Genomic DNA, 56,171 nt, shown 5'->3' with positions numbered 1-56,171 from the left:
GCCACGTGACCTGGTGCGCCGACTCGGGCGACAGGGTCCAGAAGTCCCACTGCATGTCGTGGTCGCGCAGGTGCGAACCGGGCAGGCGCTTCTGCGAGCGGATGAAGTCGGGGAACTTGATGCCGTCGCGGATGAAGAACACCGGGGTGTTGTTGCCGACGAGGTCGTAGTTGCCCTCGGTCGTGTAGAACTTCAGCGCGAAGCCGCGGGGGTCGCGCCACGTGTCGGGGGAACCCTGCTCACCGGCGACGCTCGAGAACCGGGCGAGCATCTCGGTGGTCTGACCGGGCTGCAGGAACGCGGCGCGGGTGAAGCGCGAGACGTCCTGCGTGACGGTGAAGGTACCGAAGGCGCCGCCACCCTTGGCGTGCACGACCCGCTCCGGGACACGCTCGCGGTTGAACTGGGCGAGCTTCTCGACCAGGTAGTGGTCGTGCAGCGCGAGGGGGCCGTCGGCCCCCACACCCATCGAGTGCTCGTCGCTCGAGACGGGTGCGCCGCTGTTGGTCGTGGTGGTCGGGGTGCCGGTCGGCGTGTTCTGGTCGGACACGGTTCCTCCTGGGGTGGGACGTTGGTTCGGTCAGGGGTGCTCGGGTGGTCAGGGTCCGGCGCGTCGTGGCGCCGGTGCGGAGGGCGATCGCCGTCAGGCGGGCGTGGGGGCGTCGGGCGCCTGCGCGCTCGCGTCGGGCGCGTCTGGGTCGTCGCGCACCGCGTCGTCGCGCACCGCGTCGTCGCGCGCCGCGTCGGGCGCGTCTGGGTCGTCGCGCTCTGCCGCCGCACAGCGTTCGCAGATGCCCCAGTAGGTGACCTCGGCGGTGGTGACCGCGAAGCCGTGGGTCTCGGACGGCGTCAGGCAGGGCGAGTGGCCGACCGCGCAGTCGACGTCCTCGATCGCGCCGCACAGGGTGCAGACGATGTGGTGGTGGTTGTCACCGGTGCGGCGCTCGTAGCGCGCAGGGCTGCCGGCCGGTTCGATGCGGCGGACGAGCCCGACGCCGGTCAGGGCGTTCAGCACGCCGTAGACGGCCTGGTGACTGGTGGTCGGCAGCTCCACGGCGAGCGCGGTGACGATGTCGTCCGCGGTGGCGTGCGGCATCGAGTCCGTCGCGCGGAGTACCGCGAGTCGTGGGGTCGTGACCCGGAGCCCCGAAGAACGGAGCAGATCGGCGTCGGCGTCCATGCTGAGCCTTTCTTTTGCAGGAATCAAGACAACGCGTTCACTGTACACGAGCTTCTGCTGCCGACCAGCGAGGAGACGCATGCCGCCACCGGAATACGAAGTGTCACGATCGGGTCGCGATCAGCTGGGACGACACTGGACCGACCGTTCCGCACGCTAACGTCCGGACATGTCCACGAGCCAGGGTCTGCCTGAACAGGCGAACAGCACCGCGGACGTCCGGGGGATCATCGCGAAGCGGGACCTGGTCGTCGACCTCATCCGGACGGCCTGCGTCGTCCTCGTCGTCATCGTGCACGTCACGATGGTCGGCGTCGCGGCCGATGACCAGGGGGTGCGGGTCACGAGCCCGCTGCAGGAACTCCCCTGGTACGTCGCCGCCACCTGGGTCGGGCAGGTGATGCCGCTGTTCTTCGTGGTCGGCGGGTTCGCGAGCGCCGTCGGCTGGCGCAGCACCGTCGCCCGTGGCGCGCCGAGCCCCGCCCGCGACTACCTGGCCACCCGCCTGGTGCGGCTGTTCCGGCCCGCGGTGCCGCTGTTCGTGTTCCTCGCGCTCGGACTCGGGGTCGCCACGGCCGCTGGCACGCCGCCGGAGCTCCTGGCCGAGGTCGCGTTCGGCATCGGTTCGCCGCTCTGGTTCCTGGCCGCCTACGGCATCACCCAGTGCTGCGTCCCCGTGATGATGCGCCTGCACGAGCGAGCACCCTGGGCCACCCTCGCCGTGCTGCTCGTGCTCGCCGGGGCGGTCGACGCCGTCCGCCTGGCCACCGGTGTCGCCGAGGTCGGGCTGCTCAACCTCGGGCCGGTGTGGCTCTTCGCGCAGCAGCTCGGCTTCCTCTGGGCCGACGGCTGGTTCGCGCTCCGGTCGAAGGTGCTCCTGCTCGGCATCGCCGTCGCCGCGTACGCCGTGCTCGTGCCGATGACCTCGGTCGGGCTCTGGGCACCGGACATGCTGCAGGACCTCAACCCGCCGATGCTCCCGCTGGCGTTCCTGGCGATCGCGCAGGCCTGCCTGGTCCAGCTCGTGCACGCTCCGCTCACCAGGCTGATGCGCACGCGGGCCGCACTCGGGGCCGTGTTCGTCCTCGGCCGCGACGGCATGACCATCTACCTGTGGCACCTGCCGCTGTTCATCGCGCTGAACGGCATCGCCCTGCTCGTCGGGGTGCCGTTCCCGGCGCCGGGCTCCAGCCCGTGGTGGGCGTCGCGCATCGTCGCACTCGTGGTGGTGCTCGCCGTCGCGATCGGGGTGGCCAGGGCGCTGCGCTGGTTCGACCGGCCGCTCCCCCGGCTGCTGCCGTCGGCCGACCGTCCGTCGTGGCCGGTCGTCGCGTTCGCCGCGCTCTGCACGATCGGCCCGGCGTTCCTCGTGATGCAGCTGCACCTGTCGTTCGGCGTCGCGCTCGTCGGTGCCGTGGCCGTGCCGGCGGGCGTCTGGCTGCTCTCGCGGACCGTCCCGGCACGCGGCGTCGCCCGGATCTGAACCGGTTCTCACCGTCGCGGGCCCACGACGGACCCCCGGCGGACGTCGGGCGGACGGAGGATGGTTCCGGCGGCGCGAAGGACGAGTCCGCCTGATCCCCAGGAGGCTCCCCACGCCGTCGACACCCGAGTTCTGGAGCACCTGGCGGTTCGATCCCCTGGCGGCGGTGCTCCTCGTCGTCGCCGCGGTCGCCTACGGCCGGTGGGTCGTCGGCGCGGCTCGACGGGGTGCCCGGTGGCCGTGGTGGCGCACGCTCGCCTTCGCCACGGCGCTCATGCTGTTCGGCGTCCTGCAGTTCGGCATCGTCGGCGTCGACGACGAGCGGTTGCGCTGGGCCTTCGTCCTGCGGGCCGCCCTGCTGTTCTTCGCGGTCCCCACCTTCGCCGCGCTCGGTGCGCCGGTCGCACTGCTCCGGATCGGAGGCCCGGCTCGCCTGGCGCAGGTCGCCGACGCGGTCATGCGGTCACGTCCGGTGCGCCTGCTCGGCAACGCGATCGTCGCCCCGCTGGTCGCGCTCGCGCTGTTCGCCGTCCTGCTCACCCCGTTCTCGGCGGTGATCCGGGAGTCCCCCGCATGGGCCGCCGTCATCACCGTGGCCGTGCCGGCGCTCGGGTTCGGGCTGCTCGCGCCGCTGTCCGAGGTCGGTGTGCTCGTCTCGTCGACGTTCGCCACGGCCGAGTTCCTGCTCGCGTTCGTCGAGCTCGTCGTCGACGCGGTTCCCGGCATCGTGCTGCGGATCACGAACCACGTGCTCGACGGGTCCCTCGTGCCGGTGGTGGGTCGGGCCTGGTACCCGTCGCCGCTGCAGGACCAGCACCTGGCGGGCGACCTGCTGTGGTTCATCGCCGAGGTGGCGGACATCCCCGTGCTCGTCGCCCTGTTCATCCGGTGGCAGCGGACCGACCGCCGCGAGGCCCGGGCCGTCGACGCCCTGACCGACGAGCAGGTGGACGAGCTCACCCGGGCGCACCTGCAGCGCCGCGGATGAGCGGTCGGCGCGACGCCACGCGACGCCACGCGACGCCCCGCTTCGCTTCGCTTCGCTTCGTGAGCAGCAATGGCCGGGTGCCCGAAGGCGACCCGACCATTCCTGCTCACGACGTGCGCTCGTGCCCTACTTCGACGGGGCCCCCGCGGGCTCGGCGTCGGGCTGCGTGGTCACCGAGCCGGTCTGCTGCCAGGCGACGGTCTGCTTCGGCTTCGCCAGGAACAGCGCCGCGACGATGGCCACGACGAGCACGATCGCCGGCAGGTAGAGCGACTCACCCATGGCCTTGGAGAACGGCTCGAGCAGGAAGCCCGGCAGTGCGCCGACCTGCTGCTCCGCGCCACCGGCCGTGGCCCCACCGGACGACGCCGGGAAGTTCGCGGTGATCCGGGCCTCCATCAGGGCGGCGATGCCGGCGGAACCGAGCACCGCACCGATCTGGCGCGTGGTGTTGTAGACGCCCGAGCCGGCGCCGGCCAGCTTCGGCGGCAGGTTGCGCGTCGCCGAGACGGACAGCGGTCCCCACATGCAGGCGTTGGCGAGGCCGAGGAGCGCGCTCGGCAGGAGCACCCAGCCCCACTCGGCACCGCTCGACAGCAGGGCGCCGAACCAGAACAGGCCGACCGAGAAGCAGGCGAGCCCGAACGAGGCGACCCAGCGCGGGTTCCAGCGGTTCAGGTTCTTGCCGACGATCGGCGCGAGTGCGGCGGACAGCACGGCCTGCGGCACGAGGAGCAGTGCGGCCTGGGTCGGCGAGAAGCGCAGGACGTCCTGGGCCCACAGCATGATCGGCAGCGCGAACGAGGCGATCGCGACACCGACGGCGGTGATGGCGACGTTGGCCAGCGTGAAGTTGCGGTCCTTGAACAGGCCGAGCGGCAGCAGCGGCTCACCCTTCTGCACGCCCTGCCAGACGACGAAGCCGGCGAGCACCACGAGGCCGACGATGATGAGCGACCACACCGAGATCGGACCGGCGATCACGCCCCAGTCGTAGGTCTCGCCTTCCTGGATACCGAAGACGAGCAGGAACAGGCCCGCTGCCGACAGGAAGATGCCGAGGTAGTCGAAGCGGTGTCCGTGACGCTCGAACGACGGCACGAAGCGCTGCGCGAGCACGAACGCCACGACACCGACGGGGACGTTCACGAAGAAGATCCACTCCCAGCCGAATCCGTCGACGAGCAGGCCGCCCACGATCGGGCCGACGAGCGACGCGACACCGGCGACGGCGCCCCAGAGGCCCATGGCCGCGCCGCGGTTCTGCGGCGGGAAGATGCGCGTGATGACCGACATGGTCTGCGGGCTCATCATCGCGGCGCCGAGGCCCTGCACGACGCGGGCGACGATCAGCACCTCGATCGAGCCGGCCAGGCCGCACCACAGGCTGGCGAGCGTGAAGACCACGAGGCCGATCTGGTACATGACCTTCGGGCCGAAGCGGTCGCCGAGCCGGCCGGTGATGAGCAGCGGCACGGCGTAGGCGAGCAGGTAGGCGCTCGTCACCCAGATCACGGAGTTGATGTCCGCGTCGAGCTTCTGGGCGATGGTGGGGGTGGCGACCGACACGATGGTCGAGTCGACGAGGATCATGAAGAACCCGACGACGAGTGCCCACAGGGCAGGCCACGGCTTCTTCTCGGTCGTCCGCGGAGGCGTGACGGTGGTCATCGAGTGGTTTCCTTGCTGTTCGTGGTGGTGTCTGCGGACGCGACGGAGGCGTCCCAGGAGATGTGGCCGGCGGCGATCCGGTCGGCCGTGGCGGCGAGCCACTCGATCTGCGTCGTGAGCATGGCACGCACGTACGACACGTCGAGCCAGTACCGCTCGGGCAGGTCCTTCGCACGGACGACCCCGAGGATCTCGTCCGCCTCGTCGCGCTGGGCCCGGAGTGCGACGGCCCGTGCCCGGAGGGCGGACTCGGCCTCGTCGACCGACAGGTTCTCGATCTCGGCGACGGCCAGGTGGAAGACGGGGTACTCCTCGGCCGGCTCGGCGATCAGCCGGACGAGCCCGTCGTGCAGGGCCGTCCACCCGTCGTCCGTGATGGCGTAGGTGGTGCGTTCCGGACGGTTGCCCGCCCGGTCGGTCCCGACGACCTCGGCGAGGCCGAGCTCCACCAGGCGGCCGACCTGGTGGTACAGGGTGCCGGGCCGGACCTTGACGTTCCGGCCGTCCCGGCGGTGCGTCATCGTCTGGAACATCTCGTAGGGATGCGTCGGCCCCTCGGCCAGGAGCCCGAGCGCGGCGAACGCGAGTGGCGTGAGCGACGGCACACGTGCCTCCAGTCCGCTTGTTCGTTGTTGACTATTCGGCTTGGAATATACGCGTTGGAACAGACGTGAGCAAACGCACAGCAAGGGCCCGCCTGGAGGCCCGGGGACGTCCCGGCGTGTCGCGCGCGCCCCGTAGACTGGTCGCGTCCCCCCACCCCTGAAGTGCTGGAGAGAACACGTGCCAACGATCGTCGTCGAGGTCATGCCCAAGGCCGAGATCCTCGACCCCCAGGGGAAGGCCGTGGGCAACGCCCTGGCCCGCCTCGGCAAGGCCGACCTGACCAACGTCCGCATCGGCAAGCGCTTCGAGGTGACCGTCGACGGCCCCGTCGACGACGCCAAGCTCGCCGAGGTCCGTGACATCGCGGCCGACGTCTTCTCGAACGCGGTCGTCGAGGACGTCGTGTCCGTGACCGTGGAAGGCCAGTGACCCGGATGCGCATCGGCGTCATCACGTTCCCGGGCTCGCTCGACGACCGCGACGCCCAGCGCGCCGTCCGTCTCGCCGGCGCCGACCCCGTCGCCCTGTGGCACGGCGACCACGACCTGCAGGGCGTCGACGCCATCGTGCTGCCCGGTGGGTTCTCGTACGGCGACTACCTGCGTGCCGGCGCGATCGCCGCGAAGGCGCCGATCATGGCCGAGGTCATCGACGCCGCCGGCAAGGGCATGCCCGTGCTCGGCATCTGCAACGGTTTCCAGATGCTGGCCGAGGCCCGTCTGGTCCCCGGCGCGCACACCCGCAACGCGCACCAGCAGTTCATCCGTCGCGACCAGAAGCTCCGCGTCGAGACCACCTCGACCGCCTGGACCTCCGGGTTCAGCGCCCAGCAGGAGATCACCATCCCGCTGAAGAACGCCGACGGCCGCTTCGTCGCGGACGCCGACACCATCAAGCGCATCGAGGACAACGGCCAGGTCGTGTTCCGCTACGTCGGCGTGAACCCGAACGGCTCCATCGACGACATCGCCGGCGTCTCGAACGAGCGCGGCAACGTCGTCGGCCTGATGCCGCACCCGGAGCACGCGACCGAGGCCGGCTTCGGCCCGGACACCCCCGCTGCGATGGCCTCGGGCACCGACGGCCTGACCTTCTTCACCTCCGTGATCGAGCACGCGCTCGTCAAGTGACAGGGAACAACGACACCGTGACGACACCCGTTCGCCCGAAGCCCGACACCGTGCAGGACGCGGCAGCCACCCCCGACAAGGAGCAGCCGTACGACGCGCTGGGCCTGAAGCCGGACGAGTACGCCCGCATCAAGGAGATCCTCGGCCGCCGCCCCACCTCGGGCGAGCTGGCGATGTACTCGGTGATGTGGAGCGAGCACTGCTCCTACAAGTCCTCGAAGAACTACCTCCGTCAGTTCGGCAAGAAGGTCACGCCGGAGATGACGAAGAACCTGATGGTCGGCATGGGCGAGAACGCCGGTGTCGTCGACGTCGGCAACGGCTGGGCGGTGACCTTCAAGGTCGAGTCGCACAACCACCCGTCCTACGTCGAGCCGTACCAGGGCGCGGCCACCGGTGTCGGCGGCATCGTCCGCGACATCATCTCGATGGGCGCCCGGCCCGTCGCCGTGATGGACCAGCTCCGCTTCGGCGCGATCGACCACGAGGACACCGCACGCGTCGTGCACGGCGTCGTCGGGGGCATCTCGTTCTACGGCAACTGCCTCGGCCTGCCGAACATCGGCGGCGAGACCTACTTCGATCCGGTGTACCAGGGCAACCCGCTGGTCAACGCCCTCGCGGTCGGCGTGCTCCGCCACGAGGACCTGCACCTGGCGAACGCGTCCGGCGCCGGCAACAAGGTCGTCCTGTTCGGTGCCCGCACCGGTGGCGACGGCATCGGCGGCGCGTCGATCCTGGCGTCCGACACCTTCACCGAGGGCGGCCCGACCAAGCGTCCCGCCGTGCAGGTCGGCGACCCCTTCGCCGAGAAGGTCCTGATCGAGTGCTGCCTCGAGCTGTTCCAGAAGGACCTGGTCGAGGGCATCCAGGACCTCGGCGCCGCGGGCATCTCCTGCGCCACCTCGGAGCTCGCGAGCAACGGTGACGGCGGCATGCACATCTCGCTCGACGACGTCCTGCTCCGCGACCCCACGCTCACCGCCGAAGAGATCCTGATGTCGGAGAGCCAGGAGCGCATGATGGCGGTCGTCCGCCCCGACAAGCTCGACGAGTTCCTGAGCGTCGTCGGCAAGTGGGAGGTCGAGACCAGCGTGCTGGGCGAGGTCACCGGCACGGGCCGACTCGTCATCGACTGGCAGGGCCAGGAGATCGTGAACGTCGACCCGCGCACCGTCGCCGTCGACGGCCCGGTCTACGACCGCCCGGTCGCCTACCCGACCTGGATCGACGCGCTGCAGGCCGACACCGCCGCCTCGCTCGACCGACCGGCCGACGGCCCCGCGCTGAAGGCACAGTTCCTCAGCCTGCTCGGTTCGCCGAACCTGGCGTCGAAGAACTGGGTCACGAACCAGTACGACACCTACGTGCTCGGCAACACCGCGCTGTCCTTCCCCGACGACGGCGGCATGATCCGTGTCGACGAGGAAACGGGGCTCGGTGTCGCCATCGCCACCGACGCGAACGGCCGCTACTGCCAGCTCGACCCGAAGCAGGGTGCACGCCTGGCCCTGGCCGAGGCGTACCGCAACGTCGCCGTCACCGGTGCCGTCCCCGCCGCCGTCACCGACTGCCTGAACTTCGGCTCCCCCGAGAACCCCGAGGTCATGTGGCAGTTCTCCGAGGCGGTCGAGGGCCTGGCCGACGGCTGCATGGAGCTCGGCATCCCGGTCACCGGCGGCAACGTGTCGTTCTACAACCAGACCGGCTCGACCCCCATCCACCCGACGCCCGTCGTCGGTGTGCTCGGGATCATCGACGACGTCGCCAAGCGCGTGCCGTCGGGGTGGCAGGACGACGGCCACAACATCTACCTGCTCGGCACCACGAGCCTGGAGCTCGACGGCTCCGCGTGGGCCGGCACCGTGCACGGGCACCTGGGCGGGCGTCCGCCGGCGGTCGACCTCGAGCGCGAGAAGGCCCTCGCGGAGCTGCTGTACGCGGCGTCCGGCGAGCAGCTGCTCACCAGCGCGCACGACCTGGCGGACGGCGGCCTCGGCCAGTCGCTCGCCGAGTCCGTGCTCCGCTTCGGCATCGGCGCCCGCGTGGTCCTCGACGAGCTCGAGACCCGCGACGGCATCGACACCGCGACGGCGCTGTTCTCCGAGTCGACCGGTCGCGTCATCGTGACCGTCCGCCGCGAGGACGACGTGCGGTTCCAGGGCATGTGCGACGGCCGGGGCTTCCCGGTGCTGCGCATCGGCGTGACCGACGCGACGTCGAGCACGCTCGAGGTCCAGGGCGCGTTCGAGGCCACGGTCGACGAGCTGCGCGGCACCCACGCCGCGACGCTGCCGGCCCGTTTCGGCGACGTGATCGTCGAGGACGTCACCGAGGGGTACGTCGGCCGCGGGCCGCTCGACTCCGACGGTGCCTTCTCGCCGCGCACCGACGCCTAGGCCCGGGTCGCGGATGCCGATCGTCACCCTGCCCTTCGCCGAGCTCGTCGACCGGTTCGGCCCCGTGCCGGACGGCATCGAGCTGGACGTCTGGGACGTCGAGTCGCCGTACGGTCGCCCGGACGACGTCGCGATCACGCTCCTGCCGTTCTACTTCGAGGGGCGGCACCGCTGGCAGTTCGTGCACGACCTGCCCGAGCTCCAGCTGCTGCAGCTGCCGAGCGCCGGGTACGAGCACGCCATCCCGCACGTGCCCGGGCACGCGCAGCTGGCGAACGGTCGCGGCATCCACGACGACGAGACCGCCGAGCTCGCGGTCGGCCTCGCGCTGACGTCGCTCCGTGAGATCTCGGCGTTCCAGGTCGACCGTGCCAACGGCGTCTGGGACTCCCGCGAGACCCGATCGCTCGCCGACCGGCGGGTGACCGTCGTCGGCTACGGGGCGATCGGGTCCGCGATCGCCACCCGGTTCGAGGCGTTCCGCACCGAGGTGACCGTGGTCGCCCGGACCGCTCGCGAGCAGGACGGCCGGCACGTGCACGCGTTCGGTGAGCTGCCCGAGCTCGCCCCGACGACCGACGTGCTCGTGCTCATCGCGCCGCTCACCGCCGAGACCGCACGCCTGGTCGACGCGGAGCTGCTCGCGGCGCTGCCGGACGGCGCCCTGGTGGTGAACGTGGCGCGCGGCAAGGTCGTCGACACCGACGCCCTGGTCGCCGAGCTGCGGTCGGAGCGGCTGTTCGCGGCCCTCGACGTCACCGACCCGGAGCCCCTGCCCGCCGGGCACCCGCTCTGGACGACGCCGAACACCGTGCTGACCCCGCACGTCGGCGGCAACACCGACCTGAGCGTGCCGCGGTCGATCGAGCTGATGCGCAAGCAGGTCGCCGCGCTGGCCGAGGGCCGCCTGTTCGAGAACCTGATCGAGTTCTAGCGCGCGAGCGGAACCGCGGCGTCACTCGAGTCGCAGCGCCATCCCCAGGCTCGGCGCGACGTCGTCGAACCCGAGGGACCGGTAGAGCCGCTGCCCCGGCGGGTCTCCGACGAGCGTGACGTACGCGCCCGCAGGTGCACGGTCGCGGACGTCCGCCAGCAGCCACTCGACGACCCGACGGCCGAGGCCCCGCCGCTGGTGCGCGGGATCGGTGGCGATGTCGGCGATGTGGAAGTACCACCCGCCGTCGCCGATCGTGCGCCCCATCGCGACGGGCGTGCCGTGCTCGTCGACCACGTGGCACGCCGACCAGCTGCCGGCGATCGCTCCGGCACCCTGGGCGGGGTCCTTCGGGGACAGACCGGAGTCCCGACGCAGCCGCAGGTAGTCCTCGAGCGGCGGCGGACCGACGACGATGCGGTACTCGGGCTGTGCCTTCGCGGAGGTCACGGTCAGAGCGGGACGACGCAGGTCGGGGTGCCGACCGGGATCTGCGCGACGGCTTCGCCGGGCATGCCCTCGGCGTCGAGCGGCAGCACGGCGACGGCATCGGACATCTGGTTCGCCACCAGGACGAACCCGGGCACCCGCGCGAAGTGCCGCGGCCAGACACCGCCGCAGGGCACCGACCCGACGACGGCGAGCCCGCCGTCACGCGCGTCGAGCACCACGAGCAGGTCACGCCCGCGCACCGCCACGTACGCGCGGCCGGCGTCGTCGACCTCGATGTGGCTGAGCAGCGACTCCCCCACGGCACCGTCGAACGTCGGCACGGCGGCGATCGTCACGAACGACCCGGAGTCGTCGCGGCGCAGGCGGTGCACGTGCCCGTCGAGTTCACCGGCGACGAGCAGGTCGCCGTCGATCCAGGCCATGTGCCGGGGGCCGGCGCCGGGTGTCACGTGGTGCACGCGGAGCGCCTCGATGTCGGGGACCCCGTGGGCCGACACCGTGACGCGGAACTCGTGCAGGGCATCGCCGCCGAGGTCGGCGACGAGCACCGTGCCGTCCGGGGTGGCGATCGACTGGTGGGCGTGCGGGCCGTCCTGGCGGTCGTCGTCAGGACCCGTGGCGTCGGGCAGCACGGCGACCGCGACGGCCTCGGCCGGCACGGAGCGCTGGGCGGCGTCCCCGTGCAGCACCACGCCGTCACTGGCGGTCACCGAGGCGGCGTGCGACTCGGCCGGGGCGAGGGAGATCGCCGCGACCGTGCCGGAGACGTAGTTCGTGACCACGAGCGCGCCCGAGGGGTCGACCCGCACGTGGCACGGGGCGTCTCCGCCGGCGGGGGCATCCCACAGGTGCTCGAGCGCGCCGCCCTGCAGCCGGAAGGCCGACACGGCGCCGTCGTTCGTCTCGGAGACCGCGTAGACCCGGTCAGCCGAGACCGCCAGGAACGAGGGGTCGTCGAGCACTGCGACGGTCCGGGGTGCCGGAACGGCTCCGACCGGCCCGGCGTCGACCAGGGAGATGCCCGTGGCGTTCCCCCCGCCGGTCGCCGTGTACGACCCGATGAGCAGCGACGGCAGCTCGCCGCTCATTCGTCGCGGCCCGCGATGCGCTCGTGGTGGTGGATGACCTCGGCGACGATGAAGTTGAGGAACTTCTCGGCGAAGGCGGGGTCGAGGTGGGAGTCGGCGGCGAGCGACCGGAGCCGTGCGACCTGGACCCGTTCGCGGTCCGGATCGGCGGCCGGCATGCCCGACTCGGCCTTCAGGTGCCCCACGCGCTGCGTGTACTTGAAGCGCTCCGCGAGCATGTGGATCACGGCGGCGTCGATGTTGTCGATGCTCTGCCGGATGCTCCGCAGTTCGGCGACGGCGCTCGCGTCGGCCTCGGGCGGGGTGACGTCGTCGTTCATGGTCCGAGCCTACTGGCGGACGTGCAGCGGAACCCGGCCCGCTGCTGCGAGAATGTGCACATGTCGGTCCTGCTGGTGATCTCGGGTGTCTGTGCGGTCCTCGCCGGCCTCGTCCACGTGTACATCTTCTTCCTCGAATCGATCATCTGGACCAGTCCGCAGGCACGCCGGATCTTCGGCATCGCTTCCGAGACCGAAGCCGTGGCGACCCGTTCGCTCGCCTTCAACCAGGGCTTCTACAACCTGTTCCTGGCGATCGGGGCGATCCTCGGCGTCGTGCTCGTGCTGGCCGGCAACACGGTGAGCGGCTGGACCCTCGTGGTGTTCTCGACCGCGAGCATGCTCGGTGCCGCGGTGATCCTGCTCGGCACGGGTCGCAAGTACGTCAACTCCGCCTTCAAGCAGGGCACGCTCCCCCTGATCGCGCTGCTCTTCGCGCTGCTCGGCTCCACCGTCGGCGTTTAGTCGGACGCCCCCGAACTGCGAAAGCGACGGGGTGCCACCGAACATCGGCGGCACCCTGTCGCTTTCGTGGTACTGACCAGCGGAACCGGCAGCAGCGACGACCAGCCCTAGCCGAGCTTCTCCTCGAACTGCGCCGGCAGCTTGTCGAGCGCCCACTCGATCGCGGCCGTGGTGCCCATCGAGAACGCCGACGAGACGTCCTTGTCGTCGAAGACGATCGCGTGCCCGGCCTCGACCGACGGCACCTTCTGGAACAGCTTGTTCGACGAGGCCTCTGACGCGTCGACGTAGATCGGCAGGATCAGCGTCAGGTCGGCGTCGAGCAGGTCGAGGTTCTCGTCGGACAGGTGCACGGAGAACTCCTTGCCGGCCTGCTCGTCGATGGCCTTCGGGATCTCGAAGCCCAGGTTCCGCATGAAGGTCGAACGGCTGTCGGTGGAGGCGTACGCCCCGAAGCCCTCGGAGCTGTAGGCACCGACGACAGCCGTCTTGCCTTCGAAGTCCGGGTGCGCCTTGCGTGCTGCGGCGTAGGCGTCGTCGAGGCCGGAGAGCAGCTTCTTGCCCTCGGACTCCTTGCCGAGCGCCTTCGCGATCATGGTCGTCTGCTGCTCGGTCGAGGCGAGGTAGTTCTCGCCGCCCTTCGGGATCGCGACGGTCGGCGCGATCGCGGACAGCTTGTCGTACCGCTCCTTGTCACCCGAGGACTTCACGTCGAGGATGACGTCGGGGTTGAGCTTGAGGATGTCCTCGTAGCTCGGCTCGAGCGTCTGGATGATCTTCGGCGACTCGTCGTACGCACCCTTGAGCCACGGACCGACACCGTCGCCGCCGAAGGCGAGCCAGTCGCTCGCCCCAACCGGCTGGACACCGAGCTCGAGAGCGGTCTCGGCGTCGCCCCACCCGAGCGCGACGACGCGCTTCGGTGCCGACTCGATGGTGGTGGTGCCGAGGCCGGTCGTGATCGAGACCGGGAACGCGGCGTCGGACGACCCCGACGACGCCGAGTCGGTCGAGGAGCCGGAGCCGGACGCGCAGCCGGCGAGGACGAGGGACGCTGCGACGACGGCGCCGGCTGCGGCGAGCACGCGTCGGAGACGCAAGGGAGAACGGTTCACGAAGGGTAGCCTAACCTAACGGGGCGCTCAGGAACACGGCTGGCTAGGCTGGGTGACCGTGGCGTTCACCGATCCAGGCCGCACGCACCTCGCGGTGCTCGGCTCCCCCATCGCGCACTCGCTCTCGCCCACGCTCCACGCAGCGGCCTACGATGCGCTCGACCTGCCCTTCACCTACGGGAGGCACGAGGTCGCGTCCGGCGGCCTCGCCGCGTTCGTCGCGGGGCTGGGCCCGGAATGGCGTGGGCTGAGTCTCACGATGCCACTCAAGCGCGAGGTCCTGCCGCTGCTCGACCGCACCACCCCGCTCGTCGACGAGCTCGGGGTCGCCAACACGGTTTCGTTCCGCCTCGAGGGCTCCACGCTCGTCCGAGCCGGCGCGAACACCGACGTGCAGGGGCTTGTCCGCCCGGTCGAGGCGCTCGGACACCTGCCCGGCGAGGCCACCATCCTGGGCGGCGGAGCCACTGCGGCGAGCGCCCTGACCGCTGCCGTGCGGCTCGGGGCGTCGCTCGTCCGGGTGTTCGTCCGTGACACCGCGAAGACGCGCGCGCTGGTCGACCTGGCCGTCCGACTCGGGGTGACGCTCGAGGTGCACCCCCTGACCGAACTCGCTGGCACGCACCACGGGTTCGTCCTCTCGACACTGCCGGGCGGCGCCGCCGACCCGCTCGAGTTCCGTCCGTCGGGGCCGGACGCCGTGCTGTTCGACGTCGCCTACGAACCGTGGCCCACCGTGGTCGGCAGCCGCTGGACCGATGCCGGGGGCCGCGTGCTGAACGGCCTCGACATGCTCACCGAGCAGGCGATCGGGCAGATCCGGTTCTTCCTGACCGGTGACGAGGACGAACTGCTCCCCGACGAGGCCGGCGTCCGCCGGGCCATGCGCACCGCGGTCGACCTACCCGCCGTCATCGGTTAGGCGACCCCTCGCGGACCGCGAGTCGTCAAAGACCGATAGTCGCGTCACACCGTTCGATCAGGTCGCGATCGTGCGTAGCGGTCAGGACGGTGGAGCCCGCATCGGCGAGGGAGCGCAAGAGAACGTGAATTTCGTTGGCGTTCTCGGCATCCAAGGCAGCCGTTGGCTCATCCGCGAGCACGAGTGCAGGCTTACGCACGAGCAGACGAGCGAACGCCACACGAATCCTCTCCCCGCCGCTCAGAGAATATGCGGGCGCATCGAGGACTCCGTCGATGCCAACGGCGTCGGCCGCATCCTCGATTCCGAGCTGGTCACTCGCCGGAGAGGAGGGGAGAGCCTTCAACGCGATCGAGATGTTCTTGCGCGCACTCCAATGCTCGACGGGTCCTGCATCTTGAAACACGAATCCCACCTGCTCCCGTAGGTACTTTCGCTGGGCCCCGGCTCCAAGAGCGTTGACGGTCAAGTCCCCCACCTGCACAAGCCCCCGAGTTGGGCGCTCGAGTCCACCGACGACACGGAGGAGAGTCGACTTGCCCGATCCCGACGGACCGACGACGGCGGTGAGAGCTCTGGCATCGGCGTTCGCGTGCAGGTCCCGGATCAGCGACCGCCCCGCCACAAGGTGGGTGAGGTCGCGGAGCATTACGCCCAGACCTTCTTGCGTCTCAGTAGGCATATGCCCTCACTTGCTTCCTCGAGAAACGCCTCGTGAAACCGACCAACGCGACCCCGGCGGTGACAGCAGTCACGAAGATCGGGCCACCGATGAAAGTAGCGTTGGTGACGTCCGTTGCCTGCAGCCCCGCTTGTGCCGTGATCCAGAGCAGGACGCCAGCACTGAACCTGATGGCAATGCTCGGCAGAATATTAGCTTTTACATTGAAATGGAAGTCCTCTAGCCTCCGGGTAAGCGCACCCCCAAGAGAAGCTGCATCGGGCACCCTGCCGAGTGGACGGCCATCGCGCTCCGGCCCCGTGTCGGGCGGCGTCAGGCCCGGGTCTGCGGGTGGTGCTTGGCGAGCAGGAACACCCCGGTGATGGCGATGCCCGCGGCGACCACGAACCCCGCCACCGCGAACCACGGCGCCCCCGAGGCCTCGCCGAGCACGATGACGCCGATGCCGACCGCGACGATCGGGTCGATCACCGTCAGCCCCGCGATCACGAGGTCGGCCGATCCGCTCGAGTACGCGTTCTGCACGAAGTACCCGCCGAGCGACGCCGCCACGACCACGCCGGCGATCGCGAGCACGGTCAGCCAGTCGAAGGTGCCGTTCACGAACCGGTTGAGCACGACCTTGGCCAGCGTCGCCACGAACCCGTAGAGCGCCCCCGCCCCGACGATGTAGTACAGCGCACTGCGGTGCTTGGCCACCAGGCGGAACGACACCAGCACGAGCACCAGCACGACGGCCAGGATCACCAGCACGGTGACGAGCTGCTGGCGCGTGATCGCGCTCTCGTGCCCGACGAACGCCGCGATCCCGACGAAGATGCCGACACCGATGATGCACGTCCACACGGCCCGCCGCGCACGACGACCGAGCGGCACACCCGACGACCGCGACGAGAACCACGTCGTGATGACCAACGCCACGGCACCCAGCGGCTGCACGACGATCAGGGGCGCGAACGTGATGCTGACCAGCTGCAGGACCACCGCGATGCCGAGCATGAGCGTGCCGAGCACCCAGTAACCGCTCGAGACGAGCCCGACGACGTGCCGGACGCTCAGCCCCTTCGACTGCCGACCGAGACGCGCCTCGACCCGCTGCACCCCGCGGCTCTGGAACTGCGCCCCGAGCGACAGGAACACCGCACTGATTAGGGCCACCGGGATCATCAGCCCAGCGAGCGCGCTCGCGCCCATCAGAGGCCAGACTCGATCGGCGGATCCGGGAGCGGTCGGTGAAGCACCAAGTCAGCCGCCCCTTCACCAACGCGTTACTTGTGGGCGCTAGCGCTGAAACTCTACCGGTCGTATGCGATACAGAAAGTCAGCTGCCGATGAGTCTGAGGGGCCTGGCGTTGACGGTCAGGCGACCACGCCGTCCACGTAGAACCATCGTCCCTGCTCGCGGACGAAGTCGCTCGTCTCCTCGAGCGTGCCGCGCTCGTCGTCGGAACGCCACCACGCGCGGAACGTGACGGTGCCGTGGGAGTCGAACGGGCCTCCCGAGGTGGTCGCCAGCACGTCCAACCGGGTCCAGCGCTGGGTCGGGTCCAACTCGAGACCCGCCGGGCGGGTGCGCGGGTGCCAGGTGAGCAGCAGGTACTCCGGCAGGCCCAGCGCGAAGGCGCTGAAGCGGGAGCGCATGAGCCGTTCCGCGGTCGGCGCCACGGCCCCGGCGTGCAGGGGGCCGCAGCACTCCCCGTAGGGGTTGCCGCTCAGGCAGGGGCAGCGCGTCGTGTCGGTGACCACCGGCCGAACGCTAGTCGACGATGGACAGCGTGACGGTGATGTTGCCGCGGGTGGCGTTCGAGTACGGGCAGATCTCGTGTGCACGCTCGGCCAGGCGCTGGCGCTGCTCCTGCGGGGCGTTCGGGGCGTAGACGTCGAGCTCGACCGCGAGACCGAAGGCGCCGTTGCCGGTGCCGCCGATGCCGACCTCGGCGGAGACCTCGGCGCCGGTGGTGTCGACCTCGAGCTCCTTGCCGGCGGCGTGCAGGGCACCGAGGAAGCACGCGGCGTACCCGGCGGCGAAGAGCTGCTCGGGGTTCGTGCCCTCGCCGCTGCCGCCCATCTCCTTGGGCGGGCGGGTGTCGAGGTCGAGCCGGTCGTCCTCGCTGCGGACGTGTCCGTCGCGGCCGCCTCCGGTGGCGTGGGCGGCCGCGGTGTAAACGATGTCGAGACTCATGCTCCGAGGTCACCGTGCCCACCTGGACGAACCCTGAGCGGCAGCACCACGTCGCGGGTGCGGTGGCGCCGAGCGGAAGTGTTCGGGCGTGTCCGGGCACCCCGCACCCCCACCGGGTAGACATGACGCGTGTTCAAGACCGGGTGGCAGGTGTTCCGGGAGCGGGCTCCCGCACTCATCGGGCCGCAGTACCGCCGTCGCGTCGTGATCGTCGCCGCCGTCGTCGCGCTGGTCGCGTTCATCGGGTTGCAGTGCCTCGCGCTGCTCGTGGACGACGGTTCGGTCCCCCTCGCGGTGTGGCTGGTCGCATCGGCACTGTTCGCGGCCGGCGTCGGCGGGGTCGGTTCGTGCTTCGTCCCCATCGGCCCGAAGGGGTGGGCGGTCGCACCGATCCCCGGCATCGGATGGCGCACGCAGGAGGCCGTCGCCCGGTACTACCGCCGCAACGCACCTCCGGTCGACCCGAAGCACCGTGACGCTGTCCTCGACCGCATGCCCGAGACCCGCGACCTGATCGTCCGTGGAGCGTTCCGTGGCTTCCTGCTGCTCGGCGGCTGGGCCCTGGCACTCGTCGCCACCGTGGTGGTCAACGTCGCCACCGTGCCGGCCGGCGACGGACTCGTCGGGCTGTCCGCCTTCTGGTTCGTCGTGCCCCTGAGCGGCGCCGTCACCGCGATCGGAGGACTGCGCACCCTCGGCCGTCAGGAGCAGCTCCGCGTCGAGGCCGAAGCGCTCCCACCGGTCCCCCCGCCCGTACCACCTCGCGGCCGTCCCGGCGCGCGGAGCGGTAGCAAGCTCGCCCTGCCGGAGGAATGACCCGTGTTCACGCTCGGGTGGCAGGTCTTCCGTCGGCGCGTCACGGACGTGCTGGATCCGGCACGCGTCCGTCGCGCGGCCCTGTGGTCCGGGCTCGCGGCGGTCGTCGCGCTGGTCGGCATGGCCGTCCTGGAGGCCCGGGTCGACTGGACGGGGATCACCCCGGTCCGCAGCGTGGCCGCGATGGTGCTGCTGGCGCTCGGGCTGTCGGAGTACGTCGTCAAACTCGGCCGCTCCGAACGAGCCCGCCTGGCCGCCGAGTCCCTCGACCCCGCACCGGAGACGCCCGCACGCCCCACTTCCTGACACCGTGACGCGCACCACTGTCGGCGGCGACGGGCACACTGGGCGCATGTGTGGAAGGTTCGTCGTCTCCGACACCACGGCCGATTTGTTGCCCGAGCTCATGGGCGAGCTCGCCGCCCGGACCGAGCACGTCGACGAGGACACCGGCGAGGTGCACCCCGGCCTCGCCCCGAGCTGGAACGTCGCACCGACCGACCCCGTGTACGCCGTCCGCCAGCGGCACGGCGAACGCGAGCTGCCGCAGATCAGCTGGGGCTTCGTGCCGAGCTGGGCGAAGGACTTCCAGAAGCAGCGCCCGAAGCCGATCAACGCCCGCATCGAGACGGTCGCGACGAGCGGCATGTTCAAGCGGGCCTTCGCCACGAACCGCTGCATCGTGCCGGCGCAGGGGTACTACGAGTGGGTGGTGCGCGAAGACGGCAAGGAGCCCCACTTCGTGCACGAACCCGGCGGCGCCCTGGCGATGGCCGGCGTCGTCAGTGCCTGGCCCGACCCCACGAAGCCCGAGGGCGACCCGGACAAGTGGCGGCTGTCGCTCGCGATCATCACCCGTGACGCCCACGTCGCCCCGGGCGAGGTCCACGACCGCATGCCGGCTTTCCTGACGCCCGACGGCTACGACGACTGGCTCGGCGGCGACCTGCACTCCGACGACCTGCTGGCCCTGCTCGACCACGAGTCGCTGACGGTGGCGGCGGGCTTGGAGCAGTACGAGGTCTCCCGCACGGTGAACAGCGTGCGGAACGACGGACCGCAGCTCATCGCGCCCGTCGCGTAGGCGGTCGCGCCCCGCGCGCGGACAGGAGGCCCGGATCACCGCAGCCGGTCTGCTGCGGTGATCCGGGCCTCCAGTCCGGTGCCGTGTTACGGACGTGCGCTGCGGCGGATGCCCGGCGCGACGCGGACCGCGATCCGTCGTCGGGTCACCAGGAGCACGCCCGCCAGCATGAGCGCGAGCGCCGCGAGCCCGAGACCGACCAGTCCGGTCACGCCCGTGAAGGCGAGCTGGGTGCCGTGGACGATCGCGGCGAGCCCGGTCGGGAACGTGACCGTGACGGTCGCGGTGACCGTCTGACCCGCGCTGTCGGTGACCGTGTAACCGACGAAGGTGGTTCCGGTGAAGCCGTCCTCCGGGGTGAAGACGACCCGGCCGTCGTGGATGGTCCACGTGCCCTGGTCGGCGACCACCACGCGGTCGGTCGGTGTGCCGGACTCGGGGTGGAGCAGGTGCAGCGTGCCCGGCTCGAACGCGGCCCCACCGGTGGCGGAGTCGTTGTCGAGCGGATCCACGACGACCCGGTGTCCGACGATCCCGGTGGCGGAGTCGTCGGTGGCGACCGCCGCGGCGACCACGGTCATGGTCGCGGTGGCGGTGGCCTTCTGCCCCGAGGCGTCCGTCACCGTGTACGTGAAGGTGTCCGTGCCGGTGAAGCCGGCGGCCGGGGTGTAGACGTACGCGCCGGTCCGCTGGATCGAGACGGTGCCGTGGGCGGGCTTCCGGGCCGGGGCGGCGGTGAGGCCGGTGCCCTGGTCGTCGGCGAGCAAGCCGTGGCGGGCGTCACGGGCTACGGGCGTCCCGGACACGGTGTGCCCGGTGTCGTCCGCTGCGGCGATGCCGACCGTGATCGTGACGGTGGCGTCGACCTGCTGCTCCGTCGAGTCCTGGGCACGGTACGTGACGGTGTCGGTGCCCGAGAAGCCCTTCGCCGGGGTGTAGACGAACGTGCCGTCGGCGGCGATGGTGGCCTTCCCGTGACGGGCCTTGCCCACCGCGACGACCGTCAGGGCGTCGCCGTGGTCGTTGCCGAGCACGCCGTGGCCGGCGACCCGGACCGTCTTGCCGGCCGTGGTCGTCGCCTTGTCGTCCTTCGCGACCGGGGCGACGTCGATGACGACGCGCGCGAACGCGGCGGTGCCGTCGGCGTCGTTGGCCGAGTAGGTGAACCAGTCACGTCCGGACCAGTTCGACGTGGGCGTGTAGACGTACGAGCCGTCCTTCTCGAGCGACAGCGTGCCGTTGAACGGCTTCGTCTCCATGGCGGCCCAGAGCCCACGACCGGAGTCACCGACCAGCACGCCCTCGTCGGCGGACATGCGCATGCTGCGGTTCGTCGACATGGTGTGCCAGTGGTCGACCGCGGCGACGCCGACGAGGACCGTGACCGTCGCGGTCGAGGTCCGTCCGGCGCCGTCGGTCACCGTGTACTCGAACGTGTCCGCGCCGGAGAAACCCTTGGCCGGGGTGTAGACGAGCGAGCCGGGCTCGGTGCCGTCGGTCACGGTGCCGTGCTCGGCGCGGCCGTGCGCGGTGACGGCGAGGCCGGTGCCGCGGTCGTTGCCGGTCAGGGTCGCGCCGCTGATCGGCAACGCGGTGTTCGCCGCGGTGCGCAGGGCGTCGGCGACCGCGGTCGGCGTGACGGTCACGGTGACCGTCGCCGTCGCGGTGCCGCCGGTCGGGTCGGTCACCGTGTAGGTGAACGTGTCCGTGCCGGAGAACCCGTCGGCGGGCGTGTACGTGACCGAGCTGCCACCGGCCGTCGTGCTGCCGGTGATCGTGGCGGTTCCGTGGCCGGGCTTCGACACCGCGGTGACGGCGAGCTCCGTGCCCGAGTCGTTGCCGGTGACGGCGACGTCGACCGGGGTCGCGGCGCTCGTCGTCGCGGTGTCCGCGGCGGCCTTCGGGGCGACGACGATCGTCACGGTGCCCGTGGTCGTCCCGCCGGAGCCGTCGGTGACCGTGTAGTCGAACCCGTCCGGGCCGGAGTAGCCCGGCTCGGGCTTGTACGTGTACGAACCGTCCTCGTCGACCGTCACGTCGCCGTGCTCGGGCTTCGTGTGGTCGGTGACCGCCAGGTCGGTGCCCTTCGCACCGTCGAGCAGGCCGGTGCCGGCCGGCACGGTGGTGGTGGCGTCGGCCTCGGCCGAGGTCGACCCGCCGCCGGCGACCGGGGTGACGATGACCGTCACGGTGCCGGTGTTCGTGGCGCCCGACGGGTCCGTCACCGTGTACGTGACGGTGTCCGTGCCGGAGAAGCCGTCCTTCGGCGTGTAGGTGATCGTGCCGTCGTCGTTGCGGGTCGCGGTGCCGTGATCGCCGCCGGAGACGGACACGACGGTCAGGCCGGTGCCGTGGTCGTTGCCCGTCAGGGCGCCGGAGATGACCGTGGTGCTGCCACCCGCCGCGACGGTGACGGTGTCGGGCTCCGTGCCGGGGCGGACCGTGACCGTCACGGTGCCGGTGGTGGTGCGGCCGGCGGGGTCCGTCGCCGTGTAGGTGAAGGTGTCCGTGCCCGAGAAGCCGTCCTTCGGCGTGTACGTGTACGAACCGTTCCCCGCGAGCTCGATCGAGCCGTGCGCCGGCTGCTGGTCGACGGCCGCGGTCAGGCCGGTGCCCCGGTCGTTCGCGAGCACGCCGTCGCCCTTCGCGACGGTCAGGGTCGAGCCGGCGGTGGCGGTGGCGGTGTCGGCCGTGGCGCGGGGGCCGACGACGACCGTGACCGTGCCGGTGGTGGAGCGGCCGGCGGTGTCGGTCACCGTGTAGGTGAAGGTGTCCGTGCCCGAGAAGCCGTCGGCCGGGGTGTAGACGACGCGGCCGGTGGCACGGTCGAGGGCGACCGTGCCGCGGGCGGCGTCGCCGGTGCCGGCGGCCGCACCCGCGGTCACGTCGGTCACGGTCAGCCCCGTGCCCCGGTCGTTGCCGGTCAGGGCGGCGGCGTCGATCGTCAGCGCCTCGTCGGCCCGGGTCGACACCGTGTCGGCCGTCGCGACGGGTCGCACGGTGATCGTGACGGTCGCGGCACCGGTGGTGACACCGCTGCCGTCGGTCACCGTGTAGGTGAACGAGTCGGTGCCGGACGACCCGGCGGTCGGCGTGTACTCGATCGAGCCGTCCGCTGCGACGACGGCCGTGCCGTGGGACGGACCGGTGACGATCGTGGTCTCGAGGTCCGAACCGCGGTCGTTGGCCTGCACGTCGATCACCACCGGGGTGCCGGCGTCCGTCGACGCGGTGTCGGCGCCGATCGTCGGGTCGACGGTGATGGTGACGGTCGCGGTGCTCGGCGAGCCGGAGCCGTCGACGGCCGTGTACGTGAACGCATCGGGGCCGGAGTACCCGTCGGTCGGGGTGTACGTGAACGTGCCGGTGGCCTTGTCGAGCGTCAGCGCACCGTGCGAGGGGGACGTGTTCGACGCCACGGTGAGCCCGGTGCCGGAGTCGTTGCCGAGCACACCAGTCGCGCGGGTGCCGGCGGCGGCCGTGCCGCCCGCGGCGACCTTGACGGTGTCGTCCTGTGCGGCCGGGGCGACCTGCACGGTCACCGTGACGGTGTCGGTCCCGCCGCTGCCGTCGGTCACGGTGTACGTGAAGGAGTCGGTGCCCGAGAACCCGGCTGCCGGGGTGTACGAGTACGAGCCGTCCGGACGCACCGTCGCCGAGCCCTGCGCGGGGACGCTGCTGCCGGTGACCGTCAGGCCGGTGCCCAGGTCGTTCGCCAGCACGTTGCCGATCGTCGTCGACCCGGCCGTCGCGGTGACGGCATCGGCCGTCGCGGTGGGCAGCACGGTGAGGCGCACGGTCGCGGTGACGGTCGCGCCGGCGCCGTCCTTCGCGGTGTACGTGAAGGAGTCCGGCCCGGAGAAGCCCTTGTCGGCACCGTAGGAGAACGACCCGTCGGGCCCGATCTTCACGAGACCGTGTGACGGCTGGCCGTGGCCGGTGAGGGTCAGGTCCGACCCGCGGTCGTTCGTCAGGACGCCGTCCGCGGCGTTCACCTTGAGCACGGTGCCCGCGTGCACGCTGTACGCGTCGTCCGAGCCCTTCGGTGCGACCGTGACGGTCACGGTGCTGGTCGAGGTCTGCCCCGACGAGTCCTTCGCCGTGTACTGGAACGTGTCCGAGCCGGAGAACCCGCCGGCCGGGGTGTACGTGTACGAACCGTCGGCGGCGACCGTGGCGGTGCCGTGCGCCGGCGTGGTGTTCGAGACGACGGACAGGCCGGTGCCGCTGTCGTTCGCGAGCACGCCCGAGGCGGCCGGCACCTTCAGCGTCGTGCCGGTGGGAGTCGTGGCGGTGTCGCTGCTGGTGGTGACGTGCGTGGCCTTCAGCGTGTTCGTGAAGGTGACCAGGACGTCCGTGCCGTCCGCGGTGGTGGCTGCCGGGAACGTGAAGGTCCCCGTGGTGCCGGTGCCGCTGGCGACGAGGGCGCCGCTGTTGAGGTTCACGGCCTTCCACGAGGTCGTGTAGTTCGACAGGTCTGTGGTGCCGGCCGCGGTCTGCCGTGCGGTGTACGTCTTGTTCGGCGTCGACAGGACCGCGCCGGCCTTCTGCGGCTGGGTGCCGGCGGCCGTGCCGTCGGTGGTCGCCGTGTTGCCGGTCGAGACGCCGCCGCCGGTCACGGCGAGCCCGAACTGGTCGGACGAGCTCCACCGCTGGTCGACGCTCGACTGCGCGGCCACGGTGTTGGCGTAGTTGCAGGACGCGAGGTCGCTCGGCGAGTAGCCGTCCGCGATCGTGAACGTGCTGACCTGCGCGCCGGAGCCCGGGTCGATCTTGTACATGGTCGACCCGACCGAGGCGAACAGGTAGCCGTCGGACGAGAACGCGATGCCGGGGCTGCCGTTCGTGCTGGCGTCGATCGGAAGGGTCGCGACCTTCGACGTGGTCAACACCGCGGTGCCGGCGGTCGCGGGGACCGTCTCGGTGTCGACACGGCGGATCTCGTTGCCGGTGACGACGAAGAGCAACCCGCGGGTGCTGAACGCCATGTCGCCGTTCTTACCGGTGAGCAGGTTGCCGATGGTACCGACCTGCCCGATCTTCGCGCCGGTCTTCGTGTCGTACGCCCCGAGGTAGGCAGGGTTCGCACCGCTGGCGTAGTAGTAGACCCCCGTCGCCGGGTTGATCGCACCACGGAGCAGCTGGTGGTCACCGTTCGGGTCGGCAGCGGTCACGTCCGTGATCGGGGCACCGGCGACGGCGTCGTACCCGGTGATCGTGTTGCCGTTGTTGACCGAGGCGTAGGCGGCGACACCGTTGCGGGCGACCGCGAGGGCGTTGTTGCCCGGCGCCATGCTCGTCACGTTCGTGACGGCACCGGTGGTGGCGTCGATGGCGGCGAGCTGGTTGGCGGCGGTGTTGATGCCGTACAGCGTGTTTTGGTCGCACGACAGCGCGCCGGCTGCAGCGGCGGGGTCGGCCACGACGGCCTGGGTCAGACCGACGCCGGCGAGGAGCGCGGCGCCGAGCATGGCGACGGCGCGCAGGCCGGGACGGCGTCTGGGCACAGCGGTGCCCGGGTTCGTACGCTGCATGATCACTTTCGGGTCGAGACGATGCGGGCACCGAGACCGACCGGGGGATCAGGGAGAACGGTCGTTGGCGCCAGGTTGATCCTGGCAGTTCTTCGAGTTCGGATGGGGACAAACCGGGTCCCCAATAGGGGGGACCACTCGTTCAGGGGGTACGCCGCAGACGCGAAGAACCCCCGCCAGCAGCCGGCGGGGGTTCGAAGATCAGGGGGGGGGATCAGCAGTGGATCAGGCGGTCGGACGGATGACGTCCGGCAGCAGCACGTGCAGGCGCTCGGCCAGGCGCGCCTTCGCCTCGTCGAGGGAACGGAAGTCCCCGACGTACTCACCGAAGGTGTCGGCGACGAAGAAGTGGCTGCCCTGACGGTCGACGGTGCCGCCGTAGTAGCCGCCGTAGTTCGCGACCCACAGGCCCGTGTCGGCCTGGGCCCACGAGATGCGGACGGGGGATGCCTGCACGGGAGCCACGACCTGGGCCTCGATCTCGGCGATGACCTCGATCGTCTGGGTGTCCAGGGTCACCTCGGCCTGCTGGCGGTGGGCGACGGTCGTGCTCATGGTCCTGCTCCTTCGTGCTGTGCTGCGTTCTGGGTGGTGCCGGTGGTTCCGAGTGGTGCGGGCGTCGCGATCGACGCCGATGGTGCTGGTGTCCGCTGTCGTCACTCGACCGGCCGGATCACCGGCGGGAGCATGACGTGCAGCTGGTCCTCGAGCTTGGTCTGCGCCTCTTCGAGGGAGGAGAACTCGCCCACGACGAGCCCGAAGGTGTCGGAGGCCACGTAACGGTCGTCGCGCTTGTCGACGCTGCCGCCGAAGTACCCGCCGTAGCCGGCGATCCACTCGCCCTGGTCTTCCTGCACCCAGGTGACCTTGGCGCGCTTGGGACGCGTCGAGAGCGCTGCATCGGCTTCGAGGATCGCGATGGTGTCCACGGTGTCGGTGTCGAGGGTGACCTCGGCCTGCGTCGCGTTGTTCACGGTGATGCTCATGTCGCTCTCCTTCACGATCCGGGGTACATCTGCTGACACCAGAACGCTACGAGAAGTGCCGATGGGATCGCCAGCGAGGCCCATGAATTCACGGGTTCCGTCAATGCGGCCCATCGTCGAGCCCCGGATTTCCGGGCAGGTGCGTCACACTTCCGGGGTACAGCGCCAGGATCGGGGTACTCGTTTTCCGGATCGCCGCGAATCGGGGGACGAGACGGTGCGGCCACCGGCCTGGAGGCGCGACTCGCTAGCGTCGGCACGTGACCTCCGACAAGCCCCGCGTCGACGACCGCGCCCCGGCCACCTGGCGCAGCCGTCGGTTCGCGACGGGGCTGGCGATCGCCTACGGCGTCGCCCTGGCGCTCGTCGGGTTCTGGGGCTCCCCCGTCGACGCCGCAGGAGCTCCGTGGCTCACCCGCGTCCTCGCGGCCGCGCACCGGCACGGCCTGCCGGAGCGCATCGACTACGCCGCCGTCGAGTCCCTTGCGAACGTGGTCTACTTCGTGCCGCTCGGACTGCTCGTGGTGCTGCTCGCCGGTGCGCGGTGGTGGTGGGCCGCCATCGCCGCGGGGCTCGTCGTCAGCGCGTGCATCGAGACCGGTCAGGCACTGTTCCTGCCCGCCCGCACCGCGACCGTCGACGACGTCGTCGCGAACGGCGTGGGGGCGGTCCTGGGGGCCGTGGCAGGCGTGCTGCTGCTCAGCCGGGCGGCTCGGCGGCGAGCGTGACTACCGTTCACCGCATGAGCACACAGACGGACCCGTTGGAGCAACACGTCGCCGTGTTCGGAGGGAGCGGCAGCGGGAAGACCGTGCTGCTGTCGTCGTTCTACGGCGGCGCACAGGAACCGAGCTTCCGCCGAGCGAAGGGGTACGCCGTCCGGGCCGTGGACAAGGCGCAGGGCCGGAAGCTGCACCAGAACTACCTCGGCATGCGGGATTCAGCGTCAGCCCCGACGGCGAACCGCTTCGCGTCGACCGAGTACGCGTTCACGATCGAACCGACGGCCGAAGCCACGTCGAAGTCGAAGGTCCGGGGGAAACCGAAGGCCGCGAAGACACTCCGGGTCGTCTGGCACGACTACCCCGGCGAATGGTTCGAGCAGAACCCGAGTTCAGCCGAGGAGGCGGAGCGGCGAATCGAGACGTTCCGTTCGTTGCTCAGCGCCGACGTGGCCATCCTGATGGTGGACGGACAGCGTCTGGCGGAGCACTCGGGTGAAGAGGAACGGTACCTGAAGGCGTTGCTGACGGACTTCCACAGCGGGCTGTCCGAGCTCCGCGACGACGTGCTGAACGGCGGGCGACGGCTCGCTCGCTTCCCACGCATCTGGGCGCTCGGGCTGTCGAAGGCCGACCTGCTGCCGGACGTCGACGTCGAGCGGTTCCGGGAACTCGTGCTCGGCAAGGCCGGTGAGGAGCTCGGGGAGCTCGAGACCGTCCTGAAGAGCTACGTGCAGGACCCGGACGCGCTCGACGTCGGCGAGGACTTCCTCCTGCTGTCCTCGGCGCGCTTCGAGCCGGGCAAGATCGACGTCGGCACCCGCACCGGCATCGACCTGCTCATGCCGATCACGGCCATGTTGCCGTTCGAGCGCTTCGCCAAGTGGGCCACGAACAAACAGCGCGCAGCAGTGGTGGCCGAACAGCTCCTCAGGTTCGCGGGGCCGGCCCTGGGCTTCCTGGGGAGCAAGCGCCTGAAGCTGCCGACCCCGGTCGGTGCGCTCGTCGGCCTCATCGCCGGCGAGGCGGGCGTCCGCGGAGCGAACTACGCCGCCAAGCGCGTCGGCAAGCTGAAGAAGGCGGCGACCGCTGAGGCGGACTTCGTCACCACGGTGCTCGAGCGGTTCGCCGACGACCTCGACCGAGGTGTCGAGCAGCGGATCCTTCGCCGAGGCGACGCATGATCTGGGCCACGCGTGGCCGGACGTGGGGTTTCAGATTCCTGATGCACGACGGAAGCGGGGTTGATCCGCTCCGCACCTACGACGAGGCGTTCGACGGCGTCGGTGATGCGACCGCGGTCCTCCGACACAAGGACGGGTGCGCAGCCCTGCGGTTCAACGACCCCGAGGGTCGGCGTGACCGTGCAGGTCGGCCGATCCCCCACGAGTTCGTGCTCTTCCCACCCCTGAGCGAGCGCATCCGTTCGATGGACGCCGCCGTGGCAGAAGTCTGGCCGCTGGTGCGTGATCAGTACGCCGCAGTGTGGGACCAGCCGACCCCACCCGATTCCTGACGTCGGCCCTGGCGGACGGACCCCGAGCACGACGAAGCCCCCGGAGCAGTTGCTCCGGGGGCTTCCTTCAGTGTGTCGAGACTCAGACGGACTCGCGCTGGCGGCGGACCGAGCCGCGGACCAGCAGGAGGCCACCACCGAGGACGACTGCGCCGCCGGCGACCCAGAGGGCCAGGGCGGAGACGGTCGAACCCGTGAAGGCCAGCGTGCCGTCGGTGCCGGTGCCAGCGCCCGCGCCAGCGGCGGGGACAACAGCAGCGTCAGCCGGGGCGACGGTGAAGGCCGCGAAGCCGACGACGCCCGAGGTGGCGCCGGTGGCGGTCAGGTTGTAGGTGCCCGAGGCACCCTGGGGGAACGTGACGTTGACGTCGAGCGAACCGTCCGAAGCGGCCGTGTAGGTCTTCGAGACGGTCGTGGTCGGCAGCGCGCCGAGCGTGACCGCACCGGCACCGGTGACCTGGACGTTGACCGTCTCGTTGTCCTGGAACGCGCCCTCGGTGAAGTTCACCGAAGCGGTGCCACCGGCGACGGCGGTGCCGGAGACGGAGACGTCGGAGTCAGGCGTGTAGCCGGCGGCGTTGGCGACGGCCGGAGTGGCGAGCAGTGCGGCGCCAGCCAGCACCACCGCTGCGATGAGCTTCTTCATGAATGGTTCCCCTAAAGATCTGAAAATCCAGACCCTGACACCCAGAGCCCGCTGTTCGCCGATGGTTGACCCCAGCCACAGAGATGGCGGTTGTTATGGCGAAGTTGTCTCAATCTAGCGGAGTTTCACAGCTTGGTACCAGATCACGTCGATTTTGGTCATTGGTCGACGTGTGTTCAACCGCGTCAGCCCCGGCCCCCACGGCCTTACCGTCGGCCGATCGAGGCTCCAGACGCCAGAAACCCCAGGTGAGAGGCCCTCATGGTCGGAACTAGAACACGCTGTGCGTCAGATCAAGGCCCTTTGGACCCGGACAGGTTGGTCGCCTACCCCTCGGAGTGGGGGCACAGTTCCGGTTCGCTTTGCGGAGCTTTCGACGTCAGCCAGCGGCGAGAGGCTGCTCGCAATCGAACGTGAGCGGCTTCGTCTCGCTCTGGCGGACACCAGGGGTCGAGGTCGCCTGCACGGGGGACTTCGCGTACTTCGACTCCCCGAGGAACGCGACGCGGTACGTCAGGCTCTCTCCCGGTGCGAGCAGCGTCTGCAGCTGGGCCACCGGGTGCCCGCCGTCGGTCGCCGTCTGCACAGCCGTCGTCTTGCCGTCCTTCGTGGCGCCGAGGAAGATCGCGTCCTCGGGCGCGTACGCGGCGAGCAGGGTCTTGATCTTGCCGGGCTCCACACCGAAGATCCCACCGCCGGTGACGTACTCGGGCAGGCTGGTCGCGGCATCCGCTGGTGCCGTGTTCTTGATGGTGATCTGGACGACGGACGTCGGTCGTCCGTCCTTCCGGCACACCGAGCTGCCGACCGAGACGCTCTTGTCGAGGTAGTAGTCCATCTTCGCCCCGGTGCCGTCGTTCAGGTAGACGGCGAACCGGCTCGAGTCGGCGGTCGCCGTCGGCAGTCCGCCTGCGATCGGCGTCCCGCTGATGCGGCGCTGCTCGGCCTTCTCGGCGCTCCAGAGACGCAGCCGACCCTCGTCAGCGCTCTGGGTCAGGGCCGACACGAAGGCCTTCGTGTCGAACCCGCCCGACGCGACCTTGTCGAACACCGCGCTGGCGGCGGACGCGAAGAACGCGTCCTGCACGACCGGGTCGGGGTACTTGGCGTACACATCGCTCAGCAGCAACTGGACCGCGTTGTCTGCGGTCAGGGTGTCGCCGGTCGGCAGCTGCACCGGGCCGGTCGCCCTGAGCAGGTAGCTCAGCGTCACGGGGTCCATGGCGAGCACGCCGTCGACCTGCTGCGCGAACCGCTGCCTCCACATCTCCCGCGCCAGCTTCGCCGACACGTCGAACCGCGGCGTGAGCGTGACGTCTTGCATGTACTCGCCGGTGATGTCCCCGTAGAGCCCACGCGTGTCGTCGGTCAGCGGCAGCACCGGCTCGTCGTACGGTCCGAACGAGGACCCCGACGCTTGGCTCCCCAGGCTGATGGCGCCGTCCTTCACCTGTAGGAGCGCCACTGCGCCGGGGATGCCCCCGCCAGCACGCAACTCGGCGTTGTTCTGGAACAGCAGCAGGTAGTCCCGGTCCCCGTCGTGGCCGAGCATGGCCGGCGCGAGCTGCACGATGCGGTTCGCTGCGACCGCCTGCTCCGATGCTGACGACAGCGCGTTCCGAAGCTGCCCCACGGCGGTGGTGACCGGCGACAGCGTTCCACTGGTGTCGATCCGCGCCGCGTCGCTGCGTGCCTGCTGGAGCGTCTTCGTCGCCTCGGCGACCGCCGGCTGCGCGTCCTCGATCGGCTGGAGGTCGATCCTGCCGTTCTTCGGCGCGAACGAATCCGAGCCGAGCCCTCCGAGGGCGCCGGCGACCGGACTGACGGCGTCGCGGGCCACGTCGTCGACGATCACCGAGACGTCCCGCACGGCCCGCAGGTTGGTCCCGAAGAACGGTACGGACTGTGCCGCGCCCCAGACGGGGTCACCGGTCAGCGATCGCGCCGACGCTGCTTCATCCTCGAGGTGGCGCGCCGTCTTCTGGGCGGCAACGGTGTCACCGTCGGTCAGCTGGGACCGGAGCGTGTCGACATCCCCGACGGCCCGCTCCAGGTGCCCCTTAGCGAGCAGGCCGCGGACACCGACCCAGGCGACGGCGAGGATCAACAACAGGACAAGGGCGAGGACGACCCACAGGACTATCCGGGCCCTGGACCCCCGGCGTGCTGCAGTGCGTCGCGACTCGGGCGCGTCGGACATGAGGCGATCCTACGGTTTCGTGCGTCCGACACCCGTCACTGACGGACGGAATCCGCGTGTTCGCGGTACCAGTCGATGGTGCTGCGGAGCCCGTCTTCCAGGCCGATCTGCGCCGTCCATCCGGCATCCGCCAGCTTCGACACGTCCAGCAGCTTCTGCGGTGTGCCGTCCGGCTTGGTGGTGTCCCAGACCGTCTCACCCTCGAACCCGACGATCTTGCCGATCGTCTCGGCGATCTCTCTGATCGTGACATCCGATCCTGTACCGACGTTGACCTGGTCAGGACCGTCGTAGTGCTCCATCAGGTGGAACACCGCAGCAGCCATGTCGTCGACGTGCAGGAACTCCCGACGGGGTGACCCGGTCCCCCAGTTCTCCACCGTCGATGCACCGCTGCGAGCGGCTTCGTCGTACCGGCGGATGAGCGCCGGCAGGACGTGGGACCCGGTCGGCGAGAAGTTGTCACCCGGGCCGTAGAGGTTGGTCGGCATCGCCGAGATCCACGGACGGCCGAACTGCCGACGGACGGCCTGCACCTGCAGGATTCCGGCGATCTTGGCGATGGCGTACGCGTCGTTCGTCGGCTCGAGGTGGCCCGTGAGCAGTGCGTTCTCGTGGATCGGCTGCTCGGCCATCTTCGGGTAGATGCAGGACGAGCCGAGGAACACGAGCCGCTCGACACCGTGCTCGACCGCGGCGTCCATCACGTTGACCTGGATCTGCAGGTTCTCGCTCAGGAAGTCGTGCGGGTAGGTGTTGTTCGCCATGATCCCGCCGACCTTGGCAGCGGCGAGCACGACGTGCTTCGGCTGCTGGTCCGCGAAGAAGGAGAAGACCGCGCCACGGTCCTTCAGGTCGAGCTCGGACGAAGTCCGACCCACCAGGTCGGTGAAGCCCTCTGATTCGAGCTTGCGCAGGACGGCCGAGCCCACCAGGCCCCGGTGTCCGGCGACGTAGACACGGTCAGACCGGTCAATCGGACCGGGGTTGAAGTCGGTCGTGGCCATCAGGAACCCCAGCTCTCGAGTCGAACGGTGTCGATCCACGGACGGCCCTCGTGCTCGAGCGCCGAGATGTCCGCGTCGACCATGATCCGCGCCAGCTCGGCGGTGTCGACCGTCGCCTCCCAGCCGAGCTTCTCCTTGGCCTTCGAGGCGTCCCCGACAAGGGCGTCCACCTCGCTCGGTCGCAGGTAACGCTCGTCGAAGCGAACGTGGTCTTCCCAGTTGAGCCCAGCGTGCGAGAAGGCGGTGGCGAGGAAGTCCTTGACCGTGAAGTTGCCGCCGGTCGCCAGGACGAAGTCGTCCGGCTCGTCGACCTGCAGCATTCGCCACATGCCCTCGACGTACTCGGCGGCGTACCCCCAGTCGCGGACGGAGTCGAGGTTGCCGAGGTACACGTGGTCCTCGAGGCCAGCCTTGATCCGGGCCACCGCACGGGTGATCTTCCGCGTGACGAACGTCTCACCGCGACGCGGCGACTCGTGGTTGAACAGGATGCCGTTCACCGCGAACATGCCGTAGGCCTCGCGGTAGTTCCGGGTCACCCAGTAGCTGTAGACCTTCGCGGCGCCGTACGGAGAACGCGGCCAGAACGGCGTCTCCTCGTTCTGCGGCGGTGGGGTGGCCCCGAACATCTCGGAGGAGGACGCCTGGTAGAAGCGCGTGTGGATGCCAGACACCCGGACCGCCTCGAGCATGCGCATCGTGCCCACACCGGTCACGTCCCCGGTGTGCTCCGGCTCGTCGAACGACACACGGACGTGCGACTGCGCCGCGAGGTTGTAGACCTCGTCGGGCTTCAGCTCACTGAGGAGGCTGACCAGCCGCGCGCCGTCACCGAGGTCCCCGTAGTGCAGGAACAGCTTGGCGTCGGGGTTGTGCGGGTCCACGTACAGGTGGTCGATCCGCGAAGTGTTGAACGTGGAAGCACGGCGGATAAGTCCGTGCACCTCGTACCCTTTCCGGAGCAGCAGCTCGGCCAGGTACGAGCCGTCCTGTCCGGTGATCCCGGTGATCAAGGCCTTCTTGGGCAACTGGTTCCCGTCCTCACGTCGTTTTAGTTCGACCGGGCGGCTGTCAGCCGCTCGGTCTTGATCTTGCTGCGGAGACCGGTGCTCGGTCCGGTCACGATCTTGCGAATGAAGAACTTGTCCGAGGACGCGACTTCCAGCCAATCCTCCTCGGTGAACACCCGGATGAGAGTCGGATCGATCAGGTGGAGGTTGGCGTAGCGCCAGTTCCCCGGGCCCACGTAGTCCTCGAAGCCACTCGCCGGTGTCGCCGAAGCGAAGCGGGTGCGCATGATCAGGGACTGGTAGAACTTCTCCTCCGGGCAGAAGATCGCTGCGAAGTACCGCTCGACCTCCGGCGTCACCAGCGCTTCCATCTCGCGTAGACACGCCGCTGTCACCGCGAAGTGCGTCCCGCCGTGACCGATGCGAAGCCCGTTTGGAGGAACCGGGGAGCGTTTCGTGCTCATGGGGCCGTCGATGAGTCGGATGATGCCGTTGCGGGCCTTGCGGAGGACTCGGTTGCCGGTCCGGGTCGACAGGAAACGCATGTCGCGGTGATGCCGTCGGTCGACCTGTCTGCGGTACTTCTCTTCGCTCGTGGAGATCTCGAACGCGCGGATGAACTGCCGCCCCCGGTACTCCTCGAGGTGAGCGACCAATTCGTCGACTGCTCGGAGCGGGTAGTCCGAGCCGGAGAGCAGCACGAGGTAGTCGTCGTCGTTCGCGAACTCGAGTCCGTTCCGCACGAGGGCTCGGATCGCACGGACCTGCGAGTATCCGCCCCAGTTGACCTGCACTCGGTCCTGCAGCATCCGGACGTTCGTGCAGTGCTCGACCGCGGCTGCGAACGGGGACAGATCGACCTTCGCGTCGACGTGGACGATCACTTCGTACGGTGACAGCGCTTCGACGAGTTCCCGGAGGTGTTCCGCGTCCTGGAAAGTGTAGACAAGGAAGATCGGTTGCACGGCCGCCCCTTCGTTGTCCAGGGGTTCAGACCGGAACATCCGCCCTCCCGGCCCCTGATCGGCTGAATCTACCGTACGAGCGTCAGCGCCGTCAGCCGGACCGAGCTCGCTTGCGTCCTGCGGAGGTTCCGAGCCTCATGACAGCATCTCGCCGCGACGCCCGAGGATCCCCCGGCGACGGAGGATCTCCAGTGGCGGGAAGAATCGACGCGTCGCGCCCACCCACACGACGAGGACGGCGAGGCCGACGAGGCCTGCGGCCACCCGGACCGACCCGAAGCCGAAGTCGTGGAAGAGCACCACGAGTGAGCCGTAGAGCACAAGGGCGAATCCCGCTGGCTGTGCGTACCCGAGCACGAGTTGCCGGAGGTCGAGCGCTCGGACGCGGTGCGCCTGGATGATGTGGACCACGTGCCGACCGATCATCGCCGCGATGAGTGCGAGGAGGGCGAAGACGTACTGCTGGTGGACCACGACCATCGCGACGCCGACAGCACTGAGGACGAAGGCGACGGCTTCGGCCAGCCAGATCGCTTTAAACAGCGCTGCGGACTCGAGGGCACCGGCGAGGAGGATCATCAACGGTTGCACGCCTCCCAGTACTGCGAGCAGCGGCAGGATCTGGCCTGCGAGTTCCCACCCCGGTCCGAGCGCGAGGTAGACGACTTCCGGTCCTACTCCAGCGATGACGGCACCGAGTGGCAGGGTGAGCCATGCGACGAGGCTCAGCATGTCCAGCCACACTGCTCTCGCAGCCAACGTGCCGACCTCGTAGCGACGGAATTCCGGGTAGATCACCTGCATCAGCGCGTTCTGCAGCTGCGAAAAAGGGACTGTTGATAGGACGTCGGCCCGGTTCCACGCTCCGAGCACGCCAGCCCCGACGAACTGGCTGACGCTCCACCGCGGAGCATTGCCGGAAATGTACTGGAAGACAGATACCGCGACGAGCTTGGTGCTGAACCGAACGTTGTCCGATCGAAGGGCGAGCCGCCCTGGAACCAGAGCGCCGCGGAGCCGGGTGACCGCCCAGAGCAACGTGCCCCACTGCCCGACGATCGCCGAAACAGCGAGGGACTCGGGGGTCCGGAAGACGAGAACTGCGCCCGCGCCGACGATCATTCCCGCGACATTGGCGCCAAAGGTGGCTATCGCCATTTGACGGAAGGCCCCTTGACGGCGGAGGAGGCCGGTGCTCAGGCTGAGAAACGGCATTACCAATGCACTCGCGGCGAGGAGACGAACAGCACCGGCTGCCTGCGGAGCGCCCCAGAATGCGCTCCAGAGATCTGCCGTGACCAGGGTGAACAGCGCCGCTGCCATGCCGAGGAGCAACGCGTAGGTGGCGAGGGGCCGTGTCGATGACCGGTCCGCGTCCGGCGCTCGGGCAGCCGTCTGCGACAGTCCACCGGAACCCAGCAGGTTGACGAGCGCCGCGATCGACAGCGCAACGCTGTAGGCGCCAAATACTCCGGGGACGGCGAGCCTTGATGTCAGCGCTGCGTAGGCGAGTTGCACGACGACCGTCAGGAGCTGCATCCCGTACACCCATGACGCCCCGGCAACGAGGCGCCGTCCGTTTGACGTCACGAAGCGGCACCCGAGATCAAGTCGCCGAGTCGGGAGCCATCGAGGCCCCGACCCTCGTGGTACGCCAGCCACCGACAGGTATCCGGGATACGGTCCCACCAGGGGACGCGTGCGATCACGGGGCCCTCGAGACGAGCGCGGCGAGGAATCCGAAGGGACTCGGCGCCGCCACGATTACTCGTGCGGCTGCGATCTCGATGAAGTCCTGGTCGCGCTCGCCGGCATCGGAGATCGAGACTCCGATCGCTTTCAAGTGCCGCAGGTCTGCGGCATCGCCCGAGGTGAAGAGCCTGATCGGCATTTGCGCGAGCGCGGTAACGGTCCTGATCTCGGCGATCAGCCGTCGATAGTAGGCGAGACCGATCCAGCGGTCTGGATGCGATTGCGGCGAGATGTCCCCTCGTCGGGGTTGGATCGCGATGTGGTCCGCGTTCGCCTCGATCTGGCGAAACCGTTCTCCGAGGTATCCGCCGAGGAGCGCTCGGCGCAGCGGCTCGGCCGCAGGCGTCTGGTCCCAGCGACGCTGGTTCAATGCCAAGCGCCCGACCCATGGGCGAGCGGAGCGGGACGCGACTCGGTTTGTCGCGCGCTGGAGCGCAGGAAGCGCCCAGTCCTCGTTCTCGAACCCCGTCGCGGCGATGCGCCGCTCGGCCACACTTCCGGAGGGCGCATCAGCCGTCAACTGCGACAGGTCGAAGAGCCCCTTCGAGTCCTTCGTCACGTCCCCGCCGAGGTATGGCACTCCCAGGTCTGCGGACCAGAGGTAGCCGGCGATCCACGTCGACAGCTGATGCCCGAGATCCGGGTAGGGGTCCACACGGACGCGGAGTCCGAGCAGGTTCCGCGGCGGCACCCATCCGTCGAGTGGCGTCGAATCACCAATGACCCGCCGCAGGTCTCGGGCATTCATACCACGTTCGATCCGGAGGGAAGCGCGAAGTGGAAGCGTCCTGATCGGCCCGATCTTCACTCCCGACCTCCCCGTTCCCCGGCCCACACGGAGCGAGCATCAGCGGGATCGATCCACCGGGTGCGCCAATTCAACATCTGGACCATGAGGTCGTCCTGTCGGAAGTGCTTCGCTGCGAACTCACGCCCAGCTGTGATCGCCTCGAGCCGGTCATTTGTCGTCGTGTCGGCCAACACGCGCTCGATGGAACCGATGAGCGCTTCGGGGGTCCGACCGCGCACCAGGAATCGGCCGGTGTGCGCGGGAAAGAGCTGGTCGTAACCGGGGTGGTCGGTCGTCGCGTGGATGGATCCGGCGGCGAGCGATATCGGCAATCGGTTGGAGAAGTACGACGCTTCGGACGCGAAGTGATCCCAGTTCGCGCTGACCCAGCCCGAGGTGATCGCCTCGTCCTGTGCTTCGAACGGCACGGGCCCCTTGGCCGTCGGGCCGTCCCAGCCTCTTCCGTACACAGCCAGTCGTTCTCCGAAGTGCTGCTGCATCAGTTCTACGAACCGGATCCGCTCGCGCCAGTCCGGCAGTCCCCTGAACCGAGGTCGGTTCCGGTTGGCGACGATGACGACGTCGTAGGGACGGTCCTGGCGAACCGGACGGTCGAAGTTCGAGGTCCTGGTCGGTTCGTAGGCCGACGGGATCCAGCGGACGTTCGTGCTCCCCGCTCGCCGGAAGTTGTCGCTGAACACGCCGCTGCCGACCGTGAAGACGACGTCCGCAACCCGTGCTGCTGCCCGCGCCTCGGGAGGGATCGGATGGAGGTACCTCGAGTAGGGGTCCGCCTCGTGGTAGATGAAGTCCCGCGGGCAGGCCTGACGCAGCGATGCGAAGTGCTGTCGCCGTAGGCCGGTGTGGCCGAGGTGCTGCATGAGCAGGATGTCCGGCTGGAAGTCCGTCACCCGTCGGACGAGCTCCTTCCGATGGGCCTCGGCGGCGCCGCCGTTCCGGATCGCGTCGAGAACGCTGAAGGTCGCGAGCTCGGCGACCTGGCCGGCTCGTACCAGCGATTCCAACGGGTCACGGAAGCCGAGTTGGCGGAAGCCCCCGAACTCGTTCGGCACGTAGAAGATCCGTGGGGAGAGGTCAGCCATCGGCCCCACCCATCGCCGGGTCCTCGGCGAGCCGGACGCCCCGGCGGCGCAGCGCGTCCCAGTGCACGGTCAGTTCTCCTTCGCCGAACCGCGGTCCCAGCGCTCGCGCCGGGTTCCCCGCGACGACGGTGTTCGGCGGCACGTCCCGAGTCACGACCGAACCAGCCGCGATGATGGAGCTGTCGCCGATGGACACACCGGACAGCACGATTGCGCCGAATCCGATCCAGACGTCACTGCCGATCGTGGTGGCGGCGCTCAGGGCGGGGGTGTCTCCGACCCAGGGCGTCGCAGTGATCGGCACACCCACGACTGACATGTCGTGATCGCGTCGGCCGACGATCGCCGCTCGGTTTGCGATCAGGACACCGTCCCCGATGCTGCCGTCGACCTCGATGCGCACGTCTGAGCCGAGGTGGACGTCCGAGCCGATCGTCAGGGACCTCGGAGCCCAGAGTCGGACCCGTGCGCCGAAGCGCAGGTCCTCTCCACAGGACACGGTGGTTGGGAGGGAACTGAACCAACGTCGCCGTCTGATCGATGCAAGTGCCCGTCGGATCACTGCGCAGCCCTTCTTCGTCGAGTGGTGACGGCTCGGTAGACCTCGGCGTACTCGGATGTGCCCCTGGCTGCGCGGAAGTCGATCGTCGGAGCGCTTCCCGCTCCGACTGGCTCGCGGAGCCGTTCGGTCCACTCTGCCGGTTCCCGGCTCCCGAGCGCCACGACGCTTCCCTGCCCGGCAGCCCACCGGAGTCCTGGGACGTCGGACACGACGGCGGGGAGGCCGACGACCAACGCTTCGGCGAGCGCGACCGGCATGCCCTCGTGACGGCTCGGCATCGCGAAGACACGTCCGGCGAGGAGTGCCGCTGCCGGATCGCCGACCCCGCGACCGGCCAGGAGGCCCGCCTGGTCGAGTCGCTCGAGGAGTTCCCGTTCCGCCGGTGCCACGTCGTCCTCGGAACCCACGTGCACGACGCTGAGGTTGCCAAGGAGCGCGGCCTCGAGGACGACTTCGTGGCTCTTGATCTTCGAGCAGTTCCCGACGATCACGATCGGAGCCGTGGACGGCACCGTCGCCTGCGCACGCTGTGCGGCGAGCTCGAAGAAACGGTCTTCCACCCAGTTGTAGATCACTCGGACTCGTCGCCCGAAACGCGCTTCGTTCGCCGCCACGTCCGGGCTCGGCGCGATCAGCGCATCGACCAGACGATCGGCGATGAGCGCTTGCGCGGCGCGCCGGAGGAACCATCGGCCGCGCGCGTCGAACACGTTGTGGATGGTCCGCACGACGGGCAGGCGCCTGTTCGACCTGCGGACCGCGAGCACGGTCTGCAGGTAGCGGCCTTCGGTGTGGATGTGCACGACGTGGGGGTCGACCTCGGCAAGGAGACGGTGCAGGACCTGCCGCCCTTCCGGGGTGTGCAACGCGCTGTCGGTGGTGTGCACGGAGTAGCCGGCATCTCTGATCGCACGCTCGAAGGGATGGTTGCGGCCGACGCCGAAGACATGGCCCTCGACGCCTGCCGAGTCGAAGCCGCTGGCCCCGGAAACGAGCATCCGTTCCATGCCGCTCGGCCGGAGTTCACCGAGGACGTGCAGGACTCGCGTCCCGGGCGTCATCCGTGCACCGGGAGTCGACGGGAGCGGCCGACCACGGGTGTCTCCGTCGAGATCGCCTCTGGGAAGTCGCGGTCCAGGAACACCAGTGCCAGCGGCAGACACGTCCACCACTGCCACGAGTACGTCCACCCGTAGACCAGGAAGCACACGAGCACGGCGGTCAGGAAGACGTCTCGGTTGGCCCGCAACCCGGCGAAAAAGCGCGGCAGGAAGATGATCAGCATCGCGCCGAGACCGACGAGTCCTTCTCGCAGGTACACCGTGACGTACCAGTTGTGCGGAGCGAAGACCACCCAGCGGCCGACGCCCTCGAACCTGCCATACCCGTGGCCGAAGGGTGCTCCGAAGAGGACGGTCATCGCACCTTCACCCACCGATTGCACGATGAGGCCGATCCAGCTCGTGAGACGGGCCGAGTACGTCCCCGTGTTCGATGCCGATCCGGCGAACTCGGCGACGATGCCGCTCGACGACGATTGCACTGCCGACACCAGGATCCCCCCGATGAGCAGCGTTCCGAAGAGCAGCCCGAGCGTATGGCGAAGTGCACGCGGTCCACGCATGAGCAGCACGAGGGCGACCGCGAGGGCGGTGAGCCAGACCGTTCGTTGCTGGCTGACGATCACGAACACCATGAAGAGACCGAACAGCCAGACCCAGCGCGCGCGGGCGTCGCGCTGCCATAGCCGGAGAGCAAGGACCGCACAGATCGTGAGGAGCAGCGCCTGCCCCGACACCAACGGGCGTCCGGTTTGACTGAGCTCTCCGCTGACGAGCACGAAGTCCGCGGTCCCACCGAGCCCGTACCGCGCGACGTGGTAGACGCCGACGACGCACAAGCCGATGCCCTGCACGATGACGAAGAACTTTTCCGCGTAGACGATCTCGGTTTCTGGCCATGGACGGGTCACCGCCCAGAACAGGATACCGAGCACGTACAGGAACCCACGGGCTTCGTTGACGGCCACGCCGAGTCCGAAGGTCGCAATGCCCTGCACGAGCGAGAGCGCGAGCACCGCGACGAGCACTGCGCCCGCCACCACTGCGACGGGGCGGAAACGTCGGACCACAGCCCGAGCGTCGAGGAGCCCCGCGGCGATCAGGCTCACCGCGAGCCCGTCGCCGAGCGTGATGGTCGTGCCGCCGAAGGTGCCGATCGTCCCGAAGTTCGGGTACTCCCACGCCGTCACGGCATAGAGAGACACGATCCAGTACACAACGCGCGGCTGCATCCGCACGAGCCCGATCGCCAAGACCAGGAAAATGACCGCGACGACGAGGAACAGCAGAGTGGTCATCGGCGTACCCCTCCACGTCTCGCTGCCCGACGAAGGGTGCGACCCCACCAGAGCGCGTAGGACGCGGTGTAGAAGAACCACCAGGACCGCGCGTTGTGTCGACGAAGGTAACGCCGCAGCGAGCGAGGATTGCCCGCGCCCTTCTGTCCGGTGTACGAACGCCAGGCGGCCACGAGGGAGTGGTGCGACACGGCAGGGTTCCGGCTGCAGTAACCCGCTGTACCTCCGAGGACCCAGATGGGCACGCCCTTCGAGGTTGCCCGCATCCCGTAGTCGACATCCGCGTACGCGTGGCTGAAGCCTCCGTCGATCGGGCCAACCGCGCGGGCGATGTGGACGGGCATGAGCACGATGTTGCCGTTGAAGGCATCGGCCCGCTCGGCTTCAGTAGCACCGTTCGGGGGCTGGACGAGTGCGAACGCCAACGGGTGGGGCCCCTCGCGTCGAAGGCCGCCGTACGTCAGTGCTCCCGAGGCGGGGTCCACGGTGCTTCCGACGAGGATCCCCGCCTGCCGCTGCCGTGCCGCTTCGATCAGTGAGCGGAGCCCGGAGCGCTCGAGCAAGACGTCGTCGTTGAACCAGAGCAACCAGTCGTCATCCCGGACCTCGTCTCGGCCCAGCACGGCGGCTTCCGCCGTGGCCATCGACCGGGCCCAGAACGCCGAACCGTCCCCTCGCAAGACCGTCAACTCCTCCACGACGGCGGTGGCCCGCGCGATCGTGTCGTCCGACGAGCCGTCATCGAACAACGTCACGTCGTACTCGACGCCAGCCTCGGAGATTGCCTCGCGGAGCGATTGCAATGCGGACTCTGTGGTGCGGGCGCGGTTGTGGCTCGCCACGATCACGTGCAACTTAGTCATTGTCGTCCTTGATCGCTGCGTTCAGACCGTCCTGGAAATGATGTGCCATGTTCTCGACGGAATACTCCTCGGACGCTCGGCGACAGCGTTCCTGCATCGTCAGGAGCTCCTGCCGTTCGTGGAGGAGTCGCACGAGCGACCACGCAGCGTCCTCCACCCCATCGGCCACGACGCAGGTCCGGCCGGGCTCGAGGTACCCGAACTCCGGCCCGTGGAGCGACGAGGCGAGTGTGACGATGGGTCGACCTGCGACGAGGCTGTCGAGCGCGACCAGTCCCACGCGACCGGGGAGCAGGAGCAAGTCGCTATCGCGCAGCAGCGCCGCCTTCGCGGCTCCGGACACCGCGCCGCGGTAGTCGAGCCACGCGAATCGGGCTGCCGCGGACTCGACCGTCGGGCGAAGCTCTCCGTCCCCGCCGATCACCAGGCGGAAATCAGGATCCGCGCGGTGAGCGGCCTCTCCGATCGCGATCAGCTCGGCGATATTCTTGCTGCCGTCGAGGCCGCCGATGAAGGCCACCTGGCGCTCCGACTTCGTCGATTCGACGGCCGCGAGCTCCTCTCGGAGCAGCCGGACGTCGGTGCTGTTGTACAGGACGGTGGTGCGCTGCGGGTCCCGGCCAATGCCGGCTGCCCACTCGGCGCCTGCCGGCGTGTAGGCGAAGAACCACGTAGCCTTTCGCGTGATCAGGCGGCTGTACAACCGCTCGAAGCGGGACGGAACCTTCACGACGTCAGCTCCGTGACCCCATAACGCCGTCTTCCGCGCGGTCCGGTTCCAGAGCAACAGCAGCGGGAGGTCGAGGTTCCGCCGGGCTTGCTCCACAACGATCAGATCGGCTCGCCACACGTCAAGCGGCAGGACGCGGACGGTCAGTCGTTTCCCGAACAGCCGAAGCTCTCGCTGTCGGATCCTCCGCAGCCACGGCCGCTCCTGCACGCCGTCTCGACGCTGCGCGAGCGCGCCAGCTGGGTCCCCGGCGAAGACGATGAGTTCGTCGCCCGTGTGCGACAGCGCCTCGGCCAGCCGGTCGAAAAGTGGCGCTCGGTACGCGGGGACGTACTCCTGCACGATCGCGAACGTTCGTCCTGTCACGTCACGCACCTCGCTCGAGGAGTTCGGCCCACGCCGCGCTGTACTGGGCGAGTCCGAATCGATCGCGGGATGTTGCGAGGGCTCCTGCTGCGAGGCGGTCGCGGTCGTCTCGTGATGACACGATCGTCCGGCAACGCTCAGATGCCGTCTCCCAGTCACCGCTCCTAACAAGGAACCCGTTCACGCCGTCGTCGATCACGTCGCGGAGGCCCCCGACGTCGTAGGCGACGACCGGAACGCCCAACCGCATCGACTCCAGGACGGTCAACGGCTGTGCCTCGTAGCGGTAGGTGCTCGGGAACACGAGCACCTCCGCGGTCGCGAGCAGATCGTCACGAGCCTCGTCGAACAGCGCGCCGACGAAGTCCACCCGGCCTCGCACGTCCGGATCGAGGATCGATAGCAGACCCTCCGCGTACTCGCCGGAAGACGCTCGCCCGATGACGATCGCTCGCGCGTCCGGGGCGTCGCCGAGGCACCGGTTCACGATGAGCATGAAGTCCTCGGCGCCCTTGCCCGGGATCAGGTTCGACACGAAGGCGATCGTCGACGAGCCGCCGAGCCGTGTGGCGCGCCGCTCCGGTCCGCCGACCGCGTTCGGGATGATCCGGCGGGAGTCATTGAACTGCTGCACGTCGGCGAGCATCGACTCTCCGAGGACGACCAGGGAAGCAGCACCGCCGAGCAGGAGATTGACCCCGCAACGATGGATCGGCCCTCGGTCCGCTAGCTCTCGGTAGCCCGACGTGTGGACGTACGCTACGTAGGGACGACGCATCACACGCAATTCCACGCTCATCACCACATCGACCCAGAATGACGGCGGCCGGTTCGTGGTGAAAAAGACCACCGCCGCTTGCCTGTGGTTGCGGAGCGCCTTTCCGAGTCGGAACAAGAGCGAGATGCCGCTGAGTGCCTTCTTGAGGCTCCTAACGCCGATCTCGTCGACTGACCTGCTGAAGCGCCGGTCCACGAGGACAGGTCGCCGACCAGAACCGACGAGGACTTCCATGAAGGTCCTCGTCATGACCGTCGACCCGTGAACGGGTGGAGGCAGCTGACTGATCACGATGACGTCGCCGTTCAACTCAGCCACGTCGTCTCCTGACGGCAAGCACGAGGAACGTCAAGTTGCCCAGGAGGTAGCGGCGCCACAGGCGCCGCGGCTCGCGGAGGAGACGGTACATCCACTCGAGACCCGTTCGGCGCCACAATGAAGGTGCTTCGACGACGTCTCCGGACACGAAATTGAAGGCAGCACCGACAGCCAGCACGACCGCGGGGTGCAGCGCAGCGAGTCTGACTACTTCGTAGTCCTGCTTCGGGGTTCCGATGCCGACCCACACCACGTTCGCGGCGCACTCCCGGATCAATGAATCGATGTGGTTTCGATCGCTGTCTCCGAACTCGGTGAAGGGGGGACTGAATGCTCCCACCACGACCGCGTCGGGGTGGTTCCGAGCGATGGCCGCCTCGAGGCGTGCCAGTGACTCCTCGTTCCCGCCGAGCAGGAAGTGCCGGAGACGATACGCCGGCTTGGATGAGAGGATCTCGCGGAACGCGTCCGGACCCCTCAGATGTGCGACCTGGCCGCTCATCAGACGCGCGATCCACGCCAGGGGCGTCCCATCGGCGATATTCACCCCGCCTGACTGGAACAGGCGCAAGTAGCGGGGTTCGGTCGTCAGCGACACCGTGTACGCGTTGACGAAGTGGACGGGGATCCCCCCTCCATCGAGCCGCTCGGCGACGGACCGCAGCTGCTCAAGGACTTCCGAGCCCGGCACTGCGACCAGCGGCACGCCTGCCGCACGGACCGTTGGGAGGGTGATCACGGATTCGCGGATGCCCGGCTCCGCCCCATCGAGATTGTTGTTACCGGTCATCTAATACGCACCTTGGCTCGTTGCAATCGCCTTGAACGTCTTCCAGAGGATGAGGAGGTCTGCCACGATCGACCAGTTCTCCACGTAGTAGAGATCCAGCCGCACGGAATCCTCCCACGACAGGTCGGATCGACCGCTCACCTGCCAGAGCCCGGTCATGCCCGGCTTCACCAGGAACCGACGGTGGACGTGGGTGTCGTAGCGGGCGACCTCGCGCGAGAGCGGCGGCCGGGGTCCGACGAGCGACATGCTGCCGGCCAGGACGTTGAACAGCTGCGGCACTTCGTCGAGGCTGTAGCGGCGCATGAACCCGCCGACCCGGGTGACCCGGGGGTCGTTCCGCATCTTGAACAGGACGTCGTTGCCCTCGGCCCGGTCGAGTGCGCTGAGCTCCTGCAGGCGTTCCTCGGCGTCGACGACCATCGAGCGGAACTTGATCATCCGGAAGGTGCTGCCGTTCAGGCCGACGCGTTCCTGCCGGAAGAAGACCGGACCGGTCGAGGTGGTCTTCACCAGCACGGCCAGCACGAGGAGCAGCGGCGACAGGACGACGACGAGCAGCCCTGCACCGATCAGGTCGAAGGCGCGCTTCGTGTAGAGCTTGCGCCCCGAGTACGTCGGTGTCTCGACGTGGATGAGCGGCAGGCCCTGCACCGGCCGGGTGTGGATGCGGGGGCCACCGATGTCGGTCAGGCTCGGTGCGACCACCAGGTGCTGTCGGCCCGGCTCGAGCGACCAGCTGAGTTGCCGGACGCGCTCCGGCGGCAGGTCGTCGGAACTCGTGATCACGACGGTGTCGGCACCGGTCTCGCGCAGCGCGGACCCGACGTCGTCCAAGCCGCCGTGGCTCTGGATGGTCGACCCGGCCAGCAGACCGCGGTGGTTCGTCGACACCACGGCGCCGACCACGCGGTAGCCGGCTTCGGGGGAACGCGCGAGTTCGCGGCCGATGTGCAGCACGCTGGCCGGTGACCCGACCAGCAGCACCGTCGCGGAGTAGGCGCCCCGCTGACGCTGGGCCACGAGCCACTGGCGCCACATCCACCGGGACAGCAGGAGGACGAGGATCCCGATCGGGAACGCGATGAGCACGTAGCCGCGCGCAAGGTCGACGTGCAGCAGGAACGCTGCGATGGCGAGCAGGCCGAACACGCGGACGCTGGAGTCCGCGACCAGGCGGTACTCGGTGCTGCCGACGCCGATCACCCGGGCACCGCGGGTGTCGTACAGGGCGAGTGCGCTCATCCACACGACGATCACCACGATGGAGATCGCGGAGTAGCTCAGTCGCAGGTCGGCGGTGTTGGTCGCCAGGTTCGACTCGAGTCCGAGCCAGGCGATCTGCACGCCGAAGACGACCCAGATCAGGGCCAGCAGGTCGGTGAAGAGCACGCGGCGCGAGTACGTTCGGCTCCACTCGTCGGTGGCTCCGATGGCGCGCGGTGCGCGGAGCGCGTCCGCCGTCACGAGGACGACCCGGTCACCACGTCGCCCCACCGTCCGACGACACCCGGACGGTCGTGCCGTCCCACAGCCACACGTCCTGGCCAGCACGGTCGATGGTGACGGTGTCGTCGGTGTCCGCGCCGTCGGCGCAACCGACCGGCGTGACGGGGGTGCTCGGCGTCACCCCGGCGGCGGGCATCGTCACGAGCTGCACGCCGTCGCACGACGCGACCCCCACGCGGGCCAGTGTGTAGTCGCTGCCGTCGACGGCGATCGAGCGCACGCCGCCCATCGGCACGTCGACCCAGGCTTCCTCACCGGTGCGCCACTCGAGTTGGCCGTCGCAGATGACGACCGCGGTCTGCTGCCCCTGGAACGCCTCGATCGGGTCGGTGCACGGCGCCTGGACGGTCCCCTTCGAGAGCACCACGCCGTCGGCACTGATGCCGGCGCCGGCGGCGCCGGGCGCCCCGGCTTCCCACGTCACGCCGGCGTCGGTGCTGGTCCGCGCCGTCGTGGTGCAGTCGTCGCCGACGCCAGCCAGGATCGAGAGCTCCGTACTGGAGGCCCGGATCGCCATGAGCGATCGCACATCCGTCCCGAGTCCCACCGGAACCCACGTCGCCCCGCCGTCCACGGAGTGTTCCAGAACCGGCCGCGGGCCGCCGCACGACCCACCGGACGCACGCCACGCCTCCTGGCCGTCGACCGCTGCCAACAGACGGCGACCCTGCTGCTCGGTCGACGCGGCGTCCGCGTCGGCAGACGCACTCGGCCGCGGTGTCTCGCGCCGGTCGGGCGTCCCCGTGAAGGTGGGGATGGGACCCGCGGGTCCGTTCTCCTCGGGCGCCGTGCGACCGAGGGCGAGCGCGACGAGCACCACGTCGATGACGACCAGCGCCGCCACCACGACGGCCACCAGGATGAGCGTGGTCCGAGGCAGTGCCCGGCCGAGGCTTCGGGTCCCCCGGCGAGTCTTCATGTGAGTGTCCCCGTTCAGCGTCCGGCGCGGCGGAGCACGCTCAGCTTCTTGCCGACCCGCTTGGGCGGGTTGACCGTCGCGGCGGCGTCCTCGTCCTGGCCGTAGCCGTACCCGTAGCCGTACCGGCCGTAGCCGTAGGCGCCGGGGCCCTTGAGCGGCATCTTGGTGATGACGAAGCCGGAGACCGGAGCGCCGACGTTCTCGAGGGTCGCGACGGCAGCGGCGAGCTGGCCCTTCAGCGTCTGCCCCGAGGCGACCGCGACGATCGCGCCGGAGGCCTTCTTGGCCAGGATCGCCGCGTCGGTGACGGGCAGCAGCGGCGGGGCGTCGAAGAGGACGTAGTCGAACTGCTGCTCGAGCCGTTCGATCAGGTCCTGCATGGCGCGCGACCCGAGCAGCTCCGACGGGTTCGGCGGGATCGGGCCGGCGGGCAGGACGACGAGCTTGCCACGACCCCAGGGGTGAGCGACGTCCTCCAGGTCAGCGCGGCCGATGAGCACGTCCGTCAGGCCGGCGTTGCCCTCGACGTCCATGTACTCGGCGACGCGGGGGCGGCGCAGGTCGGCGTCGATCAGGATCACGCGGAACCCGGCACTGTCCAGGGCGATCGCCAGGTTCGCGACGGTGGTGCTCTTGCCCTCGGACTGCATCGACGACGTCATGACGAAGGTGCGAGCACCGCTGCCGATGTCGAGGAACTGCAGGTTGGTGCGGAGCGTGCGGAACGACTCGGCTCGGGGACTGCGCGGGTCGACCTGCACGATGAGCGGGCGCTCGGCGGCCTTGGCGTCGTAGGCGATCCCGCCGACGACGGGCTTGTCGCTGATCTTCTCGACGTCGAGTTCGGTACGGACCCGGTTGTCGAGGGTCTCGCGCAGCACGGCGATCCCGATGCCCAGAGCGAGCCCGACGAGCAGCCCGAGCGCGACGTTGACGGGCACGTTCGGGCTGACCGGGACGCTCGGCACGTCGGCCTGCTTCACGCGGGTGAGCTTGACCGTGCTCTTGCCACTCGCGTCGGTGGCCTCGATGTCCTGCACGACGTTGGTCAGGCTCTGCGAGGTCGCGTTCGCGATGTCGGCAGCCTGCACCGGGTCGGTGCCCTCCACCGAGATGGAGATGAGGGTGGTGCTCGTCGGCGCCGTCGCCGACACCATCGTCGCGAGCTGGTCCGCGTTCATGTCGAGCCCGAGCGACGAGATGACCGGCAGCAGCACGATCGGCGTCGACACCAGGTTCGAGTACGTCAGCACCCGCTGCTGGGTGAAGGTGTTGCCCTGGGCCAGGTCGCTCGCACTGCCGGACGTCTCCGTGGAGACGAAGACCTGCGCCGATGCCGAGTAGACCGGCTTCTTCAGCAGGGAGAACCCTGCGGCTGCGGCCACTCCCACCAGGGCGAGTACGACGATCAGCACCCATCCCTTGCGGAGCACCGTGATGTAGTCGCGGAGTTCCACGCCTTTGCCTTCCCCGATCCCAACCGTCCCCGTGGTCCCGACACAGGCACGCCGGGGTACTCCCAGCGCACGGCATACAAATAGTGCCACAGGAACGAGCACTGCTCGGGGGAAGTCGCCATCCGGCGCGCGGTGTCCTCTACGGTGGCCCCATGCGCTCCGAGTCGGCCAAGACCACCACCGAGCCCAGCGTGCGGCGACAGCGGGACCTCATCGTCATCCTCGTCGCACTCGGCGTCGCCGTGATCCTGACCCGGATCGTCGGACAGGTCACCCGGACTGGGGGCATCCCCTCGCCGGTCCTGCAGGTGCTCGCCGCGGACGCCGCCGTGTGGCTGCCGCTCGTCGTCTCGGCCGCCGTGGTGCTCCGTCGGACCCCGCGTTCGGCGATGGTGTCCCGCCTGCGGCTCGACCTCGGGATCGTGGTCTTCGCGATCGGCATCGTGATCGTGTGCCGCGCGGTGGATGTTTTCCTGTCGATCGCGTTCACGGGGTCGACCGGGCTGGTCCCGGCACCGACGCTCGGCACGCCCGACGTCGGGCTGCTGCTCGTGTCGGCGATCGGCATCGTCGTCGTCAGCCCCGTGCTCGAAGAAGTGGTGTTCCGCGGGCTGTTCCAGCGCCGGCTCGCCGCCGAGCTCACGCCACGCACCCGGTTCCTCGCGGTGCTGGTCACGGCGTTCCTGTTCGCGCTGCTCCACCTGCTGCTCGGTGCGGGTGGCACGTCGCTCGGCGGGTTCCAGGTGTTCGTGACGACGTTCCTGCTCGGCCTGCTCACCGGCACGCTCGTCGCGATGACCGACCGCATCGGCGGCGCGATCCTGGCGCACGTGCTGTTCAACGCGGTCGCGGTCGTCGCCACCTGGCCGCGCTGAGCGTCCGGGGCTGCTTTCCCAGACGAGGGCGGGACCGTCACCGGGCAGCGACGACCCCGTTCCACTAGCCTGCACTGAGCATGATTCGCCCAACCAGCATCGTCGACAACCCTCTCGTCCGTCAGGCTCCGATCAGCGGCCTGTTGGCGCTGTCGGCGTTCCTCAGCGTCGTGATGCCGTCGCTGGTGATCACCGAGCACGACCTGTTCGTCGCGAGCGTCGTCGGCATGGTCGTCGCGACCCTGCTGAGCGCGATCCCCACGCTCGTGCGCCGTGCGGCCTGGGTGGTGCCGATCCTGCTGACCGTCGACTTCCTGACGATCGCACTGCTGCGCACCGGGACGGGGGCGGGTGCCTCGGTGTTCACGGCGCTCGTGGTGCTGCCGGTGATCTGGTGGGCGTCGCTCGAGGGGCGTCGGACCGTGGTGTTCGCGGTCCTCGGTCTGCTGGTCGTGATGCTCGCCCCGTACGTGCTGACCCCGACCGACCCGCCCGGCCCGAGCGAACTCGTCCGCGTCGGTGCCGTCGTGATCGTGTTCGGCACGGTCGCCGTCGTCGTGCACGAACTCTCCCGTCGTTCGCGTTTGAACCTGCGGTCGGCCGAGGCCCGCGAGGGCAAGGTGCGCGCCGAGATCGACCGGGCAGCAGCGGTCCAGCGCTCACTGCTGCCGACGACGACCGGCCGCATCACCGACGACGTCGTCGTCGCCGGTGCCTGCCTGCCGGCCCGGAGCGTCGGCGGTGACTTCTTCGACTGGTACCCGACCAACAGCGGTGTGGCGGTGAGCCTCGGCGACGTGATGGGCAAGGGCGTCGGTGCCGGCCTGATCGCCGCGGCGGTCCGGTCGACACTCCGGAGCGCCCGGACGGTCGACGATCCGGCCGAGGCGCTGAAGCGGGCATCCGACGGCCTGACCGCCGAGGGCGTCGGACCGGACCTCGCCTTCACCACGTTGTTCCACGCCCGGATCTCCGACGACGGCACCCTCCGCTGGTCCGACGCCGGGCACGGGCTGAGCTTCGTGCTGCGCGCCGACGGGCACGTCGACCGGCTCCGGTCCGGGGACATGCCGCTGGGGCTCGGTATCCGCGAGGAGTGGGCGACGACCGAGGGCACCCTCGAACCCGGTGACCTGCTCGTCTCGTTCAGTGACGGCGTGCTCGACCTGTACGACGACCTGGACCAGACGATCGAGTCCGTCGCCGATATCGCCCGCGCCGGCCGCGACCCGCACGCGGTCGTGCTCGCGCTGTCGGCCCGCGCCGACGAGGTCCCGCACGACGACGACGTGACTGTGATCGCGATCCGCCGGCAGCCGGTCGAGGTCGACACGGAGCGACCGCTCGCGATGCGCGCCGACTGACGGCGCGGAACGAGCCACCGCCGACTGACTGCGCGGAACGAGCGCACGCCCACCGACGGCGCGGAACGAGCGCCGCCTGCCGAGATTGGTACGCGCCGCCGCTCGAACCCGAATCGTGCGGCGGCGCGTGCAGACGGTGAGCGTCTGCCCTCGGACGCCCTAGCGTCCTCGGTCTGTGGGGGCGGCCCGACGGGCCACCGGAGGGTCAACCGACCCGGTCGAGGTCCCAGAGGGGCGGCACGTACGCGCGGGACCAGCCCTCGCGCAGGCGCGTCACGGCGCGGTCGAAGGCCTCGAGCAGGTCCATCTCCGGCCGCACCATGGACTGCAGCTGCAGCCCCTCGTAGGTCGCGAGCAGCTGCTCCGATCCGCGGGCCGGCTCCATCGTGCCCGGCTCACGGCCGAGCAGGACGTCACGCTCCAGGGCGTGCTGCACGAAGGCGTGGAACCGTCGCCACCGGGCGTGCAGCATCGGCGCGAGCGGGTGCTCGGGCGACGCCGCGATGTTCAGCGTCGCCGTCAGGAACCGCATGAGCGACGGGTCGGCCACGTTCGCGGTGACGATCGCACGCAGGAACCGGATGGTGCCGTGCTGTTCGGCCAGGGGCATGAGCGGCACGGTGCGCTCCTCGTTCCACCGGTCGATGGTGGCGAGCAGCAGACCGTCCCAGCTCGGGAACGTGCGGGCGACGACGTCGGTGTCCACACCGGCCGCAGCCGCGACGACCTCGGGGGTCACCTCGTGCAGCGGACGGGAACGCAACGCCGTGATCATCCCGTGGATGACCTCGCCCCGCAGGGAGGGGTCGTCGGAGGTGGTCACCGGCGGCGCTTCGATGTGCATGCATACACTCCAGCAAAGTCCCGTGACCGTGCACAGCCCCCCGAACGGGAACGCGCGTTCCCCGGACAGGCCCTACGGCTGGTCCGGCACCGTCACGATCCGGTTCTGGTACGCCCACACCACGGCCTGCAGCCGCGACCGCACCCCGAGCTTCGGCAGCATCCGCGCCAGGTGCGACTTGACGGTCGACACCTCGAGCACGAGCGCAGCGGCGATCTCCTCGTTCGACATCCCCTGTGCCAGCAGCAGGAGCACCTCACGCTCGCGGGCTGTCAGCACGCCGTCGGCCCGGTCGCCGGAGACCGGTTGCAGGCTCCGCCTTGACACGAACTCCCGCAGTACCCGCCGGGTCAGTGCCTGGTCGAGCGTGCCGTTGCCGGCCGCGACCTGCCGTACGGCGTCGATGATCGTGTCCGGCTCGGCGTCCTTGAGCAGGAACCCGGATGCACCGGCCTCGAGCGCCCCGAACACGTAGTCGTCCAGGTCGAACGTCGTCAGCATGAGCGCGGGGATCGCCGGATCGGCGTCCGGTGCGCAGAAGATCCGGGCGAGTTCGATGCCGTTCATCACCGGCATCCGGATGTCCAGGCAGGCGACGTCGGGTCGCGTCTCGCGCGCCAGCGCGAGCGCCTCGCCGCCGTCGGCGGCCACGCCGACCACCTCGATGTCCGGCTCCGCGCCGAGGAGCGCGGACACCCCGGCGCGGACCAGGGGCTGGTCGTCCGCGACCAGCACGCGGATCACGCGACCACCCCGGTGCCGTCGGCGGCCTGCGCGGGTGCGGCAGGTGCCTCCCGGCCGAGCGCCAGCTCCACCAGCCATCCGCCGGTCGCGGTCGGGCCGGTCTGGAGGCGCGCCCCGACCAGGTCCGCCCGCTCGCGCATCCCCCGCAGACCGTTGCCGCCCGAGGGAGAGGTCCCCCCTGCCGGGACGGTGGCGGGTGCGTTCTCCACCCGGATCACCACCCGGGTCGCGTCGCGGTCGTCGATGGTGACGGTGCACGGTGCGGACGGGGCGTGCAGGGCGGCGTTCGCCAGCGCCTCCTGGACGGTGCGGTAGGCCGCGAGCTGCGCGAGCGGGCCGACGCCGTCGGCCAGCGGGCGGTCACCCGGCAGCACGTCGAGGCGGACGTCGCTGCGGAACCGGGCACGTTCGGCCAGGTCGACGATGCCGGCGACCGTCTCGACGGCGCGCTCCGCCGGGGTGTCGTCGCGGAGCAGGCCGACCAGGCGGCGGAGGTCCTCGAGCACGGCGGTGCTCTGCTCGCGGACCTGGCGGGCACCCTCGTGGGCACGCTCCGGGTCCGCGTCGATCTGCCGGTCGATGACGGCGGCCATCAGCGCGATGCCGGACAGGTGGTGCGCGGCGATGTCGTGGAGCTCACGGGCCATCGCGGCACGTTCGCGGGACACCGCGGCGTCGACCAGGGCGTCCTGCTCACGGTTCACGGCACTGGCCTCGGCGGTGCGGGCGACGCGGACCTCGCGGCGGGACTGCACGAGCAGGGTGACCAGCAGGGGCAGGCCGACCGCACCGATCGCCTGCAGCGCGCCCTGTCCCAGCGACCCCGCCAGGCCCGTCGAGAAATCACCGCGGAACGCACCACCGGCGATGGCGAACAGCACCGCGCTGCCGACGGCGACGAGCGCACCGGCGACCAGGAGCGTCGGCCACAGGCGGTCCAGCGGGACACGGAGCGCGGCGAGGACGACGGCGACGACCACGGGCAGCGCGGTGAGGCCGAACAGGTCGGACGACTGCGGAGCGAGCGCCGCGACCACCACCGGCAGGGCGGCGATCACGATCAGCACGGTGCGCGGTGCCCGACGGGCGGCGAGCAGGGCGGCCGACTGGACCAGCAGGCCGAGGGCCAGGACGCTCCACGCCAGGGTGAACGGTGCGGGCGCCCGCAGCGCCAGGGCGGCACCGTCGGGCTCGAGGGCGTCCAGGGGCGGCAGGCCGAGCAGCAGGCCGAGGGCGACGACGGCCGTGCCGAGGGCGACGAAGGCGTCGGCACGGCGGGCGCGCTGCGCGGGCTGGGCCGGTTGCGCGGGCTGGGCCGGTTGCGCGCGCTGCGCTGTCGGCTCGGGCTGCGCTGCCGGCTCGGCCGGTGCGCGCAGCGCGTCGTGCTCAGCGGGTGCCATCGTTGGATCCTACGAGGCGGGCGCGGGTGGGGACCGGTGCGTCGAGGGGCAGGGCGCGTCGGGCGGGGTCGTAGCCCAGGCGGCCACGGGTCGCGACGAGGAGCACCACGGCGGCGATCGTCGACATGATGGTCAGGCCGATCATCAGCGTGCCGGCGGTCATGCTCGGGTACATCTCGGGGAAGAGCGTCGAGATCGTGTTGTTCACGCCGACGTGCAGCAGCAGGGCCAGGGGCAGGCTCTCGCGGGTCTTGTTGAAGACCTGGATCATCACGACGTTGAAGGTGATGGTGAACAGGGCGAACACGACGGGCTCGCTCCAGTGCGCGTTCGGCCAGCCGCCCCAGTCGCTGAAGTACAGCGGCATGTGCCAGAGCGCCCAGATCGGGCCGAGGATCGCGGCCGCTCCGAGGCCCCCGAAGCGGTGCTGCAGGCGGGGCAGGGCGAAGTCGCGCCAGCCGGGCTCCTCGCTCAGGCCGGTCGAGAACAGCTGGATGACCAGGCCGGGGACGAGCATGGCGAAGGCGAGGGCCGAGGGTGCCCGCACGTCACCACCGGCGAACGGCAGCGCGGACACGACGATCAGGGCCGGCACGACGACGAGCGCCAGCGCGTACCAGTACCAGGCGACCCGCCAGCGGAACAGCCGTCCGACCCAGCGGCGGAGCCCCGCGCGACCGTCGGCGACCGCCGTGACGATGAACGCGCTGCCCAACGGGCCGAGGAGTGCCCCGGGCAGGACGCCCGTGAACTGCGCGCTGCCCAGGACCTCGGGGAAGTGGATGTCCCACACGCCCATGCCGTGCGGCGACAGGATGTACGGCACCCACGCGAGCCAGCTCAGGCCGAGTGCCATGGTGAAGAAGGACACGAGCGGGTGCCGGGCGATGAGGCCGCGGACACCCCCTCGGTCGCGGGCTGCGGTGCCGGCGGTGGGCCGGACTTCGGTGGTGTTCGTCATGCACACGACGCTAGGAACCTGCGCGCTCGGGGACGACCGGCTTCGGGATGCACCTGCGCGAGTTCCATCGAAGGATGCAAGCGCCGTTCGGGCCGTCCGTCCGTCGTTGCAGGGGTGGTGGTCGCCTGCCGCTCACGCTGTGGTCACACTCAGGAAACCACCGCGACAGACGTCGCCACCAGCATCGTCGCGTGACCGCACACCGCTCTCGCCATCGATCCCCCGCCCTGGCCGCCACCGCCCTCGCCCTCGCCGCCGCCGTCGGCGTCCCCGTCCTGACCGCCGCGCCGGCTCCGGCCGCGGCGGCTCCCGTCCCCGCCGAGGACCTCGCGTCCCGCTTCACCCTCGCGGTGCTGCCGGACACGCAGTTCTACTCGCGCTACTCGGCGTCGCAGTTCCTCCCCCGCTACGGCGACGACCCGTTCCACGTGCAGACGGAGTGGCTCGCCGAGCACGCCGACGAGCTGCGCATCCCGTTCACCACGCACGTCGGCGACGTCGTCGACCAGGTCGGCCAGGCCGGCGAGTGGCAGGCGGCCGACCGGGCGATGTCGGTGCTCGACGACGCCGGGCTGCCGTACAGCATCACGACGGGCAACCACGACGTCCGGAACTCCGCCGACACCGTGTTCGACACCTCGTACGACCTCGCCGCCGAGCCGTACCTGCAGACCTTCCCGGCGTCCCGAGCCACCGGTCAGCCGACCGTCGAGTCCGGCACCGACCACACCGGGCTGAGCCAGTTCCACGTGTTCGAGGCCGAGGGACAGCGGTTCCTCTCGCTCGCGTTGCCGTGGCGTGCCTCGGACGAGACCCTCGCGTGGGCGAACCAGGTGATCGCGGCCCACCCGACCCTGCCGACGATCCTGACCTCGCACGAGGTCATCAACATCGCCACCGACGGCCTCACCGCGGTCGACACGGCCTACGGCGAGCGTCTGTGGAAGAACGTCATCGCCCCGAACGACCAGGTCTTCCTGACCCTCAACGGGCACTTCCACGGCTCCACCTGGAAGAGCCGCACGAACACGGCGGGGCACGCGGTGACGCAGGTCCTGATCGATCACCAGATGGACTACGAGGGCGGCAACGGCTACCTCGGCCTGATGGAGTTCGACCTGACGAACGGCACCCTCGCGATGCAGACCGCGTCGCCGTGGGTGACCTGGAAGCCGTCCTCGACCCTGACGTCCTACGACCAGCCGCTGCTCGACGCCGCCAACCAGCGGTACACCGTGCCGGTGGACTTCCGTGCACGCTTCGCCGGGTTCGCACCGGACTTCCGCGCCGGATCCGCCGACGAGCCGCCGCTCATCGACCGGGCCCGCCAGATGCTGCTCGACGGGTTCGAGGGCGCTCCGCCGGTGACGACCGAGCTGCCCGGCGGCCGTGCCGACCACACCGAGGTCGACGGCACGCTGGCCTGGTGGCGTCCCGGTGCGCAGGAGCCCGGCACCCTCGCGCCCGGTGCGACCGTGGACGACGTCGTCGGTGACGCCGACCTCACCCGCATGACCCACGCCGAGTCCGGCTCCCCGACCGCGCAGGACACCGACGTCACGATCGTCGACGAAGCGCACCCG

The 56,171-nt window shown here is 69.9% G+C and carries 54 protein-coding genes and 1 pseudogene (2 of these 55 cut by a window edge); 17 read left to right on the top strand and 38 right to left on the bottom strand.

The genetic code is table 11. The features are described from left to right. Together DEJ27_RS02120 and DEJ27_RS02115 are read right to left on the bottom strand one after the other, a co-directional pair. Positions 1-550, bottom strand: partial view of a catalase gene (locus tag DEJ27_RS02120; protein WP_111090224.1) — the beginning only. 968 nt of this gene lie to the left of the window's left edge; 550 of the gene's 1,518 nt are visible here — the first part of the coding sequence; it begins with the start codon at positions 548-550; its stop codon lies off the left edge, out of view. A 210-nt stretch (positions 551-760) separates the two neighbouring features. Continuing rightward, a pseudogene (locus DEJ27_RS02115) lies at positions 761-1,180 on the bottom strand (Fur family transcriptional regulator); the annotation flags it as partial. Between the two features lie 169 nt (positions 1,181-1,349). Here DEJ27_RS02115 and DEJ27_RS02110 point away from each other — a divergent pair. Further along, positions 1,350-2,663 (top strand): acyltransferase, encoded by a 1,314-nt coding sequence (locus DEJ27_RS02110; RefSeq protein WP_111090223.1) that lies wholly within the window; start codon positions 1,350-1,352, stop codon positions 2,661-2,663. A gap of 166 nt (positions 2,664-2,829) precedes the next feature. Next, positions 2,830-3,651, top strand: a complete 822-nt coding sequence (locus DEJ27_RS02105; protein ID WP_111090222.1) for a cytochrome c oxidase assembly protein — start codon at positions 2,830-2,832, stop codon at positions 3,649-3,651. A 126-nt stretch (positions 3,652-3,777) separates the two neighbouring features. On the opposite strand, the gene DEJ27_RS02100 is transcribed toward DEJ27_RS02105, so the two are convergent. Together DEJ27_RS02100 and DEJ27_RS02095 are read right to left on the bottom strand one after the other, a co-directional pair. Further along, positions 3,778-5,322 carry a DHA2 family efflux MFS transporter permease subunit gene (locus DEJ27_RS02100; protein WP_111090221.1) on the bottom strand — a complete coding sequence of 515 codons (1,545 nt, stop codon included), beginning with the start codon at positions 5,320-5,322 and terminating at the stop codon, positions 3,778-3,780. Beyond that, entirely contained in the window at positions 5,319-5,927 is a 609-nt protein-coding gene (locus DEJ27_RS02095) for a PadR family transcriptional regulator (protein WP_051596619.1), read from the bottom strand. The genes DEJ27_RS02100 and DEJ27_RS02095 overlap by 4 nt, the downstream gene beginning before the upstream one ends. Before the next feature lie 178 nt (positions 5,928-6,105). On the opposite strand from DEJ27_RS02095, the gene purS reads away from it, so the two are divergent. The 4 genes from purS to DEJ27_RS02075 are packed head-to-tail and all read left to right on the top strand — an operon-like array spanning position 6,106 to position 10,391. Continuing rightward, positions 6,106-6,357: a phosphoribosylformylglycinamidine synthase subunit PurS gene (gene purS, locus DEJ27_RS02090; protein WP_111090220.1), complete on the top strand. Its 252-nt coding sequence runs from the start codon at positions 6,106-6,108 to the stop codon at positions 6,355-6,357. 5 nt (positions 6,358-6,362) lie between these two features. Continuing rightward, positions 6,363-7,058 carry a phosphoribosylformylglycinamidine synthase subunit PurQ gene (gene purQ / locus DEJ27_RS02085; RefSeq protein ID WP_110858942.1) on the top strand — a complete coding sequence of 232 codons (696 nt, stop codon included), beginning with the start codon at positions 6,363-6,365 and terminating at the stop codon, positions 7,056-7,058. Positions 7,059-7,075: 17 nt separating this feature from the next. Beyond that, on the top strand, positions 7,076-9,457 hold the full coding sequence (gene purL / locus DEJ27_RS02080) for a phosphoribosylformylglycinamidine synthase subunit PurL (RefSeq protein ID WP_231495638.1): 2,382 nt from the start codon (positions 7,076-7,078) through the stop codon (positions 9,455-9,457). Between the two features lie 13 nt (positions 9,458-9,470). After that, positions 9,471-10,391: a 2-hydroxyacid dehydrogenase gene (locus tag DEJ27_RS02075; RefSeq protein WP_111090219.1), complete on the top strand. Its 921-nt coding sequence runs from the start codon at positions 9,471-9,473 to the stop codon at positions 10,389-10,391. Positions 10,392-10,412: 21 nt separating this feature from the next. Here DEJ27_RS02075 and DEJ27_RS02070 read toward each other — a convergent pair whose 3' ends face one another. From DEJ27_RS02070 to DEJ27_RS02060, 3 genes are read right to left on the bottom strand one after another with little or no spacing between them, the layout of a single operon-like run. Further along, the gene (locus DEJ27_RS02070; protein ID WP_110858829.1) at positions 10,413-10,841 is read right to left on the bottom strand and encodes a GNAT family N-acetyltransferase; all 429 of its coding nucleotides are present in this window, start codon (positions 10,839-10,841) and stop codon (positions 10,413-10,415) included. 2 nt (positions 10,842-10,843) lie between these two features. Then, positions 10,844-11,932 (bottom strand): beta-propeller fold lactonase family protein, encoded by a 1,089-nt coding sequence (locus tag DEJ27_RS02065; protein ID WP_111090218.1) that lies wholly within the window; start codon positions 11,930-11,932, stop codon positions 10,844-10,846. Beyond that, complete coding sequence (locus tag DEJ27_RS02060) at positions 11,929-12,252, bottom strand: chorismate mutase (RefSeq protein ID WP_110858827.1); 324 nt, start codon at positions 12,250-12,252, stop codon at positions 11,929-11,931. Before DEJ27_RS02060 ends, DEJ27_RS02065 begins: the two co-directional genes overlap by 4 nt. A gap of 60 nt (positions 12,253-12,312) precedes the next feature. Between DEJ27_RS02060 and DEJ27_RS02055 the strand changes: the two genes are divergently transcribed. Beyond that, a complete protein-coding gene (locus tag DEJ27_RS02055) occupies positions 12,313-12,717 on the top strand; it encodes a DUF1304 domain-containing protein (protein WP_110858826.1) in 405 nt (134 codons plus the stop codon). 107 nt (positions 12,718-12,824) lie between these two features. On the opposite strand, the gene DEJ27_RS02050 is transcribed toward DEJ27_RS02055, so the two are convergent. Then, positions 12,825-13,832: an iron-siderophore ABC transporter substrate-binding protein gene (locus DEJ27_RS02050; protein ID WP_258370283.1), complete on the bottom strand. Its 1,008-nt coding sequence runs from the start codon at positions 13,830-13,832 to the stop codon at positions 12,825-12,827. A 58-nt stretch (positions 13,833-13,890) separates the two neighbouring features. On the opposite strand from DEJ27_RS02050, the gene DEJ27_RS02045 reads away from it, so the two are divergent. Next, positions 13,891-14,754, top strand: a complete 864-nt coding sequence (locus DEJ27_RS02045; protein ID WP_111090251.1) for a shikimate dehydrogenase — start codon at positions 13,891-13,893, stop codon at positions 14,752-14,754. A gap of 25 nt (positions 14,755-14,779) precedes the next feature. On the opposite strand, the gene DEJ27_RS02040 is transcribed toward DEJ27_RS02045, so the two are convergent. From DEJ27_RS02040 to DEJ27_RS02025, 5 genes are all read right to left on the bottom strand, one after another. Then, positions 14,780-15,403, bottom strand: coding sequence for an ABC transporter ATP-binding protein (locus DEJ27_RS02040; RefSeq protein ID WP_181419955.1), 624 nt, complete (start codon positions 15,401-15,403; stop codon positions 14,780-14,782). Positions 15,404-15,425: 22 nt separating this feature from the next. Next, positions 15,426-15,701, bottom strand: a complete 276-nt coding sequence (locus tag DEJ27_RS17410; protein WP_146244635.1) for a hypothetical protein — start codon at positions 15,699-15,701, stop codon at positions 15,426-15,428. A gap of 47 nt (positions 15,702-15,748) precedes the next feature. Continuing rightward, on the bottom strand, positions 15,749-16,630 hold the full coding sequence (locus DEJ27_RS02035) for a DMT family transporter (RefSeq protein ID WP_111090216.1): 882 nt from the start codon (positions 16,628-16,630) through the stop codon (positions 15,749-15,751). 165 nt (positions 16,631-16,795) lie between these two features. Continuing rightward, the gene (locus tag DEJ27_RS02030; RefSeq protein WP_027465017.1) at positions 16,796-17,182 is read right to left on the bottom strand and encodes a YchJ family protein; all 387 of its coding nucleotides are present in this window, start codon (positions 17,180-17,182) and stop codon (positions 16,796-16,798) included. Positions 17,183-17,192: 10 nt separating this feature from the next. Continuing rightward, the gene (locus DEJ27_RS02025) at positions 17,193-17,618 is read right to left on the bottom strand and encodes an organic hydroperoxide resistance protein (protein WP_027465016.1); all 426 of its coding nucleotides are present in this window, start codon (positions 17,616-17,618) and stop codon (positions 17,193-17,195) included. 129 nt (positions 17,619-17,747) lie between these two features. Here DEJ27_RS02025 and DEJ27_RS02020 point away from each other — a divergent pair, with 129 nt between their 5' ends. From DEJ27_RS02020 to DEJ27_RS02010, 3 genes are read left to right on the top strand one after another with little or no spacing between them, the layout of a single operon-like run. Then, on the top strand, positions 17,748-18,434 hold the full coding sequence (locus DEJ27_RS02020) for a hypothetical protein (protein ID WP_111090215.1): 687 nt from the start codon (positions 17,748-17,750) through the stop codon (positions 18,432-18,434). A 3-nt stretch (positions 18,435-18,437) separates the two neighbouring features. Beyond that, a complete protein-coding gene (locus DEJ27_RS02015) occupies positions 18,438-18,740 on the top strand; it encodes a hypothetical protein (protein ID WP_111090214.1) in 303 nt (100 codons plus the stop codon). A gap of 46 nt (positions 18,741-18,786) precedes the next feature. Then, positions 18,787-19,518, top strand: coding sequence for an SOS response-associated peptidase (locus DEJ27_RS02010; protein ID WP_111090213.1), 732 nt, complete (start codon positions 18,787-18,789; stop codon positions 19,516-19,518). Between the two features lie 86 nt (positions 19,519-19,604). Here the strand turns inward: DEJ27_RS02010 and DEJ27_RS02005 are convergent, their stop codons facing one another. From DEJ27_RS02005 to DEJ27_RS01995, 3 genes are all read right to left on the bottom strand, one after another. Continuing rightward, positions 19,605-25,052 carry an Ig-like domain-containing protein gene (locus DEJ27_RS02005; protein WP_146244634.1) on the bottom strand — a complete coding sequence of 1,816 codons (5,448 nt, stop codon included), beginning with the start codon at positions 25,050-25,052 and terminating at the stop codon, positions 19,605-19,607. 225 nt (positions 25,053-25,277) lie between these two features. Then, positions 25,278-25,607: a hypothetical protein gene (locus DEJ27_RS02000; RefSeq protein WP_258370282.1), complete on the bottom strand. Its 330-nt coding sequence runs from the start codon at positions 25,605-25,607 to the stop codon at positions 25,278-25,280. A 101-nt stretch (positions 25,608-25,708) separates the two neighbouring features. Further along, complete coding sequence (locus tag DEJ27_RS01995; RefSeq protein ID WP_027465011.1) at positions 25,709-26,038, bottom strand: hypothetical protein; 330 nt, start codon at positions 26,036-26,038, stop codon at positions 25,709-25,711. A 260-nt stretch (positions 26,039-26,298) separates the two neighbouring features. Here DEJ27_RS01995 and DEJ27_RS01990 point away from each other — a divergent pair, with 260 nt between their 5' ends. Genes DEJ27_RS01990 through DEJ27_RS01980 form a run of 3 tightly spaced genes read left to right on the top strand, consistent with a single transcriptional unit; the run spans position 26,299 to position 28,276 of the window. After that, a complete protein-coding gene (locus DEJ27_RS01990; protein ID WP_111090210.1) occupies positions 26,299-26,766 on the top strand; it encodes a VanZ family protein in 468 nt (155 codons plus the stop codon). Positions 26,767-26,780: 14 nt separating this feature from the next. Next, on the top strand, positions 26,781-27,944 hold the full coding sequence (locus DEJ27_RS01985) for an ATP/GTP-binding protein (protein WP_111090209.1): 1,164 nt from the start codon (positions 26,781-26,783) through the stop codon (positions 27,942-27,944). A 41-nt stretch (positions 27,945-27,985) separates the two neighbouring features. Continuing rightward, positions 27,986-28,276, top strand: coding sequence for a hypothetical protein (locus tag DEJ27_RS01980; protein WP_258369771.1), 291 nt, complete (start codon positions 27,986-27,988; stop codon positions 28,274-28,276). A gap of 82 nt (positions 28,277-28,358) precedes the next feature. Here the strand turns inward: DEJ27_RS01980 and DEJ27_RS01975 are convergent, their stop codons facing one another. The 18 genes from DEJ27_RS01975 to DEJ27_RS01890 form a co-directional block, all read right to left on the bottom strand. Continuing rightward, a complete protein-coding gene (locus tag DEJ27_RS01975; RefSeq protein WP_110858813.1) occupies positions 28,359-28,922 on the bottom strand; it encodes a hypothetical protein in 564 nt (187 codons plus the stop codon). Positions 28,923-29,301: 379 nt separating this feature from the next. Further along, the gene (locus DEJ27_RS01970; RefSeq protein ID WP_110858812.1) at positions 29,302-31,122 is read right to left on the bottom strand and encodes a DUF4012 domain-containing protein; all 1,821 of its coding nucleotides are present in this window, start codon (positions 31,120-31,122) and stop codon (positions 29,302-29,304) included. 35 nt (positions 31,123-31,157) lie between these two features. Next, positions 31,158-32,129, bottom strand: a complete 972-nt coding sequence (locus tag DEJ27_RS01965) for a GDP-L-fucose synthase (RefSeq protein WP_110858811.1) — start codon at positions 32,127-32,129, stop codon at positions 31,158-31,160. Then, a complete protein-coding gene (gene gmd, locus DEJ27_RS01960) occupies positions 32,129-33,157 on the bottom strand; it encodes a GDP-mannose 4,6-dehydratase (protein WP_110858810.1) in 1,029 nt (342 codons plus the stop codon). The genes DEJ27_RS01965 and gmd overlap by 1 nt, the downstream gene beginning before the upstream one ends. Positions 33,158-33,180: 23 nt before the next feature. After that, complete coding sequence (locus tag DEJ27_RS01955) at positions 33,181-34,104, bottom strand: beta-1,6-N-acetylglucosaminyltransferase (protein WP_181430061.1); 924 nt, start codon at positions 34,102-34,104, stop codon at positions 33,181-33,183. Positions 34,105-34,239: 135 nt separating this feature from the next. Then, a complete protein-coding gene (locus tag DEJ27_RS01950) occupies positions 34,240-35,694 on the bottom strand; it encodes an oligosaccharide flippase family protein (RefSeq protein ID WP_258369784.1) in 1,455 nt (484 codons plus the stop codon). A gap of 115 nt (positions 35,695-35,809) precedes the next feature. Continuing rightward, a complete protein-coding gene (locus DEJ27_RS01945; protein WP_111090208.1) occupies positions 35,810-36,604 on the bottom strand; it encodes a hypothetical protein in 795 nt (264 codons plus the stop codon). A gap of 56 nt (positions 36,605-36,660) precedes the next feature. Further along, positions 36,661-37,749, bottom strand: a complete 1,089-nt coding sequence (locus DEJ27_RS01940; protein ID WP_146244633.1) for a hypothetical protein — start codon at positions 37,747-37,749, stop codon at positions 36,661-36,663. Then, positions 37,742-38,248, bottom strand: a complete 507-nt coding sequence (locus tag DEJ27_RS18100; protein ID WP_309146754.1) for an acyltransferase — start codon at positions 38,246-38,248, stop codon at positions 37,742-37,744. Before DEJ27_RS18100 ends, DEJ27_RS01940 begins: the two co-directional genes overlap by 8 nt. A gap of 59 nt (positions 38,249-38,307) precedes the next feature. After that, positions 38,308-39,372, bottom strand: a complete 1,065-nt coding sequence (locus DEJ27_RS01930) for a glycosyltransferase (RefSeq protein WP_110858805.1) — start codon at positions 39,370-39,372, stop codon at positions 38,308-38,310. Further along, positions 39,369-40,670, bottom strand: a complete 1,302-nt coding sequence (locus DEJ27_RS01925; protein WP_111090206.1) for an O-antigen ligase — start codon at positions 40,668-40,670, stop codon at positions 39,369-39,371. The genes DEJ27_RS01930 and DEJ27_RS01925 overlap by 4 nt, the downstream gene beginning before the upstream one ends. Beyond that, positions 40,667-41,533, bottom strand: a complete 867-nt coding sequence (locus tag DEJ27_RS01920; RefSeq protein WP_110858803.1) for a glycosyltransferase family 2 protein — start codon at positions 41,531-41,533, stop codon at positions 40,667-40,669. Before DEJ27_RS01920 ends, DEJ27_RS01925 begins: the two co-directional genes overlap by 4 nt. Next, positions 41,526-42,629: a glycosyltransferase gene (locus tag DEJ27_RS01915; RefSeq protein ID WP_181430059.1), complete on the bottom strand. Its 1,104-nt coding sequence runs from the start codon at positions 42,627-42,629 to the stop codon at positions 41,526-41,528. Before DEJ27_RS01915 ends, DEJ27_RS01920 begins: the two co-directional genes overlap by 8 nt. A 1-nt stretch (position 42,630) precedes the next feature. Beyond that, the gene (locus tag DEJ27_RS01910; RefSeq protein ID WP_110858801.1) at positions 42,631-43,725 is read right to left on the bottom strand and encodes a glycosyltransferase family 4 protein; all 1,095 of its coding nucleotides are present in this window, start codon (positions 43,723-43,725) and stop codon (positions 42,631-42,633) included. Next, positions 43,718-44,515: a WecB/TagA/CpsF family glycosyltransferase gene (locus tag DEJ27_RS01905; protein ID WP_110858800.1), complete on the bottom strand. Its 798-nt coding sequence runs from the start codon at positions 44,513-44,515 to the stop codon at positions 43,718-43,720. The genes DEJ27_RS01910 and DEJ27_RS01905 overlap by 8 nt, the downstream gene beginning before the upstream one ends. After that, a complete protein-coding gene (locus DEJ27_RS01900) occupies positions 44,516-46,012 on the bottom strand; it encodes a sugar transferase (protein ID WP_111090205.1) in 1,497 nt (498 codons plus the stop codon). After that, positions 45,996-46,943 carry a hypothetical protein gene (locus DEJ27_RS01895; RefSeq protein ID WP_146244632.1) on the bottom strand — a complete coding sequence of 316 codons (948 nt, stop codon included), beginning with the start codon at positions 46,941-46,943 and terminating at the stop codon, positions 45,996-45,998. The genes DEJ27_RS01900 and DEJ27_RS01895 overlap by 17 nt, the downstream gene beginning before the upstream one ends. Before the next feature lie 14 nt (positions 46,944-46,957). Next, positions 46,958-48,400, bottom strand: coding sequence for a polysaccharide biosynthesis tyrosine autokinase (locus DEJ27_RS01890; RefSeq protein ID WP_110858797.1), 1,443 nt, complete (start codon positions 48,398-48,400; stop codon positions 46,958-46,960). A 152-nt stretch (positions 48,401-48,552) separates the two neighbouring features. On the opposite strand from DEJ27_RS01890, the gene DEJ27_RS01885 reads away from it, so the two are divergent. Together DEJ27_RS01885 and DEJ27_RS01880 are read left to right on the top strand one after the other, a co-directional pair. Beyond that, positions 48,553-49,275 carry a type II CAAX prenyl endopeptidase Rce1 family protein gene (locus DEJ27_RS01885; protein ID WP_111090203.1) on the top strand — a complete coding sequence of 241 codons (723 nt, stop codon included), beginning with the start codon at positions 48,553-48,555 and terminating at the stop codon, positions 49,273-49,275. Between the two features lie 80 nt (positions 49,276-49,355). Next, positions 49,356-50,639, top strand: a complete 1,284-nt coding sequence (locus tag DEJ27_RS01880) for a PP2C family protein-serine/threonine phosphatase (protein ID WP_146244631.1) — start codon at positions 49,356-49,358, stop codon at positions 50,637-50,639. A 205-nt stretch (positions 50,640-50,844) separates the two neighbouring features. On the opposite strand, the gene DEJ27_RS01875 is transcribed toward DEJ27_RS01880, so the two are convergent. The 4 genes from DEJ27_RS01875 to DEJ27_RS01860 form a co-directional block, all read right to left on the bottom strand. Further along, positions 50,845-51,483 carry a TetR/AcrR family transcriptional regulator gene (locus DEJ27_RS01875; RefSeq protein ID WP_111090201.1) on the bottom strand — a complete coding sequence of 213 codons (639 nt, stop codon included), beginning with the start codon at positions 51,481-51,483 and terminating at the stop codon, positions 50,845-50,847. 72 nt (positions 51,484-51,555) lie between these two features. Next, complete coding sequence (locus tag DEJ27_RS01870) at positions 51,556-52,227, bottom strand: response regulator transcription factor (protein WP_110858793.1); 672 nt, start codon at positions 52,225-52,227, stop codon at positions 51,556-51,558. Beyond that, complete coding sequence (locus DEJ27_RS01865) at positions 52,224-53,627, bottom strand: sensor histidine kinase (protein ID WP_111090200.1); 1,404 nt, start codon at positions 53,625-53,627, stop codon at positions 52,224-52,226. The genes DEJ27_RS01870 and DEJ27_RS01865 overlap by 4 nt, the downstream gene beginning before the upstream one ends. Then, on the bottom strand, positions 53,614-54,588 hold the full coding sequence (locus DEJ27_RS01860; RefSeq protein ID WP_111090199.1) for a CPBP family intramembrane glutamic endopeptidase: 975 nt from the start codon (positions 54,586-54,588) through the stop codon (positions 53,614-53,616). Before DEJ27_RS01860 ends, DEJ27_RS01865 begins: the two co-directional genes overlap by 14 nt. A gap of 191 nt (positions 54,589-54,779) precedes the next feature. Between DEJ27_RS01860 and DEJ27_RS01855 the strand changes: the two genes are divergently transcribed. Next, on the top strand, positions 54,780-56,171 hold the 5' portion of the coding sequence (locus tag DEJ27_RS01855; RefSeq protein ID WP_220032913.1) for a LamG-like jellyroll fold domain-containing protein. It continues 1,194 nt past the right edge of the window; 1,392 of the gene's 2,586 nt are visible here — the first part of the coding sequence; the start codon lies at positions 54,780-54,782; its stop codon lies beyond the right edge, outside the window.

Source organism: Curtobacterium sp. MCPF17_018, from assembly GCF_003234135.1.
GTDB lineage: Bacteria > Actinomycetota > Actinomycetes > Actinomycetales > Microbacteriaceae > Curtobacterium > Curtobacterium flaccumfaciens.
This window is presented reverse-complemented; position numbering and strand designations above follow the sequence as displayed.

What these genes read in the sequence shown, in the direction of transcription:
- DEJ27_RS02110 (WP_111090223.1), top strand. Translation starts at nt 1,350, where the DNA reads ATGTCCACGAGCCAGGGTCTGCCTGAACAGGCGAACAGCACCGCGGAC.
- DEJ27_RS02100 (WP_111090221.1), bottom strand. Translation starts at nt 5,322, where the DNA reads ATGACCACCGTCACGCCTCCGCGGACGACCGAGAAGAAGCCGTGGCCT.
- purQ (WP_110858942.1), top strand. Translation starts at nt 6,363, where the DNA reads ATGCGCATCGGCGTCATCACGTTCCCGGGCTCGCTCGACGACCGCGAC.
- DEJ27_RS02075 (WP_111090219.1), top strand. Translation starts at nt 9,471, where the DNA reads ATGCCGATCGTCACCCTGCCCTTCGCCGAGCTCGTCGACCGGTTCGGC.
- DEJ27_RS02065 (WP_111090218.1), bottom strand. Translation starts at nt 11,932, where the DNA reads ATGAGCGGCGAGCTGCCGTCGCTGCTCATCGGGTCGTACACGGCGACC.
- DEJ27_RS02060 (WP_110858827.1), bottom strand. Translation starts at nt 12,252, where the DNA reads ATGAACGACGACGTCACCCCGCCCGAGGCCGACGCGAGCGCCGTCGCC.
- DEJ27_RS02055 (WP_110858826.1), top strand. Translation starts at nt 12,313, where the DNA reads ATGTCGGTCCTGCTGGTGATCTCGGGTGTCTGTGCGGTCCTCGCCGGC.
- DEJ27_RS02040 (WP_181419955.1), bottom strand. Translation starts at nt 15,403, where the DNA reads ATGCTCCGCGACCTCACCCACCTTGTGGCGGGGCGGTCGCTGATCCGG.
- DEJ27_RS02035 (WP_111090216.1), bottom strand. Translation starts at nt 16,630, where the DNA reads ATGGGCGCGAGCGCGCTCGCTGGGCTGATGATCCCGGTGGCCCTAATC.
- DEJ27_RS02025 (WP_027465016.1), bottom strand. Translation starts at nt 17,618, where the DNA reads ATGAGTCTCGACATCGTTTACACCGCGGCCGCCCACGCCACCGGAGGC.
- DEJ27_RS02010 (WP_111090213.1), top strand. Translation starts at nt 18,787, where the DNA reads ATGTGTGGAAGGTTCGTCGTCTCCGACACCACGGCCGATTTGTTGCCC.
- DEJ27_RS02005 (WP_146244634.1), bottom strand. Translation starts at nt 25,052, where the DNA reads ATGCAGCGTACGAACCCGGGCACCGCTGTGCCCAGACGCCGTCCCGGC.
- DEJ27_RS02000 (WP_258370282.1), bottom strand. Translation starts at nt 25,607, where the DNA reads ATGAGCACGACCGTCGCCCACCGCCAGCAGGCCGAGGTGACCCTGGAC.
- DEJ27_RS01995 (WP_027465011.1), bottom strand. Translation starts at nt 26,038, where the DNA reads ATGAGCATCACCGTGAACAACGCGACGCAGGCCGAGGTCACCCTCGAC.
- DEJ27_RS01985 (WP_111090209.1), top strand. Translation starts at nt 26,781, where the DNA reads ATGAGCACACAGACGGACCCGTTGGAGCAACACGTCGCCGTGTTCGGA.
- DEJ27_RS01980 (WP_258369771.1), top strand. Translation starts at nt 27,986, where the DNA reads ATGCACGACGGAAGCGGGGTTGATCCGCTCCGCACCTACGACGAGGCG.
- DEJ27_RS01975 (WP_110858813.1), bottom strand. Translation starts at nt 28,922, where the DNA reads ATGAAGAAGCTCATCGCAGCGGTGGTGCTGGCTGGCGCCGCACTGCTC.
- DEJ27_RS01970 (WP_110858812.1), bottom strand. Translation starts at nt 31,122, where the DNA reads ATGTCCGACGCGCCCGAGTCGCGACGCACTGCAGCACGCCGGGGGTCC.
- DEJ27_RS01965 (WP_110858811.1), bottom strand. Translation starts at nt 32,129, where the DNA reads ATGGCCACGACCGACTTCAACCCCGGTCCGATTGACCGGTCTGACCGT.
- DEJ27_RS01945 (WP_111090208.1), bottom strand. Translation starts at nt 36,604, where the DNA reads ATGAATGCCCGAGACCTGCGGCGGGTCATTGGTGATTCGACGCCACTC.
- DEJ27_RS01940 (WP_146244633.1), bottom strand. Translation starts at nt 37,749, where the DNA reads ATGGCTGACCTCTCCCCACGGATCTTCTACGTGCCGAACGAGTTCGGG.
- DEJ27_RS01930 (WP_110858805.1), bottom strand. Translation starts at nt 39,372, where the DNA reads ATGACGCCCGGGACGCGAGTCCTGCACGTCCTCGGTGAACTCCGGCCG.
- DEJ27_RS01925 (WP_111090206.1), bottom strand. Translation starts at nt 40,670, where the DNA reads ATGACCACTCTGCTGTTCCTCGTCGTCGCGGTCATTTTCCTGGTCTTG.
- DEJ27_RS01920 (WP_110858803.1), bottom strand. Translation starts at nt 41,533, where the DNA reads ATGACTAAGTTGCACGTGATCGTGGCGAGCCACAACCGCGCCCGCACC.
- DEJ27_RS01905 (WP_110858800.1), bottom strand. Translation starts at nt 44,515, where the DNA reads ATGACCGGTAACAACAATCTCGATGGGGCGGAGCCGGGCATCCGCGAA.
- DEJ27_RS01895 (WP_146244632.1), bottom strand. Translation starts at nt 46,943, where the DNA reads ATGAAGACTCGCCGGGGGACCCGAAGCCTCGGCCGGGCACTGCCTCGG.
- DEJ27_RS01885 (WP_111090203.1), top strand. Translation starts at nt 48,553, where the DNA reads ATGCGCTCCGAGTCGGCCAAGACCACCACCGAGCCCAGCGTGCGGCGA.
- DEJ27_RS01880 (WP_146244631.1), top strand. Translation starts at nt 49,356, where the DNA reads ATGATTCGCCCAACCAGCATCGTCGACAACCCTCTCGTCCGTCAGGCT.
- DEJ27_RS01875 (WP_111090201.1), bottom strand. Translation starts at nt 51,483, where the DNA reads ATGCACATCGAAGCGCCGCCGGTGACCACCTCCGACGACCCCTCCCTG.
- DEJ27_RS01865 (WP_111090200.1), bottom strand. Translation starts at nt 53,627, where the DNA reads ATGGCACCCGCTGAGCACGACGCGCTGCGCGCACCGGCCGAGCCGGCA.
- DEJ27_RS01860 (WP_111090199.1), bottom strand. Translation starts at nt 54,588, where the DNA reads ATGACGAACACCACCGAAGTCCGGCCCACCGCCGGCACCGCAGCCCGC.